Source organism: Symbiobacterium terraclitae (genome assembly GCF_017874315.1).
Taxonomy (GTDB): Bacteria; Bacillota; Sulfobacillia; order Symbiobacteriales; family Symbiobacteriaceae; genus Symbiobacterium; species Symbiobacterium terraclitae.
Genome location: NZ_JAGGLG010000001.1, coordinates 1 through 55,191, shown reverse-complemented (window position 1 = coordinate 55,191; position 55,191 = coordinate 1). Strand labels below are relative to the sequence as shown.

Sequence of the window (55,191 nt, the reverse complement as noted above, 5' to 3'; positions counted from 1 at the left end):
GTCGCTCTCCTCCCGCGCAGCCCAGGCCCCCTGCGCCAGCCGGCGGGCGAACTCGGCGTCATCCCCGTCCAGGCGGCCCGGCGACCAGTCGGGCTCCACGTCCCGGGTCAGCGCCTGCGCAACGGCCGTCTCCGGGTCCGTCCCGGCCATGTCCATCTGAAACAGCGCCTGGAGGGCGAGTTCCCTAGCTTTTCTCCTGCTCACGTTCCGACTCCTCCTGCTATGGTTGACGCCCACCCGGCGGCAGCAGACGCTCGAGGATCTGCATCAGGGATTCCGGTCCCTCGTCCAGGCGCTTGCCCACCCAGTAACCTATCCCAGTGCAAAACAGAATAAACAGGGCCCACCAGCCGAACCGGACGACCAGCAAGGCGAAGACGAAGCCGCCCAGCCCGCCCACGATCTTGTACCGGTGCTCCTCGGCGACCTCCCTGAGCCATTCCCAGTTCACTGAATGGCCCCCCAATCAGTCCAGGCGGCGCCTGGGGCCGTCGGTGGCGATGTTCTCGATCTCGATGCGCACCTCGGCCATCTCCACGCCTACGACACGCTTCACGTACTGCCTGACGGTGGACTGGATCTCCTCCGAGACCTCGGGGATGGAGACCTCGGGGGAGACCGTTCCGGTCAGGTGCGCGTGCAGGCCGTCCTGGGCGTGGGTGATGACCGCCTTCATGTCGCGCACGCCCTTGACTGAGCGGGCGGTCTTCTTCACCAGCGACTCGACGGCGCCCAGCGAGATGTGCACCTCGCCCATGGACGACTCGTAGACGACGGGCTGTCCACCGCCCTGGCGCGCGAAGGCGAAGACGATCAGCCGCAGGGAGACGGCGAAGAAGGCGCCGCCCACCAGGCCGATGATCACCCGGCCGCGGCCGGTGAGCAGAGCATCCTGGAGCCACACGTGCACCTGCAGCCACTCAGGGGCGATGGCCACCAGGATCATCAGGCCGGAGATGATCGCCAGCGAGAACGTATAAATCGAAAGCACAATACGGTCGATGATTCCCACGTGGCAAGCACCCCTTACCGAATTCGATAATCGTCCTCGGGTTCATCGAAGGAGACGCCCTGAACGTGGATGTTGATCTCGACGCACTCCAGGCCGGTCATCGACTCCACGGCGCGCTTGACGGCCTCCTGCACCTTGGTGGCCACCTCGGGGATGCGCACGCCGAACTCCACCACGATGTAGAGGTCGATCGCGACCTCCTTCTCCCCGACCTGGACCTTCACGCCCTTGGAGAGGTTCTTCTTGCCGGTCATGCGCTCGCCGACCTCGGCCGCGAAGCCGCCGCTCATGCCCGCCACGCCGTCTACCTCGACCGCGGCGATACCGGCGATGACGCCGACGACGTCATCCGCGATGCGAATCGAGGACTCGACCTGCGGTTCCCCGCCCTGTTTCGGCTCCTTGTCCATCGACACTCGCACCTCGCCTCCGCCGCACGTTATGTAGTATACCAGGATCCTGCCACGAGAATACAGTTGCGGGAGCCTATGGCCGCTTGCATGCCCATAGTAACATAGTTTGCCAGGGTTTGTCATGCCGGGCGGCCTGTCCAAACTACCGCAGAAAGCCCATGCTTGCGTAACTTTTCTGCCTGCTTTCCCGTTATACTCGGTGAAGGGCTACCAAGGCAGGAAGGGTGGCGGCGTGCATGGGCTCCCTTGTCTCCCGCGCGGCGAAGGTGCTGCTCGTGATCGTGCTCCTGGCGCAGGCCGGTACGGTCCGGCCGGTCACCGCAGCGAACGGACCGGCGCTGCGCACGGCCTCTCCGGAGGCCGCCGCCAGTTCGCGCCCGGACTTCCCGCCGGACGGGCGGGTCGCTGCCGTCCTGGCCGGCGAACTGGTCCCTGCGGTCGAAGGACAGCCGGAGAATGGGTTCACCCCCGGCGGGGCGGAAGCCACAGCCGGCCCGACGGGACAGCCGGCGGCCGCGCCAATCGCCGCCGAGCAGACTGCCACCGGAACCGTCGCTCCCCATCAGCCGCACACCCGTTCCGGAACAGCCGGGCAGCCGTCGGCTGACCCGCACGGCCCCGGGTTGCCGGGGGCTGGTTCGCCCGGCGCCGGGCAGGCGGCGGTTGCCCCGCTCACACCCGGGCATCCCGACGGCGGGTCCATGGGATTCCCTGTTCCCGGCCCCGTCACCGTCGCGCGGCCCGGCGCGGTGTACGGCAGCGCCGCACGCCGTGCCGGCAGCCCCGGGTCCGGTCTGGATGCAGACAGTCCACCCAGCGCGGGGAAGTACCCACCCGAAGCAGCTGCCGACGCACCTCCCGCGGCCGGCCCCACCGCCGGCCTGCACGTCGGTGCGTCCGCCGCTGCGGAGAAGCCGCCCGCCGCGCACGCCTCCATGGAGGCGCCCGCAGGGACGCCGACCGGGGTGCCGAACGGCGGCTCCGCCACAGGGGCTTCCCCCATGGCCGCAAAGATGCGTGAAGCGGGACCCGCCACACCCACGAGCGGGCCGCAGCTGACTGCGCAGCCGGAGGCGGCCGGGGCTGCCGGGACCCAGGCCGTGGCCGTACCTCGTACCCAGGCTGCGGATGCACTCCGCACCCAGTCCGCCGACGCACCGCGGACCCCTGCGGCGGACGCCCCCGGGCAGCCCGGGGCCGAGCCCGCGCAAGCCCCCGCTCCCGCCCCCACCCCGCAAGCGCTCGCAGCCTCCCTCCTGGCGGCGCCGCTCTACCGCGTGCCCGCCGCAGGGAAGGAGGTCGTGCTGACCATCGACGACGGCCCCAGCGCGCTGACGGCCGAGTTCCTCGCAGTACTGGCCGCAGAGGAGGTGCCGGCCGCGTTCTTCTGGCTCTCGGGCAGCGCACACCTGCCCCTGGCCGCGGAGGTCGTCGCCCGGGGCCACCAGCTCGGCACGCACACCATCACGCACCCCCGCCTGCCCAGCCTTGAACCGGCGGAGGTCGTGGCGCAGATCGCCGAGTCGAAGGCGGCCCTCGAAGTCGCCGCGGGTGCGCCCGTCCGGTACTTCCGGCCGCCCTACGGCGAGTACGACGAGCACGTCCTGGGCACCGCCGCTGCCCACGGGCTGGCCACCGTACTGTGGAACGTGGACTCCCGCGACTGGGCGCTGGCCGATGACCCCGCGCAGATCATCGAGAACGTCATGGCCCAGGTCCGCCCGGGCGCCGTCATCCTCATCCACGAGCGGCGGCAGACCCTGGAGATCCTGCCTGAGCTCATCCGCAGGCTCAGAGCGGCTGGCTACACCTTCGTGCCCCTTCCCCCCGTGCCCGGCGGGGCGGTGGCAGCAAACGAGGCGGGCTGAAACAGCCCGCCTTCCTCATGCCTGAGGGTCCGAATTCCCCGGTTGCGCCTCTCCGCCCGCCGCGGCGTCGAGCTGAGCGAACGCCAGGTTCCGCAGGTCCATGGGATAGGCCACGCCCAGCCGCTCGCAGAGCGGCAGCACCAGCGCCTCGAAAGCTGTGGCCAGCCGGTGGGCGGCCCTGCGCTGGTCCCGCACGTCCAGTGGGGCGCCGAGTGCGGAACGCACCCGCTCCAGGGCGGAGAGCAGGCCGGGGACCTCCTCGGCCCCCTCCCACCCCCGGCCGGCGCTGCCCGGCGCCAGGGCCGCCCGGTAGAGGTCGATCAGCCGCCCGCCGCAGGCGAAGAGCCAGCGGTGGGCGGTCAGCGGCCGCGCCTGCCTGATGGCGCGGGCGGCCCGGTACAGGTCGCGCCAGAAGTCGCCCGCCAGGGCCGGCAGGTCCTCCTCCGACCAACCGGAAGAGGGGCTGTCGCCGGCGGGGTGAAGGCGGCCGTCGGCGAGGCCGGACGCAGCCCCGGCCGGCTGCAGGTGGAGCCGCCACTCCACCCCGTCGCCGCTGATCAGGGTCCAGCCGTGGGGCTCGCTCCCGCTGTACACGCACCCCGGAAGCGTCCTCGTCCACGCGGGGAGGCCGGGAGCGAGGCCCGGCCCGGCGGAGACGTGCAGGTCCACCCTGTCCGCCTCCCCGGAGCCGGCCGGCTCCCCGGCCACCCGAACATCCAGCACCGCGGGCTCCTGGCGGAGCCGCTGGAGCAACCGTTGCAGGAACTCGCCGCTCATCCTCTACCTCCGTCTCCATGCCGCGATGGGGCTGCGCTTCCTGCTTTCGCCACGCCCGCAGGTTTCCCTCCGTCCCGTCCGGACCTGTTATTGCGCCCTCGCCATCACCGTGATCGCCGTCGCCCGCACCCCGGTGATGCGCGAGACCGTGTCGATCACCTGCGCCACCTCCTGCTGCGTCAGGCTGGCGGCCTTCACCACCACCTGGGCCGAGCCCTGCGAGAGGTGCACCACCACGTCGCTGAACCCCCGGGCCTTCACCATGGCCTCGGCCTGGCTCTCCAGGGCCGCCCGCTGCCCGAGCTCAAGGTACTGGGCGGCAGCCGCCGCCTTCACCTCCTCGGCGGCGCCGGGCGAGGCCATGATCTCCTTCAGCCGGTCGCCCAGCGCCCCCCGCGTCCGCTCCCGCTCGATCCGGAACTCGGCGAAGTAGTCGCTCCCCTCGCCGGTCTGCGCCGCGGCGGGCTCGGCCTCCCCGGGGCCCTCCGGCGCCGGTGCGCCGATCCGGCGGTCACCCGCCGCCGCAGGCTCCGCCTGGGGCCTCTCCCCATCCACCAGGGCGGTGCCCGGCGACGAACCCGGGGGCGGTGCTCCCTCCGCCGCCCGCCACTCCCCGAACCGTCCCACCACGTACCAGACCAGCGAGGCCACCACCACCAGGAACACCAGGAACCGGAGCAGGTCCGGTCCCCGCTTCACCACGAACACCGCACTACCCCCCATCTGCCGGCACCACCTCGATCCGGTTCGCGGGAATGTTCAGGGCCACGGCCGCCGCGTCCAGCAGCCGGGCCTTGATGCGCACGTCCCTGGCCCCCTCGGCCACGATCAGCACCCCGGCGATCTCCGGCGCGCTGGTCCTGGCCACCACCGGCTGCTCGGAGGAGCCGCTGCGCGTAAAGACGTGGTCCTCCCGCGTGTTGGTCGACTCCGTCCGCCGGGTGGAGCTGTCGGCCGCCTGCTCGGTGGTCGTCGACTGGTCGACGGTGGTGTTCTTCACCACCTCGATGGCGGGGCCTGCGGCCAGGGTCAGCATCACCCGCACCCGTCCCGCACCCTGGATCTGCCCGAGCATGCGCTCCAGCTCCGCCGCCTTCTGCCGCTCCAGCCGGGTCAGCTCGTCCTCCTCGCCGGCGCTCACCATCGTCGCGTTCGGGGCGGGCTCGGCGGGACCGCCCCCGCTGTCCACGCCGAAGAGCTCGTCCGACTGGATCAGCAGGATGCCGATGAACAGCAGCACCGCCACCAGCGGGATCACCTTCGCCTGCTCCTTCGTCAGCCCCAGCCCGAGCCACCCCAGCGGCCCGCCGGGGCCCTGCCCCTGCGGCGTTCTCAGCTCCCCCATCTCACTACCTCCCCGGCCTTGCCGTACCCGCAATCCACACCGCAACCGCGTTCGGATCCCCGATCCCCAACTGCTCCGCCACCTGCTGCCGCACCGCCTCAGCGATGGGCGCCTCCTCCGGGAGCGGCGCCCGGACCGTGGTCCCACCACGGGCCTCCTCCGCCTGGCCGCCGGCACCGCCGATCCGCACCGGCTCCACGGGCCGCACCTGGCCGAAGCGGGAGCCCAGCAGCAACGTCACCGACACCTTCTCCACGTGCACCGTCTCCAGCGCCGGACCCCCGCCCAGCTCCAGCGCCACGTCCGCCCCGGCCACCCCCTCGACGGCCAGGGCTGCCGTCTCCGCCTGACGGGCCAGCCGGCCCCGGACCTCCTCCAGGAGAAGCGCCTGGCTCCGGGCCTGGAAGCGGTTGGCCTCCACCATGATCTCGTCGATGCTGGGCAGCCGCCCGGCCGGCTCCTGCAAGAGGTAGGGGTCGAAGGCGGCCTGTCCGCCCAGCAGCGACACCAGAGGCCGCACCACGCCCAACAGGATCAGGAGCCCCATCGACAGCCGGACGAAGCGCTTCATCCCGCCGGTGGGCAGGAGCATCTCCAAGAGGGACGCCAGCACCACCAGCACCACAAGGCTGCGCACCCAACCGATCAGCGCCGCCACGGCCTCACCTCACCATCACCGTCACGTTCGCCGCCCCGACGATCACGACGATGGAGATGAAGAACATCAGGGCGACCATGCCCACGGCGGCGAAGATCATGTGGAGTGAGCGGGCCATGGTGGTCAGCATCCGCGCGATCTCCCCCGCGCCCGCCGGCTGCACCAGGGCGCCGGCGACCTGGTAGACCCAGGCGATGCTCAGGATCTTGAGCAGCGGGAAGGAGACGATGAAGAAGATGGCCGCCGCCCCCAGCATCCCCAGGGCGTTCTTCAGCAGCAGGGAGGAGCCGACGATCAGGTCCGTGGCGTCGGCCAGCGTCTTGCCGATGACCGGGACGAACGAGCCGGTGACGAACTTGGCCGTCTTGACGGCCAGCCCGTCCGCCACGGCCCCGGCCGCCCCCTTCACCGCGACGGTGCCCAGGAAGACGGTGCCGACGAGTCCCAGCGCCACCGTGGCCCCCTGGCGGAGCAGGCCGGCCAGGTTCGACAGCCGGTACTGCTCGTGCAGGCCGGAGACGATGTCCACCACCGCCGCCAGGAACGCCAGGGGGAAGACCACCGTCACCATGATGCTGCTCATGAGGCTGAGCATCGTCACCATCAGCGGCTGGAAGATGGCGGCGGTCGCCGCCCCTCCCATGGCGATCAGCACCGTCAGCAGCGTGGGCAGGATCGCCAGCATGAAGTTGTTCAGGCTCTCCATCACCTGCCGGGCCGTGGCCACCGCCAGCCCGAAACCCGTCACGGCGAGGCCCACCAGCACGAGGTAGATCACCCAGTAAGCCGCCTTGCCCGCGGAGTCGGCCTCGAAGGCGCTCTGCAGCTGCCCCATGATCGCCGCCACGATCGCCAGGACCACCAGCTTGAGCAGCAGGTCGGCGTTGGCGAGGATCTCCCTCACCAGGTAGCGGAGCAGCCCCTGCAGGATGGCCCGGGCCGAGAGGGCCTCCGACACGTCGCCCTGGTAGAACCGCAGGAAGTCGGCCAGGCTGATCTGGGGCCCGTACCCCTCCCACGTGCGGTTCACCTCTTCCAGGAAGCGCTCGATGGCGCTGGTGTCCAGGGCGGCCGCCTGCTCCCGCAGCAGCGGTCCTGCGGCGCCTGCCGCTGCGGCCCCGCCGGGACCAGCTCCGGCCGGATCGGCCAGTGCCGGCGGCGGCGCAAGCGCCAGCGCCCAGGTGAGGAGCAGCGCACCCAGCCACGCCCTGAGCCGCCTCACGGCCCCCACCCCTGGCCCAGCAGGTTCAGGATGGCATCCAGCACGGCGAGGACGATGGGGATGGCCAGCAGCATGATGATGATCTTGCCCGCCATCTCGACCTTGGTGGCCACCGCCCGCTCCCCGGCGTCCTGCAGCACCTGGGCGCCGAAGTCGGCCACGTAGGCGATGCCGATGATCTTGAGCACCGTGTCCATGTGCGCCTGGTCCAGCGACGCACGGGAGGCGAGGGTCTGCATGACCTCCACCACCCGCAGCACCCGGGCCATCATCAGCACGAAGAGCATGACGCCTGCCGCGATGGAGAGCTGCATCGCGATCTCCGGCTTCTGCTGCCTGAGCAGGCTGATCAGCATCCCGGCCAAGAGGCCCAGGCCGACGATCTTCACAATCTCCACAGGCCGTTCCTCCCGTGCGGTCCGAACTCGGAGCCCGCCGCTCAGTACATGCCGAAGGTGGTCTTCACCAGGTTGAAGAACTTGCCCAGCAGGGAGACCACCATCATCAGAACCACGAGAACCCCGACCAGCGTGACCATCTGGCCCTGCTCGTCCTTGCCGGCCTGCTTCAGCACGGTGGCCATGACCGCCACGATGATGCCGACCCCGGCGATGCGGAACAGGAGCTGCACGTCCACCAGGCTCACCCTCCAACCTAGATCAGTATCAGCACCAGGGCCAGGCCCGAGAGCACACCCACGTACCGGTACATCCGCTCGTAGCGGCGCCGCTCATCGGCCGCCACCGCCTCGGCGGCGGCCAGCCTGTCCATGGCCAGCCGGAGGTGGCGGACCTGGTCGCGGCGGTCCGACGCTCCCAGCACCGGCGCCAGGGCCAGCAGGATCTCCAGGTCGGCTGGCGTGAGGCAGGTGGCGTCCCGGTGCGCCGCCACCGCGGCCGTCAGCGCCTCGCCCGGCGTGACGCCGCCGCCCTCCTCCAACCGGTGGGCCGCGTCCACCAACATGGCGCCCACCGTCGCCCCTGCGGCCCGCGCCGCGCTCCGGAGCGCGTCGGGCAGCGGCGTGGCGCCGTACTCCACCTCCGTGACCAGGACCGCCAGCCCGTTCTGCGCGGCCCTCAGCTCCGCCGGCCGCCGTGCGTAGCGGGCGGCGATCTGAAACCCGATCCAGCTGGGCACCAGCACCGTCAGCAGGGCCCCGATCAGCTGCAGCGTCATGCGGCTCCCTCCCGGGTGAGGTCTGTCACCGCCTCCACGGTCCCCGGACCCCGGCTGCGCCCCAGCAGCACCGCACGCTCGAAGGCCCCGGCCCTGAGGAGCTCGGCCATCGCCGGCCGCCGGCGGACATCGGCCAGGCACGAGCCGTGGGCCGTCGCCAGCACCGCCACCCCGGCGTGGAGCGCCTCCATGAGCGCCTGGGCGTCCTCGGGCCTGCCCACCTCGTCGGCTGCCACCACCTGCGGCGAGAGCGACCGGATCACGAGCATCAGCCCTTCCGCCTTCGGGCAGCCGTCCAGCACGTCCGTGCGGGGCCCGACGTCCCTCTGCGGTACCCCGAGGTAACAGCCGGCCACCTCGGAGCGCTCGTCCACCAGGCCCACCTTCAGGCCCGGCAGGCGCAGCCGGGGGACGCCGGTGGAGAGCTGGCGCACCAGGTCCCGCAGCATCGTGGTCTTGCCGGCCTGGGGCGGCGAGATCAGCAGGGTGGAAAGGAAGCGCCCTCCCCGTACGAGCTGCGGCAGGAGGGCGTCTGCTGCGCCCGGCACCTCCCGGGCGATGCGGATGTTGAGGCTGGCCACCGGCTTCAGGGTGCGGATCCGCCCGCCCTCCGTCACGGCCCGGCCGCAGAGCCCCACCCGGTGGCCGCCCTCCAGCGTGAGGAAGCCGCCCCGCACCTCCTCCTCCCAGGCGTACACGGATCCCCTGGCCATCAGCTGAAAGGTGCGCTGCAGGTCGTCGCGGCTGGCCCGCTCCGCCCGGTCGGGGTCCGGGGTCAGCCGGCCGTCCGGGGCGATGAAGGCGTCGCCGCCGGGGTAGACCAGCTGCAGCGGCCGGCCCTCCCGCACCCGGATCTCCTCCAGCGGCCCCGGCAGGGCCAAAGCCGCCCTGCGCACCAGCTCGGCCAGGCGGGGCGCCAGAACCGGCGCGATCTCCCGCTCGAACCCCTCCGGCAGCATCGCTCGTCCTCCCCTTCCTGCTGAGATGCTATGCCAGCCTGTCCCGCGTTATGAGAACCAGACCGGGGGAAGATGACAGAACGAGGCGGGCCCTGCAGCCCGCCTCGCTCCGGTTCGGCAGCCCTATTCCATGATCTCGTCCGCGTCCATCGTGCAGCCGCAGACCGGGCAGGTCACCTCCTCCTCCGCGGCGGACATCCGCCCGGCTGCTGCGCTCACGGTCTGCCCGCAGTTCGGGCAGCAGACGAGGGAGACGCCGTCCTCCTCGATCTGCGCCTCGTCGGGGATGAAGATGATCTCCGGTTCGGTGTAGACCTCTTCCTCGACGGCGGAGAGGTCGTCGTCCATCTCGCCCACGTAGTCGGCCAGCTCGCCGTGCAGATCGCTCAGGGCGCCGACCTCCTCCGCCAGGTCGTCGAGGACGTCCAGCACCCCTGCGAGCACCCGGCCCTCGACGGTTCCGGTGTTCAGGTCGAGCCCCTCCGCGAGACCGTGCAGGTACGCAACTCGGGAACGAAGGTCACTCATCGCGGGATCCTCCTTCCTCGTGCATGGCCTCGCGGGATAGTCTGCCCGGAACCGCAGGTAAACAACACGGGGCGCGCGCACCATCGTGCGCACGCCCCGCGGACGTTTCGCAAACACGCGGCGGCCCGCCACCATCAAGCCGCCCGGGAACCCGGCGCAGCTACGCCCGCTGCAGGTACTCGCCGGTGCGGGTGTCGATCTTGAGCACGTCGCCGACGTTGATGAACAGCGGCACCTGCACCACGTAGCCGGTCTCCAGCTTCGCCGGCTTGTAGGTGCCGGTGGCGGTGTCGCCCTTGAAGCCGGGCTCCGTCTCGACGACGCGCAGCTCGACGGTGTTGGGCAGGTCCACGCCGATGATCCGGCCGTTCCAGGTGGCGATCTGGACCATCATGTTCTCCAGCAGGAAGTTCGGGGCGTTGCCGACCTGGTCGCGGGTCAGCTCGACCTGCTCGTAGGTCTCGGTGTTCATGAAGACGTAGTTTCCCTGGTTCTCATAGAGGTACTGATACTCCCGCCGTTCCACGTTGGCCTGGGGAACCTTCTCGCCCGCGCGGAACGTGGTCTCGATCACACCGCCGGTCAGGACGTTCTTCAGCTTCGTGCGGACGAAGGCCGCGCCCTTTCCGGGCTTCACATGCAGGAACTCGATCACCTGGTACACCGTGCCGTCCATCTCGATGGTCATGCCGTTTCGGAGATCGTTAACCGAAATCACTGGTCTGTCCCCTCCGCTCAACGCTATGCGCCAGAATACTCACGCCCCCCGTAAGAGGCGAACGCTCACCAACACTAGAGAATAAGCAGCTCCTTGGGCGTATGGGTGAAGGGCTCGGCCCCGGACTCGGTGACCAGGAGCATGTCCTCAATCCGCACGCCGCCCCAGCCGGGCAGGTAGATCCCCGGCTCCACGGTGATGACCATGCCGGGCTTCAGCACCACGTCGCCGCCGCGCTGGCTCACCCTGGGCCCCTCGTGGATGAACCGGCCGACGCCGTGGCCGGTGCCGTGGCCGAAGTGCTCGCCGTACCCGCGCTCGGCGATGTAGCTGCGGCAGACGTCGTCCAGCTCCTTGCCGGTGATCCCCGGCCGGCAGGCCGCCACGCCGCGCTTCTGCGCCTCGAGGACGATGCCGTAGATCTCGCGCTGCTTGTCCGTAGGTTCCCCAACCATGACAGTGCGAGTCATGTCCGAGCAGTATCCCTGATAGAGGGCGCCGAAGTCGAAGGTTACCAGGTCGCCGGACGCGATCACCTTGTCGGTGGGATGGCCGTGCGGCAGCGAGGAGCGCACGCCGGAGGCGACGATGGTCTCGAAGGCCACGCCCTCGGCGCCCAGCTTCCGCATGCGGTACTCCAGCTCCAGCCCCAGGTCGCGCTCCGTCACGCCCGGCTTGATCAGCGGCAGGATCTGGGCGAAGGCCTCGTCCGCGATGGCCGCGGCCCGGCGCATCAGCGCGATCTCGATTTCGTCCTTGATCATGCGCAACGCTTCCACCAGGCCCGTGACGGAGACCCACTCGCAGCCGGAGACGGCCTGCCTGTAGGACTGGTGGTCGTCGACGGTCAGGTGGTCGCCCTCGTAGCCGATGCGCCTGATCCCCGTCTCGTCCACCAGGCGGGCCAGCAGGGCCTGGTTGGTGCTCTCGGGCTTCACCACCTCGAACGCGGGCGCCTGCGCGGCGGCCTGCTCGGTGTAGCGGAAGTCCGTGACCAGCACGGCCCGGTCGGCGGTGATCAGCAGCACGCCGGCGCTGCCGGTGAAACCGCTGAGGTAGGCCCGGTTCTCGGGCTTCGCAACCAGGAGACCGTCAATCCCGCGCTCGGCCATCGCGGCCCTCAGGCGCCCAAGGCGGTCGGAAGTCATGCGTCGGTCCCCCCTGTCAGCGTTGAGATCGGATCCGGTTGGCCAGCGCCCGCAGCCCGAGCAGGTACGAATCAGACCCGAACCCGGCGATGGTGCCCACCGCCACCGGAGCGATCACCGACCGGTGCCGGAACGGCTCGCGGCTGTGGATGTTGGAGAGGTGAACCTCCACCACCGGCAGGCCGACGGCCGAGATGGCGTCGCGGATCGCCAGGGCGTAGTGGGTGAAGGCACCCGGGTTGATCAGGATCCCGTCGCACCGCCCGCGGGCCCCGTGGATCGCATCGATGATCGCGCCCTCGTGGTTGGACTGAAACGACTCCACCTCAATCCCCAGCTCCTGCCCCAGCTCGTGGAGCATGGCGTCGATCTCGGCCAGGGTGGTGGAGCCGTACACCTCGGGCTCACGGGTGCCCAGGAGGTTCAGGTTCGGACCGTGGATCACCAGGATCCGCCCCATCAGGCGCCAACCTCCTCTACAACTAAAACCTGCATTATCGTACCAGAATCTAGCGCAGGCGCGCAAGGGGCGCCCCGTTGCCCCCCCTGCATCAGGGCAGCAGGGTGCTGATGTGCCGCAGCGGCACCACCCCTGCCACCAGCAGCGCCACGACGAGGCCCAGCGCGGGGACGCCGAACCGCCGCCAGCCGCCGCGCTCGCCCGGCACTCCGGCGACGAAGCCGGCCAGCAGGCCGCCGATGAGGCCGCCGACGTGCGCGTAGTTGTCCACCCGCCCGTAGACGAGGCCGAACATCAGGTTGATGGCCACCGGCGTCAGGAGCCCCTGCCAGTCGACGCGCCGGTGGCGCACCGTGGTGGCGAAGTAGATGAGGGCGCCCATCAGCCCGAGGATCGCCCCGGAGGCGCCCACGGAGACCACCAGCCCGGGGCGCAGGGCCACGGAGGCAATGCCGCCCGCCACACCGGCGACGAAGTAGATGAAGAGCATGCGGGCGGAGCCGTAGATCGCCTCGATGTAGCGCCCGACCTGCCAGAGCGCCCACATGTTGAACGCCAGGTGCAGCGCGCCGCCGTGGACGAAGAGGTGGCTGACCAGCCGCCACTGCTGGCCCTGCTCGGCCAGCGTCAGCAGGCTGAAGTTCGCCCCCCACAGGATCAGGGCCATGCCGTCCGGCCCGCTGACGAGCCGGCTCAGCCCGCCGCCCATCAGCACGGTCCAGAGGTAGTAGGCGACGGTCAGCGCCAAGATGACGCGCGTCGCCGGGAAGTCTCCGATCTGCGGCATCCGCCTGGGCGCCGCGCGCACGGGACCCTCCGCCCGCTCCGCACGCCGGGGGGCGGGCTCCTCGGGCACATCGGTCAGAATCTGCGCGACCTCCGGGCCGACCGGCGGGAAGCCCCGGTGCTGGTCCAGCAGGCCGACCTCCAGGTCGGCGCACCAGGGGATGAGGCCCCACGAGCCGTCCGGGTCCCGCTCCTCCAGGGCGGCGACCGCCTCCGCCTCCTCGTCCGCCACCCGGCGGTCGAAGGGGAAGAGCAGGATCATCTGCCACGGCTCCTCGCCCCGGCCGGAACGCACCCACGCGGCGCAGTCGCCCGCCAGAGCCGCGCGCTCCTGCGGGTCGGTCAGGTTGAGGCGCGCCGGCAGAACGACGGAGAGGCGCCCCCACGGCTCTCTGCGCGAGACCACCAGGGCCAGCCGCCCCTCCAGCTCGGGCGGGAACTCCTCGGTCAGGAAGCCCACCTGCCGGAGACGGTAGGAAACCAGCACGACGTATGCACCGTAGTTCACAGCCCACCTCCGCAAAGGGCGGGGCCCATCCCCGCCCGGAAAATCACGTCCGCCCCGCCCGGCGCCGCGCGGCGGCCGGGCAGGGCGAACAACCTGCGATCACTACGCCCGGGTCAGCCCCAGCTCCCGGCCCACCTTGGCGAAGGCGGCCAGGGCCTCGTCCAGATCGGCCTTGGTGTGCGCCGCGGTCACGATCGTGCGCACCCGGGCCTTGCCCCTGGGCACCGTCGGGAAGGCGATCCCCTGCGCGAAGACCCCCTCCTCCAGGAGACGGTCGGAGAGCTGCATCGCCTTCACCTCGTCGCCGACGATCACCGGGGTGATCGGCGTCTCCGAGTGGCCGGTGTCCAGGCCGAGGTCGGTCAGGCCCTTCTTGAAGTACCGGGTGTTCTCCCAGAGCCGCTCGATCAGCTCGGGCTCCTGCTCCATGATCTCGATCGCCTTCAGGCAGGCGGCCGCGACCCCCGGCGGATGGGAGGTGGAGAAGAGGAACGGGCGGCCCTTGTGCCAGAGCAGCTCGATCAGCGCCCTGGGCCCGGCCACGTAGCCGCCCAGCACGCCGACCGCCTTGGAGAGCGTGCCCACCTGCACCGTCACCCGGCCGTTCAGGCCGAAGTGGTGCACGGAGCCCTGCCCGTTCTTGCCCAGCACGCCCGAGGAGTGGGCGTCGTCCACGTAGGTCATGCAGCCGTACTTCTCGGCCAGCTCCACGATTTCGGGCAGCTTGGCGATGTCGCCGTCCATGGAGAAGACGCCGTCGGTGATGATCAGGCGGCGCCGGTACTGGCCGTCGCTCTCCTTCAGCACCCGCTCCAGGTCGTCCATGTCCGCGTGCTTGAAGCGGAGGATCTTCGCCTTCGAGAGCCGGCACCCGTCGATGATGGAGGCGTGGTTCAGCTCGTCGGAGATGACGGCGTCGCCCTCGCCCACCAGCACCGGGATCACGCCCGAGTTGCAGGTGAAGCCGGACTGGAACACCACGCAAGCCTCGACGTGCTTGAACTCGGCCAGCTTCCGCTCCAGCTCGTTGTGGATGGACATCGTGCCGATGATCGTGCGCACCGCGCCGGATCCGGCGCCGTACTTCTCGGTGGCCTCGATCATGGCCTCCTTGAGGCGGGGATCGTCGGCAAGGCCCAGGTAGTTGTTGCTGGAGAGATTGATGACCTCCCGCCCGTCGATGACGGACCGGGGCCGCTGGGGCGACTGCAGCTCCTTCAGGGGGCGGTAGAGCCCAGCCTGCTTCAGGCTGTTCAGCTCCTCCACGAGGAAATCGGTCAGAGCCACGTTGCATCGACCTCCTGTGCGGGAATCAGGCCTTCAGATCGGGCATCAGAACGACCTTGCCGCTCCGGCCCGAGCCCATCAGCTCCATGGCGGTGTCCACCTGCTCCAGCGGCAGCCGGTGCGTGACCAGCGGCTTCAGCCGCTCGGCCAGCCCGGCCCGGTAGAGCGAGCGCACCTGGTACCAGGTCTGCCACATCTTCCGGCCGGTGATGCCCTGCAGCACCAGGCCGCGCATGACGACGTCGGCGCCGAGGTCCAGCTCCAGCGGCCGGCCGGGAAGGCCCAGCAGGGAGACGCGCGCCCCGTTGCGGGCAGCCTTCAGGCTCTGCCGGATGGCGGTGGGGTTGCCGGACATCTCCAGCACCACGTCCGCCCCGTAGCCGCGGGTGACGCTGCGCACCGCCTCGATCGGATCCTCCTTCGTCGGGTTGATCAGCAGGTCGGCGCCCAGCTGGCGGGCCAGGTCGAGGCGGTACTCGTTGACGTCCATCGCGATGACGATCTCCGCGCCCGCCATCTTGGCCACGGGGATCGACATGATCCCGATGGGGCCGCAGCCGGTGACCAGCACAGAGCGGGCGGTCAGCTCGCCGTTCAGGGCGGTGTGGACGGCGTTCCCCAGGGGCTCCTGAATGGACTGCAGCTCGAAGGGGATATCCTTGTCGTTCACCCAGACGTTCTGCTCCGGCACGGCGACGTATTCGGCGAAGACCCCGTCGGTGTCCACGCCAAGGATCTTCGTGTTCTCGCAGAGGTGATACTCACCCACGTGGCAGCGGGGGCAACGGTTGCACACGATGTGGGTCTCGGCCGACACGTAGTCGCCGACCTTGCAGGCCGTGACCTCCCTGCCGACCGCAACCACCTCGCCGGCCAGCTCGTGGCCGATGGTCAGCGGCGGCTTCACCCGGTTGGCAGACCAGGGATCCCAGGTGTAGATGTGGTAGTCCGTGCCGCAGACCGAGGCCGCCCGCACCTTCACGAGGACGTCCCGGGGGCCGATGGTCGGAATCGGAACTTGCTGCAGAATTGCGCCAGGACCGGCTTCCAGTTTCCGCAAGGCTCGCATCGTCTCTGCCACGGCTGCCCACCTTCTTCTCCCCCCGGCGCCCGTGCGCGGGGGCGTGATGGATTACCCGTAACTACTTTATACCAGTTGTCACACCCCCCGCAAGGGCGGGACTCCGACCGTTTCGGGCCCCTGGCACAGTCAGGCATTTACATTGCAGGATTGGGAGGAATACCGCACAGCAATGGCCAATTGTGACTATTTGCATATGTGTACATGGTAGACCCTTGGCTGCACTGAGTGGAGGTTGTGGTCCATGGACCTGCGCAAGCGGCTTCAGAACCATGAGCAGGCGACGAACCGCACCGTTACGCTGATCCTGTGGATCAGCCTGGGACTCGTCCTCGCGGTGTTACTCCCCCTGGCTCACCGCACCGGGCTCGACAGTGAGCTCTTCCTCCTGTGGGGAATGGGTTCCGCCACAGTCCTGGGCGCAGCGACACTCCTGGTCTGGCGCGGGCTGCTGCCGCGCCTGCAGAAGTACCTGCTGGTCTGCGCGGTGGCGGCCGTGCTCGTCGGCATCGCCTTTCTGGTGCCCGGCTCCAACCAGCACATGGGCATCTGGTTCATCCTCCCCATGATCACCGGATTCTATGTGCAGCGCTCGGTCTCCGTGCTCGGCACGCTGCTGGCCGTGGCGGGGTGGATCGCTGTCCTCCTCCTGCGGCCGCCCGAGGTCGCCCCCTCCATCTCGCTCGCCCGGATCGGCCTGGTCAACGGCGTCATGCTGACGCTGGTGGGCATCGGCCTCTACGCCATCGCCCTGCGCAACCGGGCGCTGCTGGATGAGCTGTCGGCCGCGGCGACGAAGGAAGAGGTGCTCCGCAGGCTTGACGCCCTGCTCGCCGAGGCGCGCCAGACCACGGGCGAGCTGACGGCAGCCGTGGCCGACCTCTCCCAGATCGGCCGCCAGGCCGACCAGCAGGTGGAGGCCAGGCTCCGCCCCACCGTCGCCCGGCTGTCGCAGGCGAGCCAGGAGGCCCGCGTTGCTGCCGGCGAAAGCCACGCCGCCCTCGAGGAGCTGACGGCGGCTGTCGGGGCGGTGGCCGAAGCCGCCAGGAGCCAGCTGGCGCACGCAGACGGCGCACTCGAACTGGGCCGCGGGATGGCCGCCGCGTCCTCGAGCGTGACCGGTCTGGCCCGGGAGGTGGCGGCGCAGGCGGAGGCGGCCAGACAGGCCGTCGAGGAGGGCCGAAGCGTGGTGCAGCGTTCTGCGGACGGCATGGCCCGCCTCAGCCGGGCCACCGCGGACGCCGCGGCCGCCATGGCGGAACTGGCGAACCACTCCGCCCAGATCGGCAAGGTGGTGACCACCATCGAGCAGTTCGCCGGCCAGACCCGCCTGCTGGCGCTCAACGCCGCGATCGAGGCTGCCCGGGCGGGAGCTGCCGGCCGGGGCTTCGCCGTGGTCGCCGAGGAGGTCGGCAAGTTGGCCGCCAACTCCAGCCAGGCTGCCGCGGAGATCGCGCGCCTCATCGCGCAGGTGCAGGAGGGCATTGCGACCGCACGGGCAGCCATGGTCACCACCAGCGACCTGTCCGAAGAGGGGCTCGCCCTCTCCGCCTCCACCGGCGAGACGCTGGAGCACCTGCGCGCGGCGGTCGGCAGGGCCTCCGAACGAACGGCGGACATCGCCGACCAGGCAGCCCGGCTGACGGAGCACAGCCAGCGGCTGGCGGATTCCCTGGCTGAACTCTCCGCGCTTGCGCATGAGAACTCCTCGTCAGCCGAGCAGATCGCAGCCACCGCCCAGCAGCTCGCAGCCGGTGGGCGCACCGCGGCGGAGACCGCCGCCACCAGCGCCGCCGTCGCCGAAGAGGTGGCCGGCGTCGCCAACACGCTTGCGGAGCTCGTGCAGGAGATGGGGGCCAGCGTGCAGCGCCTCAGCCGTGCGGCGGCCGACCTCGCCGCCGCCACCGCCGACCGGTAGGCCGCGGAGTTCGCTGCCGACAGCCCATCGGCAGGCTGCGGAACTCGCCGCCGGCAGCCCATCAGCAGGCCGCGGAACTCGCGGCCGGCAGCCGATCGGCGGGCTGCCGAACTCGCGGCGGCAACCGATCGGTAGGCCGCGGAACTCACGGCCGGCAGCCGATCGGTAGGCCGCGGAGCTCGCTGCCAGCACGGCGGATCGGCAGGCTGCGGAACTCGCTGCCGGCAGCCGATCAGCAGGCAGCGGAGCTCGCTGCCGGCACGGCGGATCGGCAGGCCGCGGTGCTCACCGCTGGCAGCCGGTCGGCAGGCTGCGGTGCTCGCCAACGGCAGTCGATCAGCAGGCCGCAGAGCTCGCGGCCGGCACGGCGGATCGGCAGGCAACAGGGCGGACCAGCAGTGCCCGGCCGACTTCTGCCGCAAGCCGGGGCATACTATGTACAGCATGACCCCGGAGAGGTGGCGGAAACGTGTCCAAGCCGATCCTCCTGTTCGACCTCGATGGCATCTGCTGCGACCTGATGAAGAAGTGGCTCGCCGTCTACAACCGGGACTACCACGACAACCTCCGCCCCGAGGACATCACCTCGTGGAACTGGGACCGCTTCGTGAAGCCGGAGTGCGGGAAGCGCATCTACCACTACCTGAACCGCCCCGGCTTTTTCGCTGACCTGGAGCCCATCGAGGGCTGCGTGGAGTCGCTGGAGCGGCTGGCCCCCATCTGCGAGCTGGTGGTCGTCACCGCCAGCCCCAGGGAAGCCGCGGGCGACAAGATCGCGTGGGTCCGCAGACACCTGCCCATGGTCCCCCGCGGCAACATCGTGATCACCTACCGGAAGGACCTGGTGCGGGGCGACTTCATGTTCGACGACGCGCCCAAGAACCTGCGCAACCACCCGGCGGTCCGCATCATGATGGACTACCCCTACAACCGGGACTTCCACGACTGCTACCGGGTCCACTCCTGGGCCGAGGCCGAGGCGCTGATCCGGCAACTGGTCGCGGCCCGCGGGGGCGTCAGTGCGGTGCCCGCGGCTTCGTTTGAGATGCAGCCGCAGGCCCACTGATGGCACAGTGAGCGCTGCGCAAAACTGTCAGGGTCTAAACATGAAATCGTACAAACTAGAGCACCGCCAGGTTCGTCTAACGTGTATCACAGGTCGGAACCGGAGGTTGCCACATGCGTAGATTGCTCACACCCGCTCTTCTCAGTTCGGTCCTCATCGCTTCGCTCGTGCTCACCGGCTGCGGTGGGCGTGCGGACGGCTCTCCCCCACCGGGAACCTCCGACCAGACTCCCGCGGGCAACATCACGGAACCCGGCGGCCAGGATCCCGCCCAGGAGCCCGGCGGGTCCGAGGATCCCGGCCAGGAGCCGGGCGGCTCCACCGGGGAGAACCCGGAGCCGGGCGGTTCCGGCGGCCCCGGCGGCGAGCAGGAGCCCGGCGGCGGTTCGGATCCCACGGACCCCGCAGGCGAACCTTCGCAGCCGCAGAAGCCGGTGCGCACGATGCCCAACCCGGTGCGCGGCCTGCACCTCTCCGGCTGGTACGCGGGCTCGCCCGACCTGGTCTGGCCGCTGCTCGACTGGGCCTGGGAGGCCGGCATCAACACCATCGTGCTGGACCTGAAGGCCGAGGACGGATACCTCTCCTGGGAGTCCAACGTGCCCCTGGCCCAGGAGATCGGCGCCAACCTGGCCAAGATCCGGGATCTGCCGGCCTTCATCGCCGAGGCCCACGAGCGCGGCTTCTGGGTGGCCGGCCGCATCGTGGTCATGAACGACCAGTGGCTCTACAAGGCCAGGCCCGAGTGGGCGGTCCCCGGCTTTGACGGAGGCGCCTACTCCTTCATGGACCCGGCCAACGAGAACGTCTGGACGTACAACATCGACATCGCCAAGGAGGCCATCGCCGCCGGCGTCGATGAGATCCAGTTCGACTACATCCGCTACTCCGAGCACCTGCGCGACGGCTACAACGGCAAGGACACCACCGCCGAGTACCGGACGGGCAACATCAACGCCTTCCTGCGCAGGGCCATGGAGGAGCTGAAGCCGCTGGGCGTCGTGGTCGGGGCCGACCTCTTCGGCCTGACCACCTCGGTGGCCGAGGGCGACGACATGGAGATCGGCCAGGACTACCGGGCCGTGATGGAGATCGTGGACTACGTCGCCCCGATGGTCTACCCCTCGCACTACGCCCCCTGGACCTACGGCCTCGAGAACCCCAATGCCGCGCCCTACGAGACGGTCTACAACTCCATGTCCAGGGCGCTGGCCCGGACCGAGGGGCTGCCGATCGAGAAGCACCGCCCCTGGATCCAGGACTTCTCGCTGGGCGGCATCACCTACGGCCCCGCAGAGGTGATGGCCCAGGTTCAGGCGCTGCGGGACCTCGGCATCGAGTCGTTCATGCTCTGGGACCCCTCCAACAAGTACACCCGGGAGATCTCGTTCAAGTAGCGCTAAGGCTCCACCCTACAGGTGGCGACAACTCAGTACAGACAACGGCAAGGCTTCCCCGTTAAGACAGCGAAGGGCTCCCCCGCACGGGATGTGCAGGGGAGCCCTTCGCTTTGCCCAGGCCCTACTCCAGCGAACGAATGCGCTTGTAGGCGGTGACGAGCAGCAGAATCACCACGGCCGTGAAGACCACGGTGCCGCCGGGGGCGAGGTCCAGCAGGTAGGCGAGGCTCAACCCGACCAGCACGGAGAGCAGGCCGAAGCCCACAGAGAGCAGCAGGGCGCCGCGAAACGAGCGGGCCACCTGCAGGGCGGCACCCACCGGGACCACCATGAGCGAGGAGACCAGCAGTGCGCCCACGACCCGCATCGTCAGCCCCACCGTCAGCGCCACGAGCACGTAGAAGAGCATGTTCAGCAGCCGCACGGGCATCCCGCCGATGCGGGCGTACTCCTCGTCGAACGTGGTGGCGAGCAGCTCCTTATAGACGGCAGACAGGACGCCCAGCACGACCACGCCGAGCACTGCGATCACGAGGACGTCCGTCCTGCTCACGGTGACGATGGAGCCGAACAGGTAGGCCATGATCTCGCCGGTGCTCCCGGCGGCCAGCGAGAGCAGGATCACCGCCAGCGCCAGAGCGCCGGCCAGGACGATGGCCACCGCCATCTCGCTGTACTTGCGGTACGACTGCCGGAGCCAGTCCATCCCCAGCGAGGCGGCCACCGCGAAGGCGAGCCCGGTGGCCACGGGGTAGGTGCCGGCCAGCATGCCCGCCGCCACGCCGGTGAGCGTCACGTGGGAGAGCGCGTCGCCGTAGAGCGCCAGGCGCCGCAGAACGAGGAAGAGCCCGATGGAGGGCGCAACCACGGCGACGATCAACCCGGCGACCAGGGCCCGCTGCATGAAGGAGAGCGTCAGCATCTCAAGCATCGGGCGACCCCTCCCCGTGGTGGTGATGGTGCTGGATGCGCACCACCTGGTGGCCGTACAGCTCGCAGAGCTGCTCCTCGGTGCCGAAATCGGCCGGGGAGCCGTGGTAGAAGAGCCGCCGGTTGAGGCAGGCCAGCGCAGAGACCTCGTGGGCCACCGCACCGATGTCGTGGGAGACCAGGATGACCGTCAGCCCCATCTCGGTGCGCAGGCTGCGGATCAGCTGGTAGAACTGGGCCTCGGCGGAGGCGTCCACGCCGACGGTCGGCTCGTCGAGGATCAGCAGCTCCGGCCGGCTCACCAGGGCCCGGGCGATGAAGACGCGCTGCTGCTGGCCGCCGGAAAGCCGGCCGATCAGTCGGTCCTTGAACGGGAGCATCCCCACGCGGTCGAGCGCCAGGTAGACGGCCCGGCGGTCGGACGCCGTGAACGGGCGCAGGAGCCCTCGGCGGGCGGCGAGGCCCGTGGCGACGACCTCCTCGACCGTCGCCGGGAAGGCGGAGTTGAAGGACGCCGCCTTCTGGGCCACGTACCCCACGCGCCAGCGCTGGCGGAAGCGGCGCACGGGGGTGCCGAACAGCAGCACCTCGCCCTTCACGGCGGGCAGGAGCCCCAGCATCAGCCGGAGCAGGGTCGTCTTGCCCGACCCGTTGGGGCCGATCAGTCCCAGGTACTCGCCGCGCCCGACAGTCAGGCTGACGCGGTCCAGCACCAGGTCCTTACCGTAGGCGAAACTGACGTCGCGCAGCTCTACGATCGGGTTTGCGTTCATGTCACTCGCACTCCAGTGCCACGCGCAGGTTGGCCAGGTTCTGGCGCATCACGCTGAGGTAGCTCTCGCCGGCAGCCACCTGCTCGGGGGTGAGCCCCTCGAAGGGGTTGAGCACCAGGGTCGAGGCGCCGATCTCGTCCGCCACCACCCGGGCCACCCTGTCGCTCACCAGCGACTCGAAGAAGATGTGGCGCACGTCGTTCTCCCGCGCCTCCTCCACGACGGCCTTCAGCGCCCTGGGGGTCGGCTCGGCGTCGGGGGAGAGGCCCATGATCGCCCGCTGCTCGAGGCCGTACCGATGCGCCAGGTAGCCGAACGCTGCGTGGGTGGTGAAGAAGACCCGCCGCCGGCACTGGGCGAGGCCCGCGCTGAACTCCTGGTCCAGTGCTGCCAGCTCCGCCCGGTAGGCGGCCGCGTTGGTGCGGTAGGCGTCGGCGTCGGCGGGGTCGGCCGCGGAGAGCGCCTCAGCGATGCGCTCCACCATGTGCGCCGCACCGGCCGGGTCGAGCCACAGGTGCGGGTCCAGGTCGCCGTGGTCGTGGCCCTCATGGTCCTCTGCTTCGCTGGACCCAGCCAGCAGGTCGAACCCCCCGCTGGTCTCCACCGCCACGAGGTCCCGGTTGTCCAGGGAGGCCAGCGCCTGGTCGACCCAGTGCTCGAACCCTGCTCCGCTGTAGAGGAAGATGTCGGCGGCGTTGAGCGTCCGGACGTCGCCCACCGAGGGCTCCCAGTCGTGGGGCTCGGTGCCGGGAGGAACGAGCAGCACCAGGTCGATGCGGTCTCCCCCCACTGCCCGCGCGAACTCGTAGACCGGATAGATGCTGGCCGCCACCTTCAGCCGGCCGTCGCCGGCGAAGGCCGTGGCCCCTGGACCGGGCTGCCCGGCCCGGGTGCAGCCCACGGCCAGCAGGGGGATCAACAGGATCAGGAGCGATCTGAACCAGCGCACGGGGTGGAGAACCTCCTTGTTGCGAAGAGACGCGGGGCATGGGGTGGGGACATGGCGGGGACACGGCGGGGACATGGCGGGGATGCGATGGGGACAGGGTGCGAATGCGACGGGGACATGGCGGGAATGCGATGGGAACCCGGCGGGAATGCGATGAGAACACGGCGGGAATGCGACGGGGACACGGCGGGGTGCGACGGGGACACGGCGGGAACGCGACGGCGATGCGGTGGAGGCGGTGCAGGGAAGGAGCCGAGACGCTGCGGCGCTGCCAGGGCCGCCCGCTAGGTCGGGGCGTTCTCCCGCGCTGCGCAGGCCGGGCAGTAGCCGAAGAGCTCGATGCGGTGAGACGAGATCACGAATCCGTGCTGCTCCAGCGCCACAGCCTCCAGCTCCTTGATGGGGCAGTGGCCCATGGGGATCTCGGCGCCGCACTCGAGGCAGACCAGGGAATGGGCGTGGGCGGTCCGGTTGAGGGAGTACTGCGCGAGCCGCCCGGGCAGCCGCACCTCGGTGACCACGTTGAGCCGCCCCATCAGCCGCAGGTTGCGGTAGATCGTGTCGAGGCCGACCTCGGGGTAGACCGCCCGCACCTGCTGGTAGATCTCGTCTGCCGTCAGCTCCGCATCGCCGGCATTCAGCAGCACCTCGACGATCAGCCGGCGCTGCGGCGTCAGCTTGCAGCCCATCTCCCTGAGGCGCTGAAGCACCTGCTCAACCGTCATCTGCGCTCCTCCCCTCTGACCGCAAACAGGAAAATTCCTATCTGAGTGTAGTCGGCGATTACCTGGGTGTCAAGCAGATTCCTCAGGTGGAAGTTCAAGGTCAAATCGCGTGGGCAGGAGGGCCTCGGGGCATCCTGTGGGCGCGACTCCGCTGGTCACCGGGTGCCTTACGTCCGCTGACCATCCGGTGCTTTAGGTCCGCTGATCACCAGGTGCTTTAGGATTGAACGGCAAGGTTTTTGGCCACCGCCCAGGTGCGGGGTGGCTCAAATCCTTGCCGTTGGAGCCGGGGGGCTGTGTCCGCCCGGCGGTTCGAGAAGCCCCCGGGGGTATTCGAAGCATCTCATACTCCCCTCCCCGGTGGGCTGCGAGGCATCCTGTGGGCGCTACTCTGCCGATGACCAGGTGCTTTAGGATTGAACGGCAAGGTTTTTGGCCACCGCCCAGGTGCGGGGTGGCTCAAAACCTTGCCGTTGGAGCCGGGGTTGTGGGTCCGATGGGTGGCCGGAGGTGCCCCAGGGGGTATTTCAAGCATCTCGTTCCCCCTTCTCCAGAGGGCCGCGAGGCATCCTGTGAGCATGACTCCGCTGATCAGCGGGTGTTCTAGGGCTAAACGGCAAGGTTTTTGGCCACCGCCCAGGTGCGGGGTGGCTCAAATCCTTGCCGTTGGAGCCGGGGTTGTGGGTCCGATGGGTGGCCGGAGGTGCCCCAGGGGGTATTTGAAGCATCTCATGCCCCCTTTTCCAGAGGGCCGCGAGGCATCCTGTGAGCATGACTCCGCTGATCACCGGGTGCTTTACGGCTGAACGGCAAGGTTTTTGGCCACCGCCCAGGTGCGGCGCGGCGCAAAACCTTGCCGTTGGAGCCAGGGTTGCGAGCCCACCAGGCGGTCAGCGGTGCGCTCGCTGGGGTATGCTTCGTCCCTGCCGCCCTCTTCCGGGACTTAGCGGCCTTCTGTAAGCACCGCCCCACGTCTGGCCACGCAGTGGGAGACCGGTGGGCAGCAAAATGAGCCACCGCCGGGATGCGGGGTGACTCACTTGCCTGTCGGTGACTCACTTGCCTGTCGGTGACTCGCTTGTCCGTCGGTCACTCCTCAGGCAACAGGTCCGTGCCGAGGATCAGGTCGACGTCCTGGGCGGACGTCGGGTCGGGGATCACGGCGTAGACCACCCTCGGCAGCACGCTGTTGAGCTCGTCGGCGACATCGACGCCGGCGACCCGCACGACGGCCATGGTCGAGCTGATCACTGCCGAGCTCTCGTGCACCCGGGCCACCTGCAGGCCCACGGCCTCGAGGCGGTCCACGTACTCCCAGGCGATGCCGCGCCCGGTGGCGTCCACCAGGTTGACGGTCGCCTTGATGGGGGCGAGAGCGGTGTCCTCGTCCGGGTGCTCGCCGTCGTCGCCGCCGCCCTCGCTGCCCTCGCCGGGCTCGCCGCCGTCGCCGTCGTCACCGGCGCCACCCTCGCCGGTCGCACCGTCACCGTCCTCGCCGGACTCATCGCCGGGCTCCTCCTCACCGGACTCACCCATCTCGGCGGCGGCGGCCTGCGACCGGGCGTACGCTTCCTGCAGGACGGCCTGGTACTCCTCGTTGTCGGCCTTCGCCTTTGCCACGAAGGCTTCCGGGGGCTGCTCCCCCACCAGCAGTTCGTAGGCGGCTGTCCGCAGATCGACCAGGTCGGCGCCGAAGTAGAACACGCCATCGATCCAGTACTCATCGGCCGTGAGCGTGCCCGTCACGATGGGGTTGGAGAGCGCCGGCCGGCCCTTGGAGGCCAGGGAGATCATCTCGCCCACGCTCATGTCGGTGCCGATGGTGCTGTACAGTGCGGAGATCAGCTGGGGCGCCCGGCCGATGATGGCCGGCGTGGCGGCCTTCTTCACGGCGGCCTTGATGATCTCCTGCTGGCGGCGCATGCGGCCGATGTCGCCCTCGGCATCCGCCCGGAACCGGGCGTACTTCAGCGCCGTCAGCCCGTCCATCACCTGCGGTCCCGCCGCGATGTCGATCACGAGGCCGTCCGGGCCGAACCGGGTGTCATAGGGATCGTGGTAGTAGAGCGGCTCCGGCGGGTTGACCTCCACACCGCCCAGGGCGTCGATCACCTCGACGAATCCCTCGAAGGAGACGGCGACCCAGTGGTTGATGTCGATGCCCAGCAGCCGCTCCACGGTCTCCACGGAGAGCGTCGGGCCGCCGTAGGCGAAGGCGTGGTTGATCTTGTCGTAGCCGTGGCCGGGGATCTTCGTCCACAGGTCCCGCGGGATCGAGAGCATCGCAACCCGCTGCGCCGCGGGATCGTAGGAGACCACCATCATCGAGTCGGACCGGCCCCACTCGCCCTCCCAGCCCTCGACGCCCATCACCAGGAAGGTCTGGCGGTCTCCCGGCAGCGTCTCGAGACCCTCGGAGCCTGGCGGTTCAGGCTCCTCCTGCCCCGGCGCGGTCGGGTTGGCCGAGGCGGGCGCCTGGAAGGGGCGGTAGAGGGAGATGGCCCGCACGGCGGCGAAGATTGCGAGGATGGCGACGAGCGGGACCAGCCAGCGCCAGTTCTTTCTCCGCCGGTGCTTGTTGGGTACGCGGTACACGGGCCTCCCTCCTCGTCACGTGCATAGTTTGCTTGTACTACTATAGCAAAATCAGAGAGGGCCGCTATAGCAACTTACTCTTGTTTGACGTGAACAGAGCGCGATCCAGTTCCACAAAAGCCGAAAGGGGGCATTTGCCCCCTTCCGCCCGTTCAGTCGTCGGCAGCCTGGGCCTCGACCTCGGTCCCGTTCAGATAGAGCAGGCGGCCGTCCACCCGCACGAACTCCGACCGCTCGGTGAACGAATCCTCCGGTTGGCCGGCGATCTTATACCAGGCCGTCAGCGTGCCGCGCGCGATGCCGCTTTCGTCCTCGGGTTCGGTGTGGTGCACCACAAGGCGGGTGAAGTCCACCTGCTGGCAGTAGAGCAAGGTCTCCCGCTTGTATTCCTCCTCCGTCTTCCCCACCAGCGCCTCGTTGTCGGGGTGGGTCGTGCGGTAGAGGTAGTTTACGTCACCTATGGCATAGGCGGTGAAGCGGCTCCGGATCATCCGCTCTACAGTATCGGGGTACTGAATGCCGGCGTGGTACTGGCCGCAGCAGGCCTTGTACTTCTTTCCGCTTCCGCAGGGGCAGGGGTCATTCCGTCCGACTTTCTGCAACAGGTCCACCTCACAGTTGACAAGTGCGTGTGAGGCCGCACGCTTTCGGCGCGGCCGCACGTAATCCAGTATAGTATGCCCGTCAAGTATCCAACAGCCGTAACCTGTTGACTGTGACGGAGACATGCCCGCCCCGGCGGTCGACCCGCCCCAACGCGGCCAGCGGCGGGCGCGGGTCGGTGAAGATCAGGTGGCCGTAGCGCTGATATACGTCTTCGAAAACGGTAAGGTCGATCAGGCCGGTCTCGTCCTCCAGCGAGAGGAAGACGACGATCTTGCCCGACTTGGTCGGCGGCCGGTGCGGGCAGACGGGCAGGCCCGCCACCTTCACCAGCTCGCCCGCCCGTCGCCGCCGCACCTCCGCCGCGGTCAGGTAGCCCTCCCCGGCCAGCCGGTCGCGCACGAAGCGCATGTAGTGCGTGCGGATCATCAGCCCGGTCAGCTCGTACTCTTTCAGGTAGCGCTCTGCGGCGCTGAAGTCGGCGATCGCGGGCGCCTCGGCCTCCGCGCCGCCCAGCAGCGTAGCCTGGCCGGCGCCCCGCTCCCGGCGGAGACGCTCCGCCTCCAGCAGGCGGGCCACCTGCCAGAGCGCCGCCCGCCGGTTGGGGTGGAGCCGGTCGAAGGCGCCGGCCAGCACCAGGGCCTCCAGCGGCCCCCGGGCCAGGCTGCCGCCGGTGCGGTGCACCAGGTCTGCCAGCGACCGGAACTCCTGCGCTCCCCGGGCCTCCACAATCGCCGCGGCGGCCGGCTCCCCCACTCCCGTCACCGCCTTCAGCCCGATGCGGATCGCCTTGCCCGTCGCCGGGTACTCGGGGGCGAAGGGCTCCGTCCCCCAGAAGGAGGCCCAGGCCTCCGGCGTCCACGCCTCCACGGTGAACGCCACGTCCGAGCGGTTGATGTCCACCGGGAGAAGGCCGACCCCGCGGCGGCGGGCGTCCACCGCCAGCGTGTTGATCGGGTAGTAGCCCATCGGCATGGAGGACATGATCGCCGCGAAGTACTCGGCGGGATAGTGGCGCACGAGGTAGGCGGTCTTGTAGGCCGTGTTGGCGAATGCTGCGGCGTGGGCCTCGCAGAAGCCGTACGAGGCGTAGCCCTGGATGTAGGAGAAGATGGTGTCGGCCACCGCCGAATCCACCCCGGCCGCGATCGCCTTCTCCCGGAAAAGGCGGCCGATGGCCTCCATGTCCTCCCGGTTCCGGGCGTGGGTCATCACCCGGCGCAGCTGGTCCGCCTCGCCGGGGGTGAAGCCGGCCACCGCGGTGGCGATCTCGATCACCTGCTCCTGGAAGAGCACCACGCCGTAGGTCTTCTCGAGGATAGGCTTCAGCTTGGGGTGCAGGTAGGTCACCTCCTCCTGCCCGTGGCGGCGGGCCAGGAAGGGCTCCACCATGTTCCCCTTGATGGGCCCGGGGCGGATGATGGCCACCGAGGCGACGATATCCTCGAACCGGTCGGGCTTCAGCCGGGCCTGCAGCGCCCGCTGCGCCGGCGACTCCAGCTGAAAGACGCCGATGGACTCGCCGACGCCCAGCATCTCGTAGGTGGCCGCATCGCCGTGGGGGATCTGCTCGTAGTCGATGTCGCCGATGGCCCGCACCGCGTCGTCGATGGCGGTGAAGGTGCGCAGCGAGAGCAGGTCCAGCTTCACCAGCCCCAGGTCCTCGACGTACTCCTTGTCGAACTGGCAGATCACCTGGCCCTTGGCGGCCACCTGCAGCGGCGTCACCTCCAGCAGGGGACGGCGGGAGATGACCAGCCCGCCCAGGTGCGTGCCGATGAAGCGGGGGAAGCGGGCCACCCGGGCCATCGCCTCCACCAGCTGCTCGAACTTGTGCCAGGGGATCCCCGAGCGGCGCAGCTCGGGGTAGCGGCTGATGACGGCGAGGATCTCGTCGGCGTCGGCGTGCCAGGGGATGCGCTTGGCCAGGTAGTCCAGCTCCGCGTCCTGGAAGCCCATCGCCTTGCCGAGATCCCGCACCGCCGAGCGGGCATGGAACGTGTTGTAGGTGCAGACCGAGGCCACGTGCTCGGCGCCGTACTTGCGGTAGACGTAGGCCGCCACCTCGTCGCGCCGGCGGGCGTCGAAGTCGATGTCGATGTCGGGCTTCTCGGCCCGCTCCAGCGACATGAAGCGCTCGAAGAGCAGGCCGCGCTCGATCGCGTCCACGTCGGTGATGAAGAGGCAGTAGGCCACCGCCGAGTCGGCGGCCGAGCCCCGCCCGGCACAGCGGATGGACCGCTCCCGAGCGAAGCGGACCACGTCCCACACCAGCAGGAAGTAGTCCTCGTAGCCCAGCCGGGTGATGATGGTCAGCTCGTGCTCCAGCCGCCGGCGCACCCGCTCAGTGATGCGCCCGTAGCGGCGGGCCGCGCCGTCGTAGACCAGGCGGCTCAGGTAGGCGGCCGGGTGGGAGCCGTCGGGCGTCTGAAACTCGGGGAAGAGCCGGGCGTCCAGGTCCAGCACCGGACGGCACCGTTCGGCGATGGCGAGGGTGTTGGCCACGGCGCCGGGGAAGTCCCGGAACCGCTCGGCCATCACCTCCGGCGGCTTCAGGTAGCGCTCGGCGTTGAGCGGCCGCTCCGGGTGGGGCTGGTCGAGCCGGGTGAGCGTGCGCACGCACGTGAGCAGGTCGTGCACGAAAAACTCCTCGCGGGTGCGGTAGTGCACGTTGCCCGTAGCCACCAGCAGCAGGCCGAGGGCCTCGCCCAGGTCGCGCAGGGCGCGGTTCAGGGCCTGCTCGCCGGGCAGCCGCTCGTCGTGCAGCTCCAGGTAGAAGCGGCCGGGGAACCAGGCGGCGTAGCGCCGGGCGGCGGCCTCCGCCTCGGCCAGGCGTCCCCGGAGGATCAGGGAGGGGATCTCGCCCCGCCGGCAGCCCGAGAGTGCGATCAGCCCGTCGGTGTCGTGGGCCAGGGCCGACATGGGGGCCTTCGGCTGCAGCCGGTCGTGGTTCGGGGCCAGGGCGAGCATCGTCCCCAGCTCGGGCCGGGGCTCCTGCCCGAGGTGGGCGGCGGTGATCAGCCGGTTCAGGTTCGCAAACCCCTTGGGCCCGGTGGCCAGCAGCGTGAGGTGGTAACCGCCCTCCAGGGTCAGCTCGGCGCCCTGGATCGGCTGGATGCCAGCCTCCTGCGCCTTCCGCTGGAAGCGCACCGCCCCCGACACGTTGTTGTGGTCGGTGAGGGCCAGGGCCGGCATCCCGTGCAGGGCCGCCTCCGCGATCAGGGCGTCCAGGCGGGAGGCGCCGTCGAGAAACGAGAAGGGCGAGTGCACGTGCAGGTGGACGAAGCACATGGGCAGTGCACTCCTTCGCTGGAGGTTGGGTGTACGGCTGGAGGGGGCCAGGCAGCAGGGGGAAGGCGTACAGCTGGCGCAGCCCCGGGCAGCAGGGGGAAGGCGTACGGCTGGCGCAGCCCCCCCGGGCAGCAGGGGCAAGGCGTACGGCTGGCGCAGCCCCGGGCAGCAGGGGCGCAGGCGCATGAGGGCGCTGAGTTCAGGCTCCGCAGGCAAGACGGCGCGGGCGCAGCGGAGCGAGCACGCCCGTCTTGCCGAGGAGCATTACAAAGGTAAGGCGCCCGGAGCGCCAAGCCCCGCTGCCCGGGGGCACATGCACGAGCCTCAGTCGTACGCCTTATAGAGGAGCCAGCGCTGCTCCCGGGGGATGAAGTTCAGCTCGAAGAGGCCGCCGTTCTCGGTGGCCACCCGGTAGGCGACCAGCTCAGGCTCCCGCTCCCACCAGCGGCCGGTCTCGACCCAGGCGTCCAGCACCGCGCTGACCCGCTCCCGCCCCCCGGCGAAGCGGAAGGCGGCCGGCCGCCCGTCGGGGCCGGTCGTCACGTCCACAGGCCGGTTGATGATGCGCGACACGGCCCATCACGCCTTCCGGGACCAGCGGTAGGGATCGGCGTACTGGAGCATCTGCTCCCGCCAGGAGGGCGGGTTGCGCGGCCCCAGGCCGATCACCCGCGCCGGGAAGCGCTCGTGCAGGAGGGCCAGGGCCCCTTCGATGCGCTCCTGCCGCTCCCGGAGCAACCGGTCGTCCCACAGCTCCATCTGCCGCCAGTCGAGGGGGCCGATCAGCCCCACTTCGGCGGTGACCGCCGCAACCTCCACCGGCTCCCCGAGGCCGTCCAGCACCTGGCCGAGCAGCGCGTGCAGCCCCTGCTGGATCGGGTAGGCGGTGTGCCGCAGCCGGGGCAGGGTCCGCTCGGCGTGCAGCACCCGCCCGTCGGCCAGCTCCAGGATCAGGCCCACCTGCTGGCAGCCCTCGCCCCGCCGGTCCAGCTGGGCGGCCAGCAGCGCGGCCGACCGGCTCAGCTCCCGCTCCAGCGGGTCCCGCTCCCGCACGCCGCCGGCCAGCTCCGAGCGCCGCGCCAGCCGTCGGGGCGGGTAGGCGGGCTTCACCGGCTCCGGGTCGATGCCCCGGCTCCAGCGGGCCACCAGCCGCCCCTGCGGCCCCAACTGCCGCACCCACTCATCCTCGCTCACCCGCGCCGCCTCGCCGATGCGCGCAAGCCCCAACTGGCGCAGGCGGCGGCGCACCTCGGGCGGGCAGGGCAGGTAGCCGATGGGCAGCGGGGCGAGGAAGCGTGCCTCCTCACCGGGTGGAACAATCGCGACGGTCTGCCCGCTGCCCGGCCGCCGGGGGCTGGCCGGCTGCACGGCGTCCAGCCGCTGCGGGGCCGTGCCGGGGCGCCGCTCCAGAAACTCCGCCCGCAGCGCCTGGGCCGCCGCCCGGGCGACCAGGCGGGAGGTGCCGACCCCGGCGAAGGCGGCGAAGCCGAAGGACGCGGCCGCCTCCGCCAGCGCCCTCACCTCCTCCTGCAGCCGCCGGCTCACCTTGCCCTGCGCCGGGTCGTCCGGCAGCGGCAGGCCCAGCAGCACCTGGTGGGGCTCCACCGGCTCGACGTAGGGCGTGTGGGCCAGGCAGCGGTCCCAGAAGGCGCGGGCCCGGGCGGCGGCGTCCACATCCGCCCAGTCGACCTGCACCGCCCCCGGAACGTCCCGCAGCACCTGGCGGGCCGGGCTGCCCAGCTGCAGCCCCGCTGCGAAGGCCTCCCGACAGCCGTCGAAGGCGCGCCCGCCGCGCAGAATCACGACCGGCCGGCCTTCCGCCGCCAGCCCCGCCGCCCGGGCGGCGGCGGCGTAGAGGCCCTGAATCTCCACCCAGCTCACCCACCGCATGCTGATGATCCCCCTCCGCACGCTCGTGCATCTTAAGGGTCACCAAAAATCGAACTCATAATCGCCAAACGTGTGTTCGTGGCGTACGTTTATTCTAGTCCCCCCGGCAGGCGAAGTCAAGGGACAGAGGCAGGGGAAGGCCAGGAAAACGAGTGTTACTTTTGTTAGCAGTTAGTGTTAAAATCGAGTCAGCCCATCTGCTTGGAAATGGGGGAACGCCGACATGACAGCCATAGACGGCAGGGCCTTCCGCGACACCCTGGGCCAGTTCCTGACGGGGGTGACCATCGTGACCGCCGCGGCGCAGGACGGGACGCCGCTGGGCCTCACGGTCAACTCCTTCACCTCGGTCTCCCTGGACCCGCCGCTGGTGCTCTTCTGCATCGACAAGAAGGCCGGCTGCTACGACGGGATGGTGGCCGCGCCGGGCTACGCCGTCCACATCCTGGGCGGCGACCAGGCCGACCTCTCGAACCGCTTCGCCACCAGGGGCGCGGACCGCTTCGCGGGCCTCACCTACACCCGCGGGCTCTTCGGCGCGCCCATCCTGCCCGGCGCCCTGGCCCTCCTGGAGTGCCGGACCGTGCAGCGGATCGACGCCGGCGACCACACCATCCTCATCGGCCAGGTGGAGCGGCTGGACCCGGGCGACCGGAACCGCATGCCCCTCGGCTACCTGCGGGGGCGCTACACGGCCGTCGCAGACTGAAGAAGCGGGTGCGCCCGCCCGCCGCAGGCACACCCACTACCGTCGATACCACCGCCATCCCAGAATCGCCGTAAACAGCAGCAGCGCCAGGGGCGTGAGCAGGGCCGCCGCCGGCTTCCCGCCAGACTGCTGAAGCAGCTGGAACAGCCATGCCCCGCCGGTGAGGGCAAGCACCGCCAGGAGCAGCAGCGAGCCCACCCGCACCGGCCACGAGCGGGACCGCGCCTGCCGGATCCCCCGCACCACGACGCCGAAACCCTGAACGGTGGACTCGGGCGTCGCCGGGGTGTGAGCCGCCCCCAGGACCTTCCCGCAGTCCGGGCACAGCTCCCCCGGCCGCCGGTCCACTTCCCGTCCACAGCCCGCACAGCGCACGCGCTCCCCCTCCCTTACGACGTGCCGGCCCCCGCGTCCAGCCGGGCCACCAGCCCGGCCATGTCCGGCGGCAGGGGCGACGTGAAGCGCAGCAGCTCGCCCGACACCGGGTGGACGAAGGCCAGGCTGGCCGCGTGCAGGGCCTGCCTGCCGATGCGTGCACGGCTGCCGCCGTAGAGTTCGTCACCCAGCAGCGGGTGGCCGAGCCAGGCCATGTGCACGCGGATCTGGTGCGTCCGCCCCGTCTCCAGCTGCAGCTCCAGCATCGAGACCCCGGGCCAGCGGCGCAGCACCCGCCAGTGGGTGACCGCCGGCTGGCCGGCCGCCGTCCAGTCCTCCCGCAGCGTCCGGCCGGCAGCCGCCGCCTCGGCCAGCAGCCGCTCCTGCTCGGGCGTGCGGGGACCCTCCGCTACCTCCCGGGCGACCGGGTGGCCCCACACCCGCCGAAGCGGCCGGTTCACCGTGCCCGAGTCGGCCGCCACCTCACCCTCCACCAAGGCGATGTAGCGCCGCTCCATCTTCTGCCGCTCCAGCTCCCGGGCGAGCCGGCCGGCCACGGCGGGATCCCGGGCGAACAGCACGAGCCCCGACGTCTCCCGGTCGATGCGCTGCACCGGCCGCACCACGGGATCCGCCCCCGCCTGCAGCAGGTGCCAGGCCACGCCGTTGGCCAGGGTGCCCGACACGTAGTCCCTGACTGGGTGGACCACCATGCCCGCGGGCTTCTCCACCACCAGCAGGTACGGGTCCTCGTAGACCACCTGGATCGGCACCGGCTCCGGCGTCACCCGCCCCGCCTGCGCCACCCGGATCTCCACCACCTCGCCGCCGGCCAGCACCTGGCTGGTGCGGGCGGGCCGGCCGTCCACCAGGATGGCGCCGCCGGCCTTGGCCTTGCGCACCAGGGTGCGCGAGAGCTTCAGCCGGTCGAACAAGTACTGGCCCAGCCGGAGCCCCCGGGCCTCGGGCTCCACCGCGAAGCGCAAAGCGCTCACCCCCTTCCCCGGATCGCTGCATTTTCTTTGATTATCTAACAGGGAGGTTGCCTCCCGGCGTCCAATTCCCCCATTGCGGTCCTGTACCAGAGAACTGGAACGAAGAGGGGGTAGGTTCCGATGATTGTGCGCAACGTCATGACCGAGGACGTCACCACCGTCTCCCCGGACGATACGCTGCAGCGCGCGTACGAGATCATCAATACCAAGAGATACGACTGTCTGCCCGTCATGGCGGACCGCCTGGTCGGCATCATCCAGCTGACGGACATCTACGAGGCCTGCATGAAGGAAGGCCGCCAGGCAGCCCTGCCCCGCAAGGTGAAGGAGGTCATGGTGCCCGACCCGGTGACGGTGGAGCCCACGGACCTCCTGGAGACCGCCGCCAAGAAGATGTTCCAGCACGACGTCCCGCTGCTGCCCGTGGTCGAGGGCGACCAGCTCGTCGGCGTGATCAACGAGCACGACATCTTCAAGGCCTTCGCCGACCTGCTCGGCGTCGACTCCGGCACGATCCGCCTGACGCTGGTGGTGCCGGACCGCCGGGGGCAGCTGGCCTGCATCGGCGAGATCATCCGCGACGCGGGCATGACCATCCGCAACCTGGCGACGTTCCGGTCCTCCATCCTCGACCAGTACCAGATTATCGTGCGCGTGGAGACCAGCGCAAGCCGGCCCCTGGTGGAGCTGCTGGAGCAGCACGGCTACAAGGTCCTGCACGTGCAGGAAGACTGAGCGGACCCGAACTTAGTTTACCCCCTGACCGTCCAACAGGTGGATGACCTCGGTCAGGGGGGTTACCATGTCTGCCACACGTGTCCGCGCAGCCGCCCTGCTGATCGTTCTCGCACTGGCGGCCAGCTGCGCGCCGCCCCTCCCGAGCGGTGCCCACACCGGCGTGCCCCGGGACCCCGCCGGGACGCCGGCTCCGCCGGAGGAGCCCGGCCTGCCCGCTTCGCCCGGCGATCCGCAGGGGCCCGAGCCGCCCGTTCCGGCCGACGACCCGCAGGGGCCACAGGCGCCACAGCCGGAAGCTCCGGACGCTTCACCCGAACGACCGGGAGACCCGTCGGAGGGAACACAGGAACCGCCTGCACAGGACCCCCGGGGACAGGAGGATCCCGCCCGGGATCCGCTGCCGGAGGTGCCGGAGGGCGAGCCCAGCCGCCTCGTCGTCCACGGCGACCGCTCCTGCAGCATGGTCGCCCTCACCTATGACGCGGGCTCGGGGGCGGACGGCGCCGAGGCGATCCTCGACGTGCTCCGGGAGCACGGCCTCCAGGTCACCTTCTTCCTCACCGGCCGCTGGGCCGAGCAGTTCCCGGACCTGGCCCGGCGCATCGCCGACGAGGGGCACGAGATCGCCAACCACACCTACAGCCATCCCGACCTGACCACCATCCCCGACGAGGAGGTGCTGCAGCAGATCCGGGACGGCGAGGAGGCGATCCGCGCCGCCACCGGCCGCGACCCGCGCCCGCTCTTCCGGGAGCCGTACGGCGCCTTCAGCGAACACGAGCGCCGGCTCGTGCGCGCGGCGGGGTACTCCTACTCCATCTACTGGGACGTGGACACCCTGGACTGGACCTTCCCCGGCGTCGAGGCGACCACCGAGCGCATCCTGCGGGCGCAGGGCGGCTCCATCGTGCTGATGCACCTGAACGTGGCAGACTCCGCGGCCGCCACCGCCGCCGCCATCCCGGTGCTGCAGGCGCGCGGATACGAGATCGTCCCGGTGAGCCGGCTGCTGCAGTGCACCGCCGACGAGCCGGCATAGGCGCGATGCGGCGAAAGTACCGGCACCACTGACCCCGGAGCTACTGTCCGCTCACTATAGACATCCCCGCCGTGGAGCGCTACATTGAACCTGCAGTACTTCGGAACGTGCGGTACTTCCGCCCCCAAAGGAGACATGCCTGTGTTCAACAACCTCGGGTTCAGCGAGGTCCTGATCATCCTCGTGGTCGCGCTGGTCATCTTCGGGCCCAACAAGCTCCCGCAGCTGGGGCGCAGCATGGGCCAGGCCATCCGCGAGTTCAAGAAGGCGACCCAGTCGATCACCGAAGAGGTGACCCGGGCCGCCACCGAAGAGGTGCGCGAGGGCATCGACAAGGCGAAGAAGGAGCCCTGATCTCAGGACGGGCCCACCCGGTGCGGGTGGGCCCTCTCTCAGTGCGGGAGCAGGTCGACCCGGGCGGCGCCAGCCCGGCGCATCTCCCCGGCGATCTCGGTGGCCCGGTCGGGGTCGTCGGCGCGGGCGACCACCAGGGTGCTCCCCCGCTGTACCTGATCTCCCCACCGCTTCATGACCGGGTCGTCATCGCCCAGGTCGTTCAGCCCGATCCCCGTGAAGGCCGCGAGCAGCCAGGCGTCCGTCGGCTCCACCTCCGCCCGGCCCATATTGAACTCGGCCTCACCGATCACGTCCAGTTCGTCGTCGTCCAGCGTAAAGGCATCCCTCAGGTGAGCCGCGATCATGTGGGCGTCGCCGCTGTGCCGGAAGACGCCTACCACCGTGTGCCCCATGCCATCCCCTCCTCGGCCCTAGTCTGGCCGCCGGAGGGGACGTTTCATGCCGCCCGGGGATCCGGCCCGTCAACGGCTTTCGTGCCGGCCCGCCACGGGCGGCGCCTGGACCGCGCCCGGACGGCGCGGCTCGCGGCGCTGCCGCTGGCCGGGAAAAACCGGCACGAGCAGCAGCACGCCGGTGACCGCCTCGCCTGCGGCCCAGAGGAGCGGCAGTGCCGCACCGCCCGCCGCGGCGACCGCGGTGCCGACGAGTCCGGCCGGCAGGAGGAACCAGCCGGCCCGCGGCCGGGGCCACGGCCCCGCCGTCGCGCCGGCCAGCAGCCAGCCGCCGGCTCCCACCCCCGAGAAGCAGGCGCCCAGCACACCGAACCAGAGCCAGTGGGTGGTGATGCGGGGCAGCAGCGCCAGCCCCAGCGCGCCGACCGCCAGCGCCAGGACCGCCAGGGCGTAGAGCACCCGTCGCACGTTCCTTCCCTCCTCCCCGGCTCCGCCGGGCAGACCGTGGTCAGGCTGGTCTCGTTCACTCCACATGATACAATAGATGTTGCGTTTGAGAAATGGTGGGCGGACAGCCCTCCAGGAGGAGGAGATCCATGGCGAACATCGACGTGCCCTATATGGCCGCACAGACCGTCGCCCTGTGCCGTATCCCGAGTCCCACCGGCTTCACGGCTGCCGCCATCGACTACGTCGCCCGCGCGCTGGAGCAGATGGGCGTGGCCTGCCGGCGCACCCGCAAGGGCGCCCTGCTGGCCACGCTGCCGGGCCGAGACGACGCCGAGCACCGGGCCGTGGCGGCCCACGTGGACACGCTGGGGGCCATGGTCAAGGAGATCAAGCCCAACGGCCGGCTGAAGCTGACCCGCGTGGGCGGCTTCTCGGGCCACTCCATTGAGGGCGAGTACTGCCTGGTCCACACGGCCCGCGGCACGACCGTCTCCGGTACCATCCTCGTCACCAAGGCCTCCACCCACGTGCACGGCGAGGAGCACCACAAGCAGGAGCGCACCGAGGCCAACCTGGAGGTCCGGCTCGACGCGCCGGTGCGAAACCGCGAGGACGTGCTGGCGCTGGGCATCCAGGTGGGCGACTTCATCTCGTTCGATCCCCGCACCGTCCAGACCGACACCGGCTTCATCAAGAGCCGCCACCTGGACGACAAGGCCTGCGTCGCCGTGATCCTGGGCGTGGTCAGGGCCATGCAGGAGGGCGGGCTCAAGCCGGCCCACACCACCCACTTCTTCTTCTCCAACTACGAGGAGGTGGGCCACGGCGCCGCGGGGGCGTTCCCCGATGCGGTGACGGAGGTCATCGCCCTGGACATGGCCGCCGTGGGCGAGGGGCAGACCTCGGACGAGTACGCGGTGACCATCTGTGTCAAGGACTCCTCGGGACCCTACGACTACGAACTCTCCCGCCGACTGCAGCAGATCGCGGCCGATGAGGGCTTGAACTACCGGATCGACATCTACCCCTACTACGGCTCCGACGCCAGCGCCGCCCTGCGGGCGGGCGGGCAGTTCCGGGCGGCGCTGGTGGGCCCCGGCATCGACGCCTCCCACTCCTACGAACGCGTCCACGTGGACGCGCTGGAGCAGACGGCCAGGCTGCTCCTCGCCTACCTGACCCGATGACCGCGACGCCCATCGAGGGCTTCTGGGCCCGGGCCCTCGGGGCACCGCTGGTGGTGCTCACCGATTTCGACTTCACCATCTCGCAGGTCGACGTGGGCGACCTGATCTGCGAGACCCTCGCCCCCTACCCGCCCGGGCCGCTGGCCCGCTTCGCCCGGGGCGAGATCGGCATCCGGCCGCTCTGGATGGAGTCATTCGCGAGGGTGGAAGCGTCCGAGGCCGCCGCACTGGCCGACCAGGTGGCCATCGACCCCGGCTTCCCTGCGTTCGCCGCCTGGGCCGGGACCGAGGGGATTCCGCTTGCCGTGGTGAGCGACGGCTTCACGCTCTACATCGACCGAATCCTGGGGCGGGAGGGGCTCGGTCACCTGCCCGTCTTTGCCAACCGGTACGTCGCCAAGGGCGAGCTGGAGTGGCCCCACGGCAACCCCGCCTGCGACCACTGCGGCTGCTGCAAGGCGGCCGTCGCCAGGCGGCTGAAGGAGTCCGGCTCGCACATCGTCTACGTGGGCGACGGGATGACGGACCTCTACGCCTCCGCCTTCGCCGACTGGGTCTTCGCCAAGGCCGGCCTCGCCTGCTACATGCGGGAGCAGGGCGCGCCCTTCTTCCCCTTCACGGGGTTCGCTGACGCCCTGTCCGTTCTGCGGGAGAACCTGGACCGCTTCCGCAACGGCACGATGGCGCCGAGGAACACCCTGCGCCCGCACCCGCGCTGCCGGTTCTGAGCGGTCAGGTTCCCTCCGTCTGGGCCTCCCGGTCCACCGGCTCGAGACGCCCGAGCAGCACCAGGTCCGGGCCGATCATCAGGGCCTGGACGCCCAGCTGGTACACCACGCCGTCGATCTCCATCAGGCGGCCGTTGTACCGGCCGTAGAGGATCAGCGGCGAAACGTTCTCCAACTGGCGGCCGATCTGCTCGGCCGCCAGTTCCTTCTGGATGCGCCGGGCTGCCTCCAGCCCCACCCGCTCGTCAGGGCCGTGGATCTCCGCACGGGCCCGGGCGATCTGGCAGACCACAGGACGCTTCCGCTCGGCGGCCTCCAGCTTGGCCACCTCGGCCTCCAGCGCCTCCACCTGCGCCAGGGCCGCGTCCCGCTCCAGCCGCAGGCGCTGCACGGTCGGCCCGGCCATCACGGGCAGCAGCCAGATCGCCACGGCGAAGCCCATGGCGAAGGCGGCCAGCAGCGGCAGTGCACGCTCCCACCTGCTCATGGCCGCCGCCCCGCCACAGCCTGGATCAGGTAGTAGCCGACGTTGGCGCCGGCCATGGCCACCACCAGGGCCACGGCCTGGCGCAGCAGGACCCGGCCCTGCCCGAAGAACAGCCCCTGTTCGAGGGTGCGCAGCGGCTCGAAGGAGCCGCTCAGGGCCACGAGGATCCCCCAGAGCCGGAGGTCCTCGGAGAGGTAGCGAAGGCGGTCCATCGGGTGCCCGCCGACCAGCAGCGATGCGGCCGCGCCCGAGAGCGAGCCGCCCAGGGTGACGCCCAGGGCGATCATGAAGTTGGAAAGCAGCTTGCCGGCGAAGGCGTCGTCCATCTCCCATCCCCCCTGGGTGAAGGTACGCCCCGGGGGGCTTGTCAAGAACTTGCGGCGGCCATCTGGAACAGCTGCGGGGCCTCTCCGTCGTCCGACCTAACCCAAGTCCGCCGCCGGCAGCCCGCCCATGGCGACGGCGTGCCGCACCGCGTTCAGCACCGCCCGCTCCACGGCCAGGGCGGCGGCCGTGCCTGCCGCGGTCACGTCCACCTCAGGCCCGCCGGTGGCCAGGCAGAACAGCGTGTCGCCGTCGAACATGGTGTGGATGGGCGAGATGGTGCGGGCGAGGCCGTCGTGGGCCATGCGGGCTACCTTGTTCGCGCCCTCCTTCGAGAGGGTTCCGCCGACGGCCACCACGCCGATGGTGGTGTTCTCGCTGAACGCCCGCCGGGCTGCGCCCGCGAGGAGCAGCTCCGTCGTGTCCAGCATCCCGGTGCCGTCGTCGCTCCGGGGGCCGGCGAGGATGCGGCCGGTGGCAGGGTCCCGCACGTCGCCGAAGGCGTTGACCGCGACGATGGCGCCAATGCGCACCTCCCCCACCTGGATGCAGGCGGTGCCGATGCCGCTCTTGGTCGCCCGGTCCATCCCCAGCGCCTTGCCCACGGAGCAGCCCGCGCCTGCGCCCACGCAGCCCTGCGCCACCGGGCCGTCCGTCGCCGCCGCGCAGGCGGCGTATCCCATCGCCTCGTCGGGCCGCACCGCCGCCGATCCCACCCCCAGGTCGTAGAGCACCGCCGCCGGCACGATGGGCACCGTGGCGTGGCCCGTGGGCAGGCCGATGCCGCGCTCCTCCAGCCAGCGCATGGCGCCGTGGGCGGCCGCCAGTCCGAAGGCGCTGCCGCCGCAGAGGAGGACCGCGTGCGCCTTCTCCACCAGGTTGCCCGGACGGCAGAGGTCGGTCTCGCGGGTGCCGGGCGCCGAGCCCTCCACCGCGACGCCCACCACGGCGCCCGCCGGCGCCAGCACGGCCGTCACGCCGGTGAGGGCCGTCAGGTCGTGGGCGTGTCCGACCCGAATCCCGGGCACGTCAGTGATGCCGTTCAACCAGGCAACGCTCGTCATCACACACACGTCCTTTCCCGCCGGAAGAAAAGCCGCCCCCCGAGCCGGAGGGCGGCCTGTCTACACTATTGGTTTCGCCCGGAGCTGCGATACGGCACGCGAATGTAGCCGGCCCGGTGCAGTGCAAGCCCGACCGTCACCACGGCGAACGTCGCCACGACCAGCTCCAGCGGGGCATGGGTGGCAGCGATGGTGGCCACGACCTCGGGCGGCCAGTAGCCGCGCAGCAGGACCATGCCCAGGACCAGCGCGGTGTTGGTCAGGGTCCCCACCACGGCGGCGGCCCCCAGGGCCAGCGTCATGTTCCGGCGGCGCAGCGCGTAGAAGGCGTAGGCGGCCAGGACGCCGATGAAGAGCCGGGGCAGGACGGCGACCAGCGGGTCGGCAAAGGCCGGGGTGGTCGACCGGAGCCAGGAGGTGAGCCCAAAGATCAGCCCGACGAAGAGGCCGACCACGGGACCCTCGGCGATGCCGGCCAGGATGGCGGGAATCTGCATGATGGTGATGTTCTGGCCGGTGGGGAACGGGATGAAGCCGAGACCGGGAACCAGACCCAGCACTGCGGAGACGGCGCCGAGAATACCGGCCACCGTCATCTGACGGACCGTAAGGCTCATGGTGCATCCCTCTCCTTACAAGTGGTGACGCCCATTTGGGTTGTAGCTATTAGTATAAACGGTTCGCGGCCGGATGTCATCAGTCTGCCCGTCCAGGGTACTGGGGGTCGCCAACCGGGGGCCAGGTATCGCTGGGACCCGCCGCGTTCCCATCCCCACCAGACTCACCATGTCCAATGGTGTAGATTGCGCAAGTGAGAGCTGCTGCTAATATGGGTGATAGAACTGATTATTCAGGTCCAAATCACCTGAGCATCTCAGCAGGCATGGAGCGATCTGCATGAAAACCACCAGCAGGAGGAGTGCAACCGTGAGCCTGTTTTCGATCGTACGGACGCTGCCGCTGGGGACAAAGCTGAGGGCGAGGCAGCTGCAGGCCGCGGCCGTCGGCATCGCATCCCTGGCCATGGGCGCCGTGGTGCCGTTCCTGGTCCGGAGCCTGGTCGACAGCGTCGCCGGCGGGACCCCAGGCTTTCAGGCCTGGGCGCTGGGCTGGTGGCCCTGGAGCCGCGGCTGGCCCTGATCGCCCTGCTCTCTGTGCCCGCCTATTACCTGGCCTTCACCGCGTTCAACAAGCGGCTGCGCGCAACGATCGGCCAGGAGCGGACCGAGTATGGCCGCATGTCCACCGACCTTCAGGAGGCCATCACCGGCATCCGTGTCATCCAGATCTTTCACCGCGAAGGCTATATCTCTGGGAAGTTCGGGGAGCGGCTGGACCAGTATCTTGCGGCGGTACGCGCGTACCTTCGCTCCGAAGCTCTGGCCAGCACGGCCACAACGTTCATCAGCCAACTGGTTCCTGCTTCGGTTCGCGATCGGGCCTTACAGCGAGCTGGTGGACACCCATCCGGAGTTCCGCCAGTTGGTGCAGGCCGAGGCAAGGGAAATGTAGGGTGCCTTGCCCGGATCTGCGCGACGCGTGTGGAATACCGCCCGGATCAGGCGCCCGGAGACGGCATGCGAAAGGAGTGCAGCCGCCCTGGGTCGAGATGCGCGAGGGGCCCCGCCGCGCTCATGATCGGTGACAGGGTTCGGATTGCGGGGCTCGCTGCGGCCCTGACCGCACCTGCCAATCCGTGACGAATGGAACCGGGCCCCGGCATCGATCGCGCGCGGACCAGGGCGGACGACCGCCCCGGTCCTCTGCTCCTCGACCCCAACCCCTCGCTCCGGCGCCGCGGCCGGTCCACCGGGGGTTACGCCGTGTAGAGCCGCTCCCAGTACTCCCTCAGCATCCGGTCCACCGAGAAGCGCTCCCGCGTCGTCTCGATGGAGGCCTTCATCATCTCCAGCCACTTCTGCCGGTTCTCGTAGTAAGTGGGCACGATCTCATCCAGCAGCACGCGGTAGAGGGCGAGGGCGTCGCGCTCATCCTGTTCGGCGACCGATTCCGGCACCACCTCGTCGCCGATCACCCAGCCGTTGACGCCGTGCTGGGCCGCCTCCGGCCACCAGCCGTCCAGGATCGAGGCGTTCAGCACGCCGTTCATGGCCGCCTTCATGCCCGACGTGCCGCAGGCCTCCTGCGGCCGCCGCGGGTTGTTCAGCCACACGTCGCACCCCCGCGTGAGGGCGGCGGCGATCTCCATGTCGTAGTTCTCGATGAAGACCACGGACCGCGGGTACTGCTCCGCCATCGTCACCAGGTTGTGCACGATCTGCTTGCCGGTGTCGTCGTGCGGGTGGGCCTTGCCCGAGAAGACGATCTGGATCTTCCCCTGCTCCAGCAGGCCCCGCACCCGCTCCTCATAGCGGAAGATCAGGTCGGACCGCTTGTAGGGCGCGGCGCGCCGGCTGAAGCCGATCAGCAGGTTCTCCGGGTCGAGGCGGACGCCGGTCCGCTCTGCGATGAAGTCGATGGTCTCCCGCTTGATGGCCATGTGGGCCTCCCACATCTCCTCGAGGGAGTTGAATGGCCCGGCCATCCGGGGGTCGACCCACGTGGGCAGGTGGACGCCGTTGGTGATGGCCCGGATCTCGCAGCGGCCCTCGACGCTCCGCCACATGCGGTTGGCGGTCTCCCCGTGCAGCTGGGCCACGCCGTTGGCGCACTTGGCCAGCCGGAGCCCCGCCACCGTCATGTTGAAGGGCGAGCCGCCGATGCGCGCCAGCTGCTCGTACGTGAGCCCGACGTTGGCGCCCATGTAGAGCAGCCGCTCGATGGGGTGCCACTCGTTCCCCTCGGGCACGGGGGTGTGCGTGGTGAAGACCACCTGCCGGCGGGTGGCCTGCCAGGCGTCCTCGAAGGAGGCGCCCGCGGCCATCTTCTGCCGGATCAGCTCCAACCCCGCCAGGACCGCGTGCCCCTCGTTGAAGTGGTAGATGTCCACCTCCACGCCGAGCGCCTGGAGCGCCCGCACCCCGCCGATGCCGAGGATCATCTCCTGCGCGACCCGCTGGTCGCCGAACCCGCCGTAGAGCTGGCCGGTGATCCAGGACTCGGGGTTGTCCGCGAGGTCGGTGTCCAGCAGGAAGAGCGGCGCGTTGCCGAAGTGGTCGCAGAGCCAGACCTTGGCGCGCACGTCGTTCCCCCGCACCTGCACCGTCACGGTGACGCCCGTGTCCTTCAGCCAGGGGTAGTCGTAGTCGTGAAACGAGTCGTAGGGCCTGCCGTCGCGGCCGATGCGCTGATCCGTGTAGCCGTGCTTCCAGTTCAGACCGACGCCCACCATGGGCAGCCCGTTGTCGTGGGCGCCCTTGAGCGTATCGCCCGCCAGAATGCCGAGGCCCCCGGCCCACTGCTTGAACGAGTTGTCGAGCCCGTACTCCATGCAGAAGTAGGCCACGCGGGGCAACTGATTCGCCATGAAATCACCCCTGCCCGTAGTTTGGCGCAGGAGTGCAGTTACGTTCACAGACAGGTGTTGTTGACTTTGGGAGTCAACGCCATCTGCCGGCGGGTCTCCCCAGCGCTCGTGTGCGCATGTCCGGCTCCGGATGCAGTTTGCTGGTGATTCTGTGTATTCTGTCAACCAAGGAACCATGGCGCTGCCGGACGGCGTCCAACGTAAGGCAATGGGGGGTGGCAAGGGTGGTAACACCGCACCGGGCCCTCAAGGCCCTTGTCGTCATGGCCCTCCTGATCCAGGCTGCCGGGTGCTCAGCGCGGAGCGGGGATGACCCGCAAGTGTGGGAATCCCCGGCGCCTCCCGCACCGGACACGTCCGGGCGGAACGCCGGGGATCCCGTCAGGCGGCCGGCTTTCCGCCGCCTAGAGATATCGCACTTCGCTGTAGAGAACGGATGGCACATTGCGCCCCCGGTGAACTACAGGCTGCTGGCCGAAGTTGAGGGGGCTGACGAAGTTTACTTCCAAGCGTTCGAGCCGGGAGAAGCACCCGACCTGGACAGGGACGGCTACCTGCACTCGCGGGAGTACAGCCCAGTGGAACACCCCGGCGGCGACCCAAATCGCTGGGCGCTCACCGGAACATCCAACGGTGGGAGGACAGCCGGTTTCTGCGCCGTCGCCGTGAACGAGCACGGGCGAACGGTGAGCCCGGTCCTGTTCGTGGCCTGGAACACCGAGGGCGGCGGGTACGACGACTGGGACGTGAAAGACCCGTACTAGAGCGGCGGCCACCCCCCTTGTGACAGGGGGGTGGCCGATTGGTCTTGCGTCACGCGCTCTCGTCGAAGGACCGGAGCAGGGCGTACTCCTCCTCCACGAGCCGCCGCAGGAGCGAGTCGGCAGGCAGCCCGCAGACCTCCGTCAGCATCGGCGCCAACCCCTCGGCCCGGGCCCGGCCGGCCAGGGCGACCGCACCCGGATCCTCCGCCGGGTCGAAGAGGAAGGCGGCGGCAATAGCCCGGGCGAGGCACCGGGGGATGATTCCGGCCTCCAGGGCCAGGAGCGCGGGCCGGACCAGCCGGTCCTGCGGCCCCAGCTTGCGGGCCGGCTCCCGGCCGACCCGGGTCACGGGGTCCACCAGTGCGGGGTTCTCGAACCGGGAGATTGTGGTCGCCGCGTAGCGGGCCTGCTCCGCCTCGCTGAAGCCGTGTCGCAGGCAGAGGGTGAGGCCGGCCTCCACCAGCGCCCCGTAGAGGCCCGCCCTGACGAAGGGGTCGGCGATGGCCTCGCCGATCAGGCGGTGCCCCCGCAGGTAGCCCAGGTAGGCGATGACGGCGTGGCCCATATTCAGGCCGAAGAGCTTGCGCTCCACGAAGGCGCCCAGGTTGGCCACGCGCTTCATGCCCTCCACCGGAGGCACGTCGGCCACAAAGGCCTCCTCCTCCACCAGCCACTCGCAGTAGGGCTCAACTCCGATGGCCAGCGGGTCCTCCCCGGTTGGCGCGAAAGGCGGCACGATGCGGTCGACCACCGCGTTGGGGAACGCCGCGCCCAGGGCGTCGCCGCCGGTGAGCTTCAGCACCTCGTCCCGCAGGAAGGCGCTGGCGCCGATCATATTTTCGCAGGCGATGATGTGCAGGGGCCTTCCGCCCCGGCGGCGGAGCCCGTCGGCGATCGCCGGGGCGAGGCGCGGCAGCACGCCGGCGCCGACGGAGGTGGTGACCAGGTCGGCCCGCGCCACCGCGGCGGCCACGACCTCCTGCTCACGCCCGTCGAGGGCGCTCACCCCCTCCACCCACTCCACCCGCTGCTCTGCGCCCAGCAGGTGCACGCTGTACCTGCCCCGCTCCTGGATCAGCCTGACCAGCTCCGGGTTCACGTCCACAAAGGTCACCTGGTGGCCGGACCTGGCCAGGAGGTAGCCGATGAAACCGCGGCCGATGTTGCCGGCCCCGAAGTGCAAGGCGAACATAACGACATCCTTCCGTCAGCGTCTATTCGGCAGCGCCCGGGATCGCTCGCTCACAGGAAGGCCCTGAGCAGGTCCTCCGCACTGCGGGTCTGCGCCAGCCGCTTCACCTCGTCGGGGTTCTCGCAGCGCAGGGCGATGGAGGAGAGCAGCTCCAGGTGCTGGTCGCCCTTGCCGGCGATGCCGATGACCAGGTACGCGACGTTGCCCTCGCCGAAGTCGATGCCCCGGGGAAACTGGGCGATGGCAAGGCCCGAGGAGCGGATGAACCGCTTGCTCTCCGCCACGCCGTGGGGGATCGCCAGGCCGTTGCCCACGTAGGTGGTGAAGCCCTTCTCCCGTTCGATCATGGCGTCCACGTAACCCGGTTCGACGTGGCCGGCCTCCACCAGCCGGTTGCCGACCAGCCGGATCGCCTCCCACTTGTCCGCCGCCTTGGCGTCGAGAATGATGTCCGCTGCGGTGAGAATCGGTCGGGCGGGTTCCCGCCTAGAGAACATGGCTATCGCTCGCTTTCTGCATCAGATTGCGTTGGGTCTGGCGGGAGGAGCAACAGGGGCGTGAGAACCTCCCCTATGGCCTCCCGGACGTACTCCTCGGAACGGTGGCGGAGGGCGTCGACCAGCTCCGGCGACTCCACCAGGGCGCTGCTGACCACGCCCAGCGCCTCCAGCGCTTCGGGGCTCGCCTCGACGGGCGCCAGCATCACCAGGTACGCCTCCCCGGGTGCGCGCAGCAGCCCCAGGACGGGCCTGGTCACGGCAGCCGTGCGGGCGTGCAGGAGCCAGAGTCCCGGGGCCACCTCGGTGCGCCCCAGCGCCTCCCGCCGCCGGAGGTCCGCCTCCAGCCGGCCCCGGTCCGCCAGCAGCCCCGCGCCGGCCAGCAGGCCGCATGCCGACGCCACCGGGTCGCCCCGCTCCAGGGGGCGCAGCCGGAAGTCGCGCAGCAGGTCGACGATCACCTGCCCCATGGCCGCAGCCCGCCGGGCCGCCATCAGGGGCTTCAGGGAGCGGGGGCGGGCCGACTCGGCCCGGGGCCACCGCTCCTCGTTCCGGCCCACAGGCCGGCCCTGGCGCTGAGGGAGCTGGTCCAGCACCCGGCGGATCGCCTCGACGTCGGCGCGGTTCAGCAGCGGGCTGACCAGCACCACCGGCGGCTCCGCAAGGTCCAGGGAGACGGTGGAGATCACCAGGTCCGGCGGCTCTGGCAGCCGGGCCAGCAGGTCGGGCAGCTCCGTGAACGAGGTGACGGCGACCACCTCGACCTCAGGCAGCATCACTGCGACGCGCCCGGCCAGCATCTGCGACGAACCCACCCCCGACGGGCAGGTGAGCACGGCCCGGTACCGGGCCTCCTGGCGGATCCGGATGCGCTCCAGCGCGGCACCGAGGTGCATCGCCACGTAGCCGACCTCGGCATCCGGGACGACCACCCCCAGGTATCCCGCCATGAGGGCGCAGACCTGGCGGCTCGCCTCGAAGAGCTCCGGGTACTCCGTCCGGATGCGCTGCAGGAGCGGGTTGCGGATCTCCAGGCCCATCCGGAGCCGGTGGATGGCGGGCACCAGGTGGACCGCCAGCGAGCGGATCAGGGTCTCCTCGCCGGCCAGCGGCACCCCCAGCAGCCCCTCGGCGGTGGCCGCCATGGTGTGCGCCAGGACCATCGCCTCCTGCCGCTCGGGGTCACCCGGGTCGCCCGGCTCGCCTGGCGACCGCGGCCCCGGGGCCAGCCAGAGCCGGGCCCCGCGCAGGTGCATGGTGATGTAGCCGACCTCCTCCTCGGGGATCTGCAGGCCCATGTCCGCGGCGATGTGCCCGGCCAGCTCGGAGGCGAAGGCCCACTCCCGGGTGCGCTTCAGCGCCTCCAGGGTCTCAGCGGGGAAGTGGATCGCCCCGCCGCTGCGGAGCCGCTCCATCGCCAGGGCGAGGTGAACCACGAGGCCGGCCGCAGCCCCGTCCGCCATCGGTTGGGGCAGGCGGCTGTTCAACGCCCGCACCGCCGCCTCGACTCGGACCACGGTCTCGCGGTCCACGAAGCGGAGGAGCAGGGCGGAGGCTGTCTCTGTCAGGTTGGAACCCATGGGCTCGGTCAGCTGTCGGAGCCCCTCGATGAGGCGCTCGTCGGTCAGCCGCTCCCGCAGGAGGTCGATGATCGCTCCCCGGAAGCAGCGCTCCGGCCCCTGAAGCTCGATGCCGTATCCGGGCTTGCGGAGCAGGGTCAGGCCCCGCTCGGCGAACCAGGGCTCTATGCGGTCCAGGTCGTGGCTGACCGTCGCTTCGGTGACGCCGAAGCGGCGGGCGAAGTAGAGCAGCTTGGCGCTGCGGATCACGAGCAGCTCCTGGCGGAGACGCTCCTGGCGCTCCTCCGGGCTCAGCCCGGGCCTCTGCTGCAGGGCGGCGAGCTGTGCCAGCGCACGCTCCACCTGGTGGGCGGTGGCGACCACCCTGAGGCCGGTCCGGGGGCGGGCGGACAGCCGCACGCCGTTGCCTGCAAGCCACCGCTGCACGTGGGGCAGGTCGCGCTGCAGGGTGCGGGTGCTCACGTCGAGGGCGGAGGCCAGCGCGGCCACCGTGACCGGCTGCCGCGCGCGCAGGAGCCGGTCCGCCAGCCGGATCTGACGGGCGGTGAGCTCTGTCTCGGCCACTTCATGACCCCCCATGAGGCGGGGGAGGGAGTCTGATGCCAGAGCCCCTCCCCCACCGCCGCGCTACTTCAGGTTGGAGACGATCTCGTCGTACACGGGGTTGTTGACGAAGTTCTCGACCTCAATCACCTGGGCGTTGCCCGCCTTCTGGCGAGCCCGGTCGGCCAGCTGCTTGTGGGTGATGATGATGTCGGCGTCTTCCGGGATCTCGTTGACCGCCGAGTGGACCACGGCGACGTTCAGCCCGCGCTCCTGGATCTTCCGGCGCAGCACGGAGGCGCCCATGGCGGAGGAGCCCATGCCGGCGTCGCAGGCGAAGACGATCTTCTTGACGCCGCCCTTGCCCTTGAGGGCCTGGGTGGTCGCCTTGGCCTCCTCGAGGTCCTCGTCGGTCGCGGTCCTAGTATGCCTCTTCACCAGCGGGATGGCGACGACGAAGGAGACGGCTGCCGCCACCAGGATGCCGAGCAGGACCGGGAGGAGCCCGCCCTTCGGCGCCATGGCCATCTCCGCGAAGATGGAGCCCGGCGACGGGGTGGCGACGAGGCCGGCGCGGGTGATCGTGAACGTGAAGGTACCGGCGACGCCGCCGGCCATCACGGCCAGGACGGAGATCGGGTTCATCAGCACGTACGGGAAGTAGATCTCGTGAATGCCGCCGAAGAAGTGGATGATGATCGCACCGGGGGCGGACTGCTTCACGGTACCCTTGCCGAACAGCCAGTAGGCCAGCAGGAGGCCGAGGCCGGGACCCGGATTAGTCTCGAGCAGGAAGAAGATCGACTTGCCGGTCTCCTGCACCTGCGCGACGCCGAGCGGGCCGAGGATGCCGTGGTTGATGGCGTTGTTGAGGAACAGGATCTTGCCGGGCTCGATGAACAGATTCGCCAGCGGCAGCAGGCCCGCGTTCACGATCCACTGAACGCCCGCGGCCAGGACGTTGTTGAGGGCGAGCACCGTCGGACCGATGGCCTTGTAGGCCAGGAGGACGAGGATCATGCCGAGGATGCCGGCGGAGAAGTTGTTGACCAGCATCTCGAAGCCGGCGGGGATCTTGCCCTCGATCGCCTCGTCGAGCTTCTTGATGAGCCAGCCGCCCAGCGGGCCCATGATCATGGCGCCGATGAACATCGGGATGTCGGCGCCGACGATGACGCCCATGGCCGCAACGGCGCCGACCACGCCGCCGCGCACGCCGTGGACGGCCTTGCCGCCGGTGTAGGCGATCAGCAGCGGGAGCAGGTAGGTGATCATCGGACCGACCAGCGTGGCGAAGCCCTCGTTGGGCAACCAACCGGTCGGAATGAAGAATGCGGTGATGAGACCCCATGCGATGAAGGCGCCGATGTTGGGCATGACCATGCCGCTCAGGAACCGGCCGAAGGCCTGGATGCGGGTGCGAGCAACGTTGGAGGAACCTGCTGCTGCGGTCTGACTCATGTCGCTTCCCCCTTTTTGAGGTTTGGTCCGAAGTGTCGCGGGTGTGACACCTCCATTCTTACCTTACCGTCCCGGCCTGTTGTCAAACAACACAGAGAAATGTAGTTATGCCCGGCCGCAATGGTGACATGGGTTAAGAGCCTGTCGCCATCGAGGCCCCGGGGCTCTGCGCGGCCGACAAGGAGTGCGGCACCCGGGCAGGGAATACTCATGAGTGGGCGCAGGAAGCCCCTGGAAAGGAGTGACTGGCTCCGCATGCCGACGCAGATCAGCACGGTGGCCGAGTACCTGGAGAGCCTGCCCGAGGACCGCCGGGCCGCGCTGAACGCCCTGCGGGAGGTGATCCTGGCCAACCTGCCGGAGGGCTACGAAGAGGTCTTCCAGTACGGGATGATCAACTACGTGGTTCCCCTCAGCCGGTATCCGAACACGTACAACGGCCTCCCCCTGGGCTACGCCGCGATTGCGTCGCAGAAGAACTACATCTCGGTCTACCTCATGGGCGTCTACGGCGACGAGTCGCACGGGGAGTGGTTCCGCCAGGAGTTCGCGAAGACGGGCAAGAGGCTGGACATGGGCAAGAGCTGCGTCCGCTTCAAGAAGCCGGAGGACATCCCGCTGGACCTGATCGGCCGGGCGGTGGCCCTGTTCCCGGTCGACGACTTCATCGCGCTGTACGAACGGAACCGGGGAAAGGGCTAGGGAGACAACACAGAGCACGCCCTTGAGTCTGTCGAACTCTGTAGGCGTGCTCTAAGTTTCGGTGGCGGCTCTGGGCCTCGAGCCTGCGGCTGGTGACGAGCCTGTGCGCGGAGCCTGTCCAACCTGGTGCCGGAGAGCGACGAGGGCCGACCCCTTCAGTTCGACTGCATGTACTCCCACGGCCCGCGGTCGTCGATGTCGATGTGCCCACACAGGATGTCGGCCGTCCAAGGGTCCGTCCCCACCCCCAGGTTGAGCGCATCCAGGAACGCGGGGTTGACTGCGGCCCAGTCCGCCGCAGCCTGGCAGGCGGCTGGCCGGTCGCCTGCAGCCATTGCCGCCTCCAGCAGCCCGGCGTAGGGACTGCCTGCGGCCAGGGCCTCCAGGGCCTCCTCCTTCCGGCCCTCCGCCAGCAGCAGGGCCCCCAGCCGGAACCGGGCGAAGGCGCGCAGGGCCGGGGCGAACCGGGCCGTCTCCTCATCCGTCAGCACCCGGGGCGGGCTGTTGTACCGCCGGATGACGCCCGAGTGCGCGGGACGGTCGGGATCCATCGCCTCCCGGTAAGCGGTGAGCGCATCCTCGACCCGGCCGACCGACTCCGCCACCAGCCCGTCCCAGAGGCGGGCGTAGCCGTCCTCGGGCTGCTCGGTGAACCGCCGGTCCACCAGCCGGAACTCGCCGTCCACGTAGCGGTACCGGTCGGTGCGCTCGCTCACCGGCAGGTAAGAGTTGCTCCGGCTGATGCCCGTCAGCACCACGTCCGATCCGTCCAGCGACACCCGGGCGTTGCTGAGCGCCATCGTCCCCGGCAGGTGGGAGAAGCGCCCCGGCTCCCAGGCCGTCACGAAGACGAAGTGGGGCTGGGGTCCCGTGGCGATCATTTCACGCCGGAACCAGACGATCTGCGGCCGGCCACTGCCGGTCAGGTCCGCCGCGGCATGCAGGTGCGGGGCCATCAGCTCGCCCTCGACCTCCGGGGCCATGGGCTCGCTGTAGTCCACCTGCCAGGCGTCGCCCTGGCGGTAGAGCACGAACAGGGCAGCCCCGGTGCCCCACGGGTTGTTGTCCTGCACCTCCAGTGCCAGCACGTACTCGTCGCTGCCGTCTGCGTCCAGGTCGGCGGCGAGCCAGGGTACCTCGTCATCCCGGTCGGCGCGCCCGGCCAGGAAGTTGAGGTGCTGCTCCAGGGTGGTTCGGTTGTCGTTGAGCTCCCGGAGAATGCGCTCGCGCACCTCCTCCCGGGTCGGCGGTATGCTGGGCGCCGGCACCGGAGCAGGGGCTGGGGCCGCAGCGGGGGTTCGGGCCTCGGACTCCGCGGCCCTCTGTCTGGTGGGCAGCCCGGCCAGTTCGGTCCAGGCGGCGCCGCCGTCACGGGTGCGCCGGGCCGTGCGGCCGTCCGTCACCCAGCCCGCGGTGCGGCCGGCGAAGCACGCGGCCACTGTCCCCTGCGTCCCCGGGATGACCGCCCAGGTCCTGCCCCCGTCCCCACTCACGACCAGCCCCTCGGGGGCGATGCCGTACAGGGTGGCTGCATCGAGCACGAAGAGGTCAGCAAGCGCCTGGTCGCCGACGACCGCCCACGTCTCGCCGTCCGCGGCGGCCATGACTCCCTGGTCGGTGAGCGCCCAGCCCGTGCGGGCGTCAAGAAAGCGCAGTTCGCGGACCTGGCCGTCTCCCCGCCACTGCTCGCGCCAGGTGGCGCCGCCGTCGGCGCTGCCCAGGATAAACCCGTCTCCGCCAACCCACACCCGGTCGGCACCCACGGCCTCCACCGCCGGCGGCCTGAGGGCTGCGCGCCCCTCCGTCATGCGGCCCGCCGGCTCCCCCGCCGGTGCGGGTGGATCCGGAAGCGAACTGGCCGCCGGTGCGCCGGCACACCCGGCCAGCAGCGCCGCCAGCAGCATCAGGGCTACCCGAGCAGAGCGACGACGACTGAACCACATGGGTGCTACACCTCCCGACAGGCTTAACGTCCTGCGGTGGCTATAGTTACGGCCTGTCCAGGGCGGACCCCACAGCACACCCCCGGAGAGGCCGGGTCGACCCGTTCCCTCCCGGTGGGCGCGGCAGGGCGCTGTGCGATCTCTGGTGAACAGGTGCAGATGGTGCACCAGTACACATCGCGCCACCGAGGGGAGGATCGCTTTCATGCCACGCACGCCTGAGGAGAGCCGGGCGCTCTTCGACCACTGGGCCCGGACCTACGACCTGAGCCTGGCCGGCAGCGACGGGCCGAAGGCGGGCCCGCTGGCCGGGTACCGCGCCAGCCTGCTGGCGGCAGCCGACCGGGTCCCGGTCGCCCCGGGTGCGGCGGTGCTGGACGTGGGCATCGGCACCGGCGCCCTGGCCGAGCTCCTGGCCGCACGGGGCGCCGCGCTGTTCGGCGTGGACCCCTCCGCCGAAATGCTGGCGGTCTGCGGGGAGCGCCACCCGGCCTTCACGCTGGAGGTGGGTGACTTCAACCAGATCCCCTTCGCCGCAGCGAGGTTCGACGCCGTCGTCTCCAGCTTCGCCTTCCACGAGGTGCCGCCCGCAGGGCGCGCTGCGGCGTGCGCCGAACTGGCCAGAGTCCTGCGGCCGGGCGGCACGCTCTGCCTGCTGGACGTGATGTTCGCCTCGCCCGCATCCCGGGAGGAGGCCCGCGCGGCCATCGGCGAGTACTGGGACGACGAGGAGGACTACCCGTTGGTCGGCGACCTGGATGCCCTGCTGTACGCGGCGGGGCTGGGGGCCACCTCCTGGTGGCAGACGGCGCCCTTCCACTGGATGGTGCTGGCCCGGAAGCCTAGGGGTACGGCGTAACCCGGGGAACACGTCGCCCGTTATACCGGGCAGGAGGTGCATCCCCGATGTTGCGCGAACAACCCGTCGCGTTCCGGCTGCTGCCACTGCTCCTCGTGCTGTTGGTCGCCATGGCCGGCTGCACCTACGGGTCGCAGCCACCGGCGGTCGCAGGCGCCGACGAGGATCAGCCACCGGAGCAGACGTCCCCGCCGCAGCCGGCAGAGACCGGCACAGCGGAACCGCCGCTGGAGGGCGCCGTGCCCGCCGACCTTGACGGGGACGGGCAGGATGAGTTGATCCACGGGCTGTCCGACACGTGGACCTACGACCCCGTGGAGATCTACACCGCCGACGGGCAGCTGCTGTTCGTCTGGGGTGACAACGCCCGGTGGTACGAGACGGAACACAAGGTGTCCGTGCACAGACTCCCGGGCCAGGACCGCGCCGTCATCCTCTACTGGCATCGCCGTGCGGGCGGGCAGCCCGAGGTCGGGTTGACCGCCTTCCGCAGCGAGCAGGGAGAGCTACTCGGGAGCCTGTTCTACGGCTGGGGCCTGAAGCACGCCAACGCCACCCCGGCGACGCGCGCATCCGTGACCGATGACGGGTATCTGCTGGTGGAGTGGGACATGGGCGACCCCGCACGCCATACCCGGGTCCGCAAGTACGCGGTGGACGTGAAGCGCCGTATGGTGGAGATCGTCGACGAGGCGTACGTGCCGGAAGGCGACGAACTCGTCTACCCGACCGATCCGGAAGAGGTGCTCCGGGCGGCCCACCTGGCGGCGGTCTATGGGCTGGACGAGGAGCTGCCCCGCTACTTCTCGTCGACCGATGTGGCCCGGGCGTTCCAGGCCGCCCTGCCCGAAGCCGAAATGCCCGACGGCCGGCTGGACTGGACCCGTGTTGAGCTCGCCACGGTCCACGCCCTCGACCAGTACTGCCGCCCCGAGGCCGAACCCGCGGAAACCGATGCGTCCGGTGCGGCCCCGTTTGTGGTGTCGGTGGCGGGTGAGGGCCACGGCGTCGCCATCGTGGGCACTCTCTGGTTTGACACCGACGAGTCAGGGCGAACGATCATACGGGACTTCAGTGTGCTGCGCCACTGTCCGGCAGATCCGAACCCGTGATGGGATGCTGCCATGGCCCCCGGTTCGGGCCGGTCCCGGACGCCACCGCTGCGTGCGCAGCCCGCACTGCGTCCAGAGTAGAAACGGGGCTGTCCCAAAAGTCATCGAGGATGACTTAGGGACAGCCCCCTTTTCTTTTTGTCTAAATACAAAAGAAGCCGCCCTTCTGTTACAATGGAA

At 70.1% G+C, this 55,191-nt stretch carries 59 protein-coding genes (1 of these 59 only partly in view); 16 read left to right on the top strand and 43 right to left on the bottom strand.

Going from position 1 to position 55,191, the window contains the following annotated elements; genetic code table 11:
- The 4 genes in view from nusB to J2Z79_RS00280 are tightly spaced (at most 16 nt apart) and all read right to left on the bottom strand, a layout consistent with a single transcriptional unit that may run on beyond the window.
- On the bottom strand, positions 1-204 hold the beginning of the coding sequence (gene nusB / locus J2Z79_RS00295) for a transcription antitermination factor NusB (protein ID WP_209464849.1). Its footprint begins 258 nt before the window's first position; 204 of the gene's 462 nt are visible here — the first part of the coding sequence; its start codon is at positions 202-204; its stop codon lies off the left edge, out of view.
- Positions 205-220: 16 nt separating this feature from the next.
- Positions 221-451, bottom strand: coding sequence for a DUF2273 domain-containing protein (locus J2Z79_RS18715; RefSeq protein ID WP_209464848.1), 231 nt, complete (start codon positions 449-451; stop codon positions 221-223).
- A 15-nt stretch (positions 452-466) separates the two neighbouring features.
- Entirely contained in the window at positions 467-1,012 is a 546-nt protein-coding gene (gene amaP, locus J2Z79_RS00285) for an alkaline shock response membrane anchor protein AmaP (protein ID WP_209464847.1), read from the bottom strand.
- Between the two features lie 14 nt (positions 1,013-1,026).
- Complete coding sequence (locus J2Z79_RS00280; RefSeq protein ID WP_209465040.1) at positions 1,027-1,422, bottom strand: Asp23/Gls24 family envelope stress response protein; 396 nt, start codon at positions 1,420-1,422, stop codon at positions 1,027-1,029.
- A gap of 239 nt (positions 1,423-1,661) precedes the next feature.
- Between J2Z79_RS00280 and J2Z79_RS00275 the strand changes: the two genes are divergently transcribed.
- Positions 1,662-3,293, top strand: a complete 1,632-nt coding sequence (locus J2Z79_RS00275; protein ID WP_209464846.1) for a polysaccharide deacetylase family protein — start codon at positions 1,662-1,664, stop codon at positions 3,291-3,293.
- A gap of 15 nt (positions 3,294-3,308) precedes the next feature.
- Here J2Z79_RS00275 and J2Z79_RS00270 read toward each other — a convergent pair whose 3' ends face one another.
- The 16 genes from J2Z79_RS00270 to tdh all read right to left on the bottom strand — a co-directional run bounded on the left by J2Z79_RS00270 (position 3,309) and on the right by tdh (position 15,946).
- Positions 3,309-4,070, bottom strand: a complete 762-nt coding sequence (locus J2Z79_RS00270; RefSeq protein ID WP_209464845.1) for a hypothetical protein — start codon at positions 4,068-4,070, stop codon at positions 3,309-3,311.
- Positions 4,071-4,157: 87 nt separating this feature from the next.
- The gene (locus J2Z79_RS00265) at positions 4,158-4,793 is read right to left on the bottom strand and encodes a SpoIIIAH-like family protein (protein ID WP_209464844.1); all 636 of its coding nucleotides are present in this window, start codon (positions 4,791-4,793) and stop codon (positions 4,158-4,160) included.
- Complete coding sequence (spoIIIAG, locus tag J2Z79_RS00260) at positions 4,783-5,415, bottom strand: stage III sporulation protein AG (protein WP_209464843.1); 633 nt, start codon at positions 5,413-5,415, stop codon at positions 4,783-4,785. Before spoIIIAG ends, J2Z79_RS00265 begins: the two co-directional genes overlap by 11 nt.
- A 4-nt stretch (positions 5,416-5,419) precedes the next feature.
- Positions 5,420-6,073, bottom strand: coding sequence for a stage III sporulation protein AF (gene spoIIIAF / locus J2Z79_RS00255; RefSeq protein ID WP_209464842.1), 654 nt, complete (start codon positions 6,071-6,073; stop codon positions 5,420-5,422).
- A gap of 4 nt (positions 6,074-6,077) precedes the next feature.
- A complete protein-coding gene (gene spoIIIAE, locus J2Z79_RS00250) occupies positions 6,078-7,295 on the bottom strand; it encodes a stage III sporulation protein AE (RefSeq protein ID WP_209464841.1) in 1,218 nt (405 codons plus the stop codon).
- Complete coding sequence (gene spoIIIAD / locus J2Z79_RS00245; protein ID WP_209464840.1) at positions 7,292-7,693, bottom strand: stage III sporulation protein AD; 402 nt, start codon at positions 7,691-7,693, stop codon at positions 7,292-7,294. The genes spoIIIAE and spoIIIAD overlap by 4 nt, the downstream gene beginning before the upstream one ends.
- 41 nt (positions 7,694-7,734) lie before the next feature.
- Complete coding sequence (spoIIIAC, locus tag J2Z79_RS00240) at positions 7,735-7,932, bottom strand: stage III sporulation protein AC (RefSeq protein WP_342589381.1); 198 nt, start codon at positions 7,930-7,932, stop codon at positions 7,735-7,737.
- 17 nt (positions 7,933-7,949) lie between these two features.
- On the bottom strand, positions 7,950-8,471 hold the full coding sequence (gene spoIIIAB / locus J2Z79_RS00235) for a stage III sporulation protein SpoIIIAB (protein WP_209464838.1): 522 nt from the start codon (positions 8,469-8,471) through the stop codon (positions 7,950-7,952).
- The gene (gene spoIIIAA / locus J2Z79_RS00230; RefSeq protein WP_245301776.1) at positions 8,468-9,430 is read right to left on the bottom strand and encodes a stage III sporulation protein AA; all 963 of its coding nucleotides are present in this window, start codon (positions 9,428-9,430) and stop codon (positions 8,468-8,470) included. The genes spoIIIAB and spoIIIAA overlap by 4 nt, the downstream gene beginning before the upstream one ends.
- Positions 9,431-9,553: 123 nt before the next feature.
- Positions 9,554-9,958, bottom strand: coding sequence for a CD1247 N-terminal domain-containing protein (locus tag J2Z79_RS00225; RefSeq protein WP_209464837.1), 405 nt, complete (start codon positions 9,956-9,958; stop codon positions 9,554-9,556).
- A 160-nt stretch (positions 9,959-10,118) separates the two neighbouring features.
- Positions 10,119-10,676, bottom strand: coding sequence for an elongation factor P (efp, locus tag J2Z79_RS00220; RefSeq protein ID WP_209464836.1), 558 nt, complete (start codon positions 10,674-10,676; stop codon positions 10,119-10,121).
- A gap of 74 nt (positions 10,677-10,750) precedes the next feature.
- The gene (locus J2Z79_RS00215; RefSeq protein ID WP_209464835.1) at positions 10,751-11,824 is read right to left on the bottom strand and encodes a M24 family metallopeptidase; all 1,074 of its coding nucleotides are present in this window, start codon (positions 11,822-11,824) and stop codon (positions 10,751-10,753) included.
- Between the two features lie 16 nt (positions 11,825-11,840).
- Entirely contained in the window at positions 11,841-12,284 is a 444-nt protein-coding gene (gene aroQ, locus J2Z79_RS00210) for a type II 3-dehydroquinate dehydratase (RefSeq protein ID WP_209464834.1), read from the bottom strand.
- Between the two features lie 91 nt (positions 12,285-12,375).
- Complete coding sequence (locus J2Z79_RS19055; RefSeq protein ID WP_209464833.1) at positions 12,376-13,578, bottom strand: rhomboid family intramembrane serine protease; 1,203 nt, start codon at positions 13,576-13,578, stop codon at positions 12,376-12,378.
- Between the two features lie 102 nt (positions 13,579-13,680).
- Positions 13,681-14,865, bottom strand: coding sequence for a glycine C-acetyltransferase (locus J2Z79_RS00200; protein ID WP_209464832.1), 1,185 nt, complete (start codon positions 14,863-14,865; stop codon positions 13,681-13,683).
- Positions 14,866-14,890: 25 nt separating this feature from the next.
- Positions 14,891-15,946, bottom strand: a complete 1,056-nt coding sequence (gene tdh / locus J2Z79_RS00195; protein WP_209464831.1) for an L-threonine 3-dehydrogenase — start codon at positions 15,944-15,946, stop codon at positions 14,891-14,893.
- Between the two features lie 244 nt (positions 15,947-16,190).
- Here tdh and J2Z79_RS00190 point away from each other — a divergent pair, with 244 nt between their 5' ends.
- The 3 genes from J2Z79_RS00190 (at position 16,191) to J2Z79_RS00180 (ending at position 20,327) form a co-directional block, all read left to right on the top strand.
- Positions 16,191-17,864 carry a methyl-accepting chemotaxis protein gene (locus J2Z79_RS00190; RefSeq protein WP_209464830.1) on the top strand — a complete coding sequence of 558 codons (1,674 nt, stop codon included), beginning with the start codon at positions 16,191-16,193 and terminating at the stop codon, positions 17,862-17,864.
- Between the two features lie 469 nt (positions 17,865-18,333).
- Positions 18,334-18,930 carry a 5' nucleotidase, NT5C type gene (locus J2Z79_RS00185; RefSeq protein ID WP_209464829.1) on the top strand — a complete coding sequence of 199 codons (597 nt, stop codon included), beginning with the start codon at positions 18,334-18,336 and terminating at the stop codon, positions 18,928-18,930.
- Positions 18,931-19,043: 113 nt separating this feature from the next.
- On the top strand, positions 19,044-20,327 hold the full coding sequence (locus J2Z79_RS00180; protein ID WP_209464828.1) for a putative glycoside hydrolase: 1,284 nt from the start codon (positions 19,044-19,046) through the stop codon (positions 20,325-20,327).
- 124 nt (positions 20,328-20,451) lie between these two features.
- Here the strand turns inward: J2Z79_RS00180 and J2Z79_RS00175 are convergent, their stop codons facing one another.
- The 9 genes from J2Z79_RS00175 to J2Z79_RS00135 form a co-directional block, all read right to left on the bottom strand.
- Positions 20,452-21,261, bottom strand: coding sequence for a metal ABC transporter permease (locus tag J2Z79_RS00175; RefSeq protein ID WP_245301774.1), 810 nt, complete (start codon positions 21,259-21,261; stop codon positions 20,452-20,454).
- Positions 21,254-22,033: a metal ABC transporter ATP-binding protein gene (locus tag J2Z79_RS00170; protein WP_209464827.1), complete on the bottom strand. Its 780-nt coding sequence runs from the start codon at positions 22,031-22,033 to the stop codon at positions 21,254-21,256. The genes J2Z79_RS00175 and J2Z79_RS00170 overlap by 8 nt, the downstream gene beginning before the upstream one ends.
- 1 nt (position 22,034) lies before the next feature.
- Positions 22,035-22,982, bottom strand: a complete 948-nt coding sequence (locus J2Z79_RS00165; RefSeq protein ID WP_342589380.1) for a metal ABC transporter solute-binding protein, Zn/Mn family — start codon at positions 22,980-22,982, stop codon at positions 22,035-22,037.
- Positions 22,983-23,266: 284 nt separating this feature from the next.
- A complete protein-coding gene (locus J2Z79_RS00160) occupies positions 23,267-23,707 on the bottom strand; it encodes a Fur family transcriptional regulator (RefSeq protein ID WP_209464825.1) in 441 nt (146 codons plus the stop codon).
- Between the two features lie 1,089 nt (positions 23,708-24,796).
- Positions 24,797-26,302, bottom strand: a complete 1,506-nt coding sequence (locus J2Z79_RS00155) for an LCP family protein (protein WP_209464824.1) — start codon at positions 26,300-26,302, stop codon at positions 24,797-24,799.
- Positions 26,303-26,454: 152 nt separating this feature from the next.
- On the bottom strand, positions 26,455-26,904 hold the full coding sequence (locus J2Z79_RS00150; protein ID WP_209464823.1) for a YchJ family protein: 450 nt from the start codon (positions 26,902-26,904) through the stop codon (positions 26,455-26,457).
- An 82-nt stretch (positions 26,905-26,986) separates the two neighbouring features.
- Complete coding sequence (locus J2Z79_RS00145; protein WP_209464822.1) at positions 26,987-30,196, bottom strand: DNA polymerase III subunit alpha; 3,210 nt, start codon at positions 30,194-30,196, stop codon at positions 26,987-26,989.
- 324 nt (positions 30,197-30,520) lie between these two features.
- Positions 30,521-30,769 (bottom strand): DUF6504 family protein, encoded by a 249-nt coding sequence (locus tag J2Z79_RS00140; RefSeq protein ID WP_209464821.1) that lies wholly within the window; start codon positions 30,767-30,769, stop codon positions 30,521-30,523.
- A 6-nt stretch (positions 30,770-30,775) separates the two neighbouring features.
- Positions 30,776-32,086 (bottom strand): DNA polymerase Y subunit UmuC family protein, encoded by a 1,311-nt coding sequence (locus J2Z79_RS00135; protein ID WP_209464820.1) that lies wholly within the window; start codon positions 32,084-32,086, stop codon positions 30,776-30,778.
- Positions 32,087-32,309: 223 nt separating this feature from the next.
- Here J2Z79_RS00135 and J2Z79_RS00130 point away from each other — a divergent pair, with 223 nt between their 5' ends.
- A complete protein-coding gene (locus tag J2Z79_RS00130; RefSeq protein WP_209464819.1) occupies positions 32,310-32,795 on the top strand; it encodes a flavin reductase family protein in 486 nt (161 codons plus the stop codon).
- Between the two features lie 36 nt (positions 32,796-32,831).
- On the opposite strand, the gene J2Z79_RS00125 is transcribed toward J2Z79_RS00130, so the two are convergent.
- Positions 32,832-33,170, bottom strand: coding sequence for a hypothetical protein (locus J2Z79_RS00125; protein WP_209464818.1), 339 nt, complete (start codon positions 33,168-33,170; stop codon positions 32,832-32,834).
- Positions 33,171-33,184: 14 nt separating this feature from the next.
- Positions 33,185-34,156, bottom strand: a complete 972-nt coding sequence (locus J2Z79_RS00120; RefSeq protein WP_209464817.1) for an RluA family pseudouridine synthase — start codon at positions 34,154-34,156, stop codon at positions 33,185-33,187.
- Between the two features lie 129 nt (positions 34,157-34,285).
- On the opposite strand from J2Z79_RS00120, the gene J2Z79_RS00115 reads away from it, so the two are divergent.
- The 3 genes from J2Z79_RS00115 to tatB all read left to right on the top strand — a co-directional run bounded on the left by J2Z79_RS00115 (position 34,286) and on the right by tatB (position 36,296).
- Entirely contained in the window at positions 34,286-34,900 is a 615-nt protein-coding gene (locus J2Z79_RS00115; RefSeq protein ID WP_209464816.1) for a CBS domain-containing protein, read from the top strand.
- 67 nt (positions 34,901-34,967) lie between these two features.
- Positions 34,968-35,942 carry a polysaccharide deacetylase family protein gene (locus tag J2Z79_RS00110; RefSeq protein ID WP_209464815.1) on the top strand — a complete coding sequence of 325 codons (975 nt, stop codon included), beginning with the start codon at positions 34,968-34,970 and terminating at the stop codon, positions 35,940-35,942.
- Between the two features lie 141 nt (positions 35,943-36,083).
- Positions 36,084-36,296 carry a Sec-independent protein translocase protein TatB gene (gene tatB, locus J2Z79_RS00105; protein ID WP_374712104.1) on the top strand — a complete coding sequence of 71 codons (213 nt, stop codon included), beginning with the start codon at positions 36,084-36,086 and terminating at the stop codon, positions 36,294-36,296.
- A gap of 38 nt (positions 36,297-36,334) precedes the next feature.
- Here the strand turns inward: tatB and J2Z79_RS00100 are convergent, their stop codons facing one another.
- Both J2Z79_RS00100 and J2Z79_RS00095 read right to left on the bottom strand, forming a co-directional pair.
- Complete coding sequence (locus tag J2Z79_RS00100; RefSeq protein WP_209464813.1) at positions 36,335-36,691, bottom strand: hypothetical protein; 357 nt, start codon at positions 36,689-36,691, stop codon at positions 36,335-36,337.
- A gap of 69 nt (positions 36,692-36,760) precedes the next feature.
- Complete coding sequence (locus J2Z79_RS00095) at positions 36,761-37,159, bottom strand: hypothetical protein (protein WP_209464812.1); 399 nt, start codon at positions 37,157-37,159, stop codon at positions 36,761-36,763.
- A gap of 128 nt (positions 37,160-37,287) precedes the next feature.
- On the opposite strand from J2Z79_RS00095, the gene J2Z79_RS00090 reads away from it, so the two are divergent.
- Both J2Z79_RS00090 and J2Z79_RS00085 read left to right on the top strand, forming a co-directional pair.
- Complete coding sequence (locus tag J2Z79_RS00090) at positions 37,288-38,328, top strand: M42 family metallopeptidase (RefSeq protein ID WP_245301772.1); 1,041 nt, start codon at positions 37,288-37,290, stop codon at positions 38,326-38,328.
- Positions 38,325-39,056: an HAD-IB family phosphatase gene (locus J2Z79_RS00085; protein WP_209464811.1), complete on the top strand. Its 732-nt coding sequence runs from the start codon at positions 38,325-38,327 to the stop codon at positions 39,054-39,056. Before J2Z79_RS00090 ends, J2Z79_RS00085 begins: the two co-directional genes overlap by 4 nt.
- A gap of 4 nt (positions 39,057-39,060) precedes the next feature.
- Here J2Z79_RS00085 and J2Z79_RS00080 read toward each other — a convergent pair whose 3' ends face one another.
- The 4 genes from J2Z79_RS00080 to J2Z79_RS00065 form a co-directional block, all read right to left on the bottom strand.
- Complete coding sequence (locus tag J2Z79_RS00080) at positions 39,061-39,543, bottom strand: hypothetical protein (protein ID WP_209464810.1); 483 nt, start codon at positions 39,541-39,543, stop codon at positions 39,061-39,063.
- On the bottom strand, positions 39,540-39,869 hold the full coding sequence (locus J2Z79_RS00075) for a YtrH family sporulation protein (RefSeq protein ID WP_209464809.1): 330 nt from the start codon (positions 39,867-39,869) through the stop codon (positions 39,540-39,542). The genes J2Z79_RS00080 and J2Z79_RS00075 overlap by 4 nt, the downstream gene beginning before the upstream one ends.
- A gap of 96 nt (positions 39,870-39,965) precedes the next feature.
- The gene (locus J2Z79_RS00070; RefSeq protein WP_209464808.1) at positions 39,966-40,931 is read right to left on the bottom strand and encodes a P1 family peptidase; all 966 of its coding nucleotides are present in this window, start codon (positions 40,929-40,931) and stop codon (positions 39,966-39,968) included.
- Positions 40,932-40,996: 65 nt separating this feature from the next.
- Positions 40,997-41,548, bottom strand: coding sequence for an ECF transporter S component (locus J2Z79_RS00065; protein ID WP_209464807.1), 552 nt, complete (start codon positions 41,546-41,548; stop codon positions 40,997-40,999).
- A 310-nt stretch (positions 41,549-41,858) separates the two neighbouring features.
- Here J2Z79_RS00065 and J2Z79_RS00060 point away from each other — a divergent pair, with 310 nt between their 5' ends.
- Positions 41,859-42,071: a hypothetical protein gene (locus J2Z79_RS00060; protein WP_209464806.1), complete on the top strand. Its 213-nt coding sequence runs from the start codon at positions 41,859-41,861 to the stop codon at positions 42,069-42,071.
- Complete coding sequence (locus J2Z79_RS00055) at positions 42,044-42,631, top strand: ABC transporter ATP-binding protein (RefSeq protein ID WP_209464805.1); 588 nt, start codon at positions 42,044-42,046, stop codon at positions 42,629-42,631. Before J2Z79_RS00060 ends, J2Z79_RS00055 begins: the two co-directional genes overlap by 28 nt.
- 116 nt (positions 42,632-42,747) lie before the next feature.
- On the opposite strand, the gene glgP is transcribed toward J2Z79_RS00055, so the two are convergent.
- Positions 42,748-44,358 (bottom strand): alpha-glucan family phosphorylase, encoded by a 1,611-nt coding sequence (gene glgP, locus J2Z79_RS00050; RefSeq protein WP_209464804.1) that lies wholly within the window; start codon positions 44,356-44,358, stop codon positions 42,748-42,750.
- A gap of 578 nt (positions 44,359-44,936) precedes the next feature.
- Here glgP and J2Z79_RS00045 point away from each other — a divergent pair.
- Positions 44,937-45,122, top strand: coding sequence for a hypothetical protein (locus J2Z79_RS00045; RefSeq protein WP_209464803.1), 186 nt, complete (start codon positions 44,937-44,939; stop codon positions 45,120-45,122).
- 49 nt (positions 45,123-45,171) lie between these two features.
- Here J2Z79_RS00045 and J2Z79_RS00040 read toward each other — a convergent pair whose 3' ends face one another.
- The 4 genes from J2Z79_RS00040 to J2Z79_RS00025 all read right to left on the bottom strand — a co-directional run bounded on the left by J2Z79_RS00040 (position 45,172) and on the right by J2Z79_RS00025 (position 50,395).
- The gene (locus J2Z79_RS00040) at positions 45,172-46,314 is read right to left on the bottom strand and encodes a mannitol-1-phosphate 5-dehydrogenase (protein WP_209464802.1); all 1,143 of its coding nucleotides are present in this window, start codon (positions 46,312-46,314) and stop codon (positions 45,172-45,174) included.
- A 50-nt stretch (positions 46,315-46,364) separates the two neighbouring features.
- Positions 46,365-46,811, bottom strand: a complete 447-nt coding sequence (locus J2Z79_RS00035; RefSeq protein ID WP_209464801.1) for a PTS mannitol transporter subunit IIA — start codon at positions 46,809-46,811, stop codon at positions 46,365-46,367.
- 2 nt (positions 46,812-46,813) lie between these two features.
- Positions 46,814-48,955: a BglG family transcription antiterminator gene (locus tag J2Z79_RS00030; RefSeq protein ID WP_209464800.1), complete on the bottom strand. Its 2,142-nt coding sequence runs from the start codon at positions 48,953-48,955 to the stop codon at positions 46,814-46,816.
- Positions 48,956-49,018: 63 nt separating this feature from the next.
- Positions 49,019-50,395 carry a PTS mannitol transporter subunit IIBC gene (locus tag J2Z79_RS00025; protein ID WP_209464799.1) on the bottom strand — a complete coding sequence of 459 codons (1,377 nt, stop codon included), beginning with the start codon at positions 50,393-50,395 and terminating at the stop codon, positions 49,019-49,021.
- A 255-nt stretch (positions 50,396-50,650) separates the two neighbouring features.
- Between J2Z79_RS00025 and J2Z79_RS00020 the strand changes: the two genes are divergently transcribed.
- Positions 50,651-51,097, top strand: coding sequence for a DUF1801 domain-containing protein (locus J2Z79_RS00020; protein WP_209464798.1), 447 nt, complete (start codon positions 50,651-50,653; stop codon positions 51,095-51,097).
- Positions 51,098-51,252: 155 nt separating this feature from the next.
- Here J2Z79_RS00020 and J2Z79_RS00015 read toward each other — a convergent pair whose 3' ends face one another.
- Positions 51,253-53,040: a beta propeller repeat protein gene (locus J2Z79_RS00015; protein ID WP_209464797.1), complete on the bottom strand. Its 1,788-nt coding sequence runs from the start codon at positions 53,038-53,040 to the stop codon at positions 51,253-51,255.
- Between the two features lie 205 nt (positions 53,041-53,245).
- Here J2Z79_RS00015 and J2Z79_RS00010 point away from each other — a divergent pair, with 205 nt between their 5' ends.
- Both J2Z79_RS00010 and J2Z79_RS00005 read left to right on the top strand, forming a co-directional pair.
- Positions 53,246-53,899 carry a class I SAM-dependent methyltransferase gene (locus J2Z79_RS00010; RefSeq protein WP_209464796.1) on the top strand — a complete coding sequence of 218 codons (654 nt, stop codon included), beginning with the start codon at positions 53,246-53,248 and terminating at the stop codon, positions 53,897-53,899.
- A 47-nt stretch (positions 53,900-53,946) separates the two neighbouring features.
- On the top strand, positions 53,947-55,011 hold the full coding sequence (locus J2Z79_RS00005) for a hypothetical protein (RefSeq protein WP_209464795.1): 1,065 nt from the start codon (positions 53,947-53,949) through the stop codon (positions 55,009-55,011).
- Positions 55,012-55,191 lie beyond the last annotated feature (180 nt).

What these genes read in the sequence shown, in the direction of transcription:
- J2Z79_RS00035 (WP_209464801.1), bottom strand. Translation starts at nt 46,811, where the DNA reads ATGTTCTCTAGGCGGGAACCCGCCCGACCGATTCTCACCGCAGCGGAC.
- spoIIIAG (WP_209464843.1), bottom strand. Translation starts at nt 5,415, where the DNA reads ATGGGGGAGCTGAGAACGCCGCAGGGGCAGGGCCCCGGCGGGCCGCTG.
- J2Z79_RS00040 (WP_209464802.1), bottom strand. Translation starts at nt 46,314, where the DNA reads ATGTTCGCCTTGCACTTCGGGGCCGGCAACATCGGCCGCGGTTTCATC.
- J2Z79_RS00015 (WP_209464797.1), bottom strand. Translation starts at nt 53,040, where the DNA reads ATGTGGTTCAGTCGTCGTCGCTCTGCTCGGGTAGCCCTGATGCTGCTG.
- J2Z79_RS00085 (WP_209464811.1), top strand. Translation starts at nt 38,325, where the DNA reads ATGACCGCGACGCCCATCGAGGGCTTCTGGGCCCGGGCCCTCGGGGCA.
- J2Z79_RS00010 (WP_209464796.1), top strand. Translation starts at nt 53,246, where the DNA reads ATGCCACGCACGCCTGAGGAGAGCCGGGCGCTCTTCGACCACTGGGCC.
- J2Z79_RS00115 (WP_209464816.1), top strand. Translation starts at nt 34,286, where the DNA reads ATGATTGTGCGCAACGTCATGACCGAGGACGTCACCACCGTCTCCCCG.
- glgP (WP_209464804.1), bottom strand. Translation starts at nt 44,358, where the DNA reads ATGGCGAATCAGTTGCCCCGCGTGGCCTACTTCTGCATGGAGTACGGG.
- aroQ (WP_209464834.1), bottom strand. Translation starts at nt 12,284, where the DNA reads ATGGGGCGGATCCTGGTGATCCACGGTCCGAACCTGAACCTCCTGGGC.
- J2Z79_RS00110 (WP_209464815.1), top strand. Translation starts at nt 34,968, where the DNA reads ATGTCTGCCACACGTGTCCGCGCAGCCGCCCTGCTGATCGTTCTCGCA.
- J2Z79_RS00170 (WP_209464827.1), bottom strand. Translation starts at nt 22,033, where the DNA reads ATGAACGCAAACCCGATCGTAGAGCTGCGCGACGTCAGTTTCGCCTAC.
- J2Z79_RS00135 (WP_209464820.1), bottom strand. Translation starts at nt 32,086, where the DNA reads ATGCGGTGGGTGAGCTGGGTGGAGATTCAGGGCCTCTACGCCGCCGCC.
- J2Z79_RS00270 (WP_209464845.1), bottom strand. Translation starts at nt 4,070, where the DNA reads ATGAGCGGCGAGTTCCTGCAACGGTTGCTCCAGCGGCTCCGCCAGGAG.
- J2Z79_RS00075 (WP_209464809.1), bottom strand. Translation starts at nt 39,869, where the DNA reads ATGGACGACGCCTTCGCCGGCAAGCTGCTTTCCAACTTCATGATCGCC.
- J2Z79_RS00020 (WP_209464798.1), top strand. Translation starts at nt 50,651, where the DNA reads ATGCCGACGCAGATCAGCACGGTGGCCGAGTACCTGGAGAGCCTGCCC.
- spoIIIAA (WP_245301776.1), bottom strand. Translation starts at nt 9,430, where the DNA reads ATGCTGCCGGAGGGGTTCGAGCGGGAGATCGCGCCGGTTCTGGCGCCC.
- J2Z79_RS00175 (WP_245301774.1), bottom strand. Translation starts at nt 21,261, where the DNA reads ATGCTTGAGATGCTGACGCTCTCCTTCATGCAGCGGGCCCTGGTCGCC.
- J2Z79_RS00100 (WP_209464813.1), bottom strand. Translation starts at nt 36,691, where the DNA reads ATGGGGCACACGGTGGTAGGCGTCTTCCGGCACAGCGGCGACGCCCAC.
- J2Z79_RS00275 (WP_209464846.1), top strand. Translation starts at nt 1,662, where the DNA reads ATGGGCTCCCTTGTCTCCCGCGCGGCGAAGGTGCTGCTCGTGATCGTG.
- J2Z79_RS00160 (WP_209464825.1), bottom strand. Translation starts at nt 23,707, where the DNA reads ATGACGGTTGAGCAGGTGCTTCAGCGCCTCAGGGAGATGGGCTGCAAG.
- J2Z79_RS00280 (WP_209465040.1), bottom strand. Translation starts at nt 1,422, where the DNA reads ATGGACAAGGAGCCGAAACAGGGCGGGGAACCGCAGGTCGAGTCCTCG.
- J2Z79_RS00065 (WP_209464807.1), bottom strand. Translation starts at nt 41,548, where the DNA reads ATGAGCCTTACGGTCCGTCAGATGACGGTGGCCGGTATTCTCGGCGCC.
- J2Z79_RS00025 (WP_209464799.1), bottom strand. Translation starts at nt 50,395, where the DNA reads ATGAGTCAGACCGCAGCAGCAGGTTCCTCCAACGTTGCTCGCACCCGC.
- J2Z79_RS00190 (WP_209464830.1), top strand. Translation starts at nt 16,191, where the DNA reads ATGGACCTGCGCAAGCGGCTTCAGAACCATGAGCAGGCGACGAACCGC.
- J2Z79_RS00265 (WP_209464844.1), bottom strand. Translation starts at nt 4,793, where the DNA reads ATGGGGGGTAGTGCGGTGTTCGTGGTGAAGCGGGGACCGGACCTGCTC.
- J2Z79_RS00180 (WP_209464828.1), top strand. Translation starts at nt 19,044, where the DNA reads ATGCGTAGATTGCTCACACCCGCTCTTCTCAGTTCGGTCCTCATCGCT.
- J2Z79_RS00145 (WP_209464822.1), bottom strand. Translation starts at nt 30,196, where the DNA reads ATGTGCTTCGTCCACCTGCACGTGCACTCGCCCTTCTCGTTTCTCGAC.
- spoIIIAB (WP_209464838.1), bottom strand. Translation starts at nt 8,471, where the DNA reads ATGACGCTGCAGCTGATCGGGGCCCTGCTGACGGTGCTGGTGCCCAGC.
- J2Z79_RS00090 (WP_245301772.1), top strand. Translation starts at nt 37,288, where the DNA reads ATGGCGAACATCGACGTGCCCTATATGGCCGCACAGACCGTCGCCCTG.
- J2Z79_RS00130 (WP_209464819.1), top strand. Translation starts at nt 32,310, where the DNA reads ATGACAGCCATAGACGGCAGGGCCTTCCGCGACACCCTGGGCCAGTTC.
- J2Z79_RS00005 (WP_209464795.1), top strand. Translation starts at nt 53,947, where the DNA reads ATGTTGCGCGAACAACCCGTCGCGTTCCGGCTGCTGCCACTGCTCCTC.
- J2Z79_RS00070 (WP_209464808.1), bottom strand. Translation starts at nt 40,931, where the DNA reads ATGACGAGCGTTGCCTGGTTGAACGGCATCACTGACGTGCCCGGGATT.
- J2Z79_RS00080 (WP_209464810.1), bottom strand. Translation starts at nt 39,543, where the DNA reads ATGAGCAGGTGGGAGCGTGCACTGCCGCTGCTGGCCGCCTTCGCCATG.
- J2Z79_RS00225 (WP_209464837.1), bottom strand. Translation starts at nt 9,958, where the DNA reads ATGAGTGACCTTCGTTCCCGAGTTGCGTACCTGCACGGTCTCGCGGAG.
- J2Z79_RS00215 (WP_209464835.1), bottom strand. Translation starts at nt 11,824, where the DNA reads ATGACTTCCGACCGCCTTGGGCGCCTGAGGGCCGCGATGGCCGAGCGC.